This is a genomic window from Paenibacillus sp. J22R67 (genome assembly GCF_059692175.1).
The window spans coordinates 1-57,671 of the sequence record NZ_JCAUAX010000009.1 but is presented as its reverse complement, the minus strand read 5'-3'; the positions used below and the strand labels follow the sequence as shown (position 1 = coordinate 57,671).

At 43.8% G+C, this 57,671-nt stretch carries 59 protein-coding genes, 1 tRNA gene and 1 rRNA gene (1 of these 61 running past the window's edge); 17 read left to right on the top strand and 44 right to left on the bottom strand.

The window, feature by feature from the left end; translation table 11 throughout:
* A protein-coding gene (locus AC58VC_RS27625; RefSeq protein ID WP_497373413.1) for an ATP-binding cassette domain-containing protein crosses the window boundary here: on the bottom strand, positions 1 to 2,764 show its 5' portion. Its footprint begins 401 nt before the window's first position; the window shows 2,764 of its 3,165 coding nt (coding positions 1-2,764); it begins with the start codon at positions 2,762 to 2,764; the stop codon falls past the left edge of the window.
* Between the two features lie 297 nt (positions 2,765 to 3,061).
* On the opposite strand from AC58VC_RS27625, the gene AC58VC_RS27620 reads away from it, so the two are divergent.
* On the top strand, positions 3,062 to 3,748 hold the full coding sequence (locus tag AC58VC_RS27620) for a DUF4386 domain-containing protein (protein ID WP_497373411.1): 687 nt from the start codon (positions 3,062 to 3,064) through the stop codon (positions 3,746 to 3,748).
* A 66-nt stretch (positions 3,749 to 3,814) separates the two neighbouring features.
* Here AC58VC_RS27620 and AC58VC_RS27615 read toward each other — a convergent pair whose 3' ends face one another.
* Complete coding sequence (locus tag AC58VC_RS27615; RefSeq protein ID WP_497373409.1) at positions 3,815 to 5,011, bottom strand: MFS transporter; 1,197 nt, start codon at positions 5,009 to 5,011, stop codon at positions 3,815 to 3,817.
* Between the two features lie 277 nt (positions 5,012 to 5,288).
* Between AC58VC_RS27615 and AC58VC_RS27610 the strand changes: the two genes are divergently transcribed.
* Positions 5,289 to 5,906 (top strand): TetR/AcrR family transcriptional regulator, encoded by a 618-nt coding sequence (locus tag AC58VC_RS27610; RefSeq protein ID WP_497373407.1) that lies wholly within the window; start codon positions 5,289 to 5,291, stop codon positions 5,904 to 5,906.
* Between the two features lie 119 nt (positions 5,907 to 6,025).
* Positions 6,026 to 6,346 (top strand): hypothetical protein, encoded by a 321-nt coding sequence (locus AC58VC_RS27605; RefSeq protein ID WP_497373405.1) that lies wholly within the window; start codon positions 6,026 to 6,028, stop codon positions 6,344 to 6,346.
* Positions 6,347 to 6,502: 156 nt separating this feature from the next.
* Here AC58VC_RS27605 and trpB read toward each other — a convergent pair whose 3' ends face one another.
* The 4 genes from trpB to AC58VC_RS27585 form a co-directional block, all read right to left on the bottom strand.
* Positions 6,503 to 7,663, bottom strand: coding sequence for a tryptophan synthase subunit beta (gene trpB / locus AC58VC_RS27600; RefSeq protein ID WP_497373403.1), 1,161 nt, complete (start codon positions 7,661 to 7,663; stop codon positions 6,503 to 6,505).
* A gap of 240 nt (positions 7,664 to 7,903) precedes the next feature.
* Positions 7,904 to 8,383 carry a 23S rRNA (pseudouridine(1915)-N(3))-methyltransferase RlmH gene (gene rlmH / locus AC58VC_RS27595; protein ID WP_145665639.1) on the bottom strand — a complete coding sequence of 160 codons (480 nt, stop codon included), beginning with the start codon at positions 8,381 to 8,383 and terminating at the stop codon, positions 7,904 to 7,906.
* Between the two features lie 69 nt (positions 8,384 to 8,452).
* The gene (locus tag AC58VC_RS27590; RefSeq protein ID WP_497373401.1) at positions 8,453 to 8,620 is read right to left on the bottom strand and encodes a CxxH/CxxC protein; all 168 of its coding nucleotides are present in this window, start codon (positions 8,618 to 8,620) and stop codon (positions 8,453 to 8,455) included.
* A gap of 33 nt (positions 8,621 to 8,653) precedes the next feature.
* Positions 8,654 to 9,877, bottom strand: a complete 1,224-nt coding sequence (locus AC58VC_RS27585; RefSeq protein ID WP_497373399.1) for a S1C family serine protease — start codon at positions 9,875 to 9,877, stop codon at positions 8,654 to 8,656.
* A gap of 180 nt (positions 9,878 to 10,057) precedes the next feature.
* On the opposite strand from AC58VC_RS27585, the gene AC58VC_RS27580 reads away from it, so the two are divergent.
* Positions 10,058 to 10,267: a hypothetical protein gene (locus AC58VC_RS27580; RefSeq protein WP_235959445.1), complete on the top strand. Its 210-nt coding sequence runs from the start codon at positions 10,058 to 10,060 to the stop codon at positions 10,265 to 10,267.
* Here AC58VC_RS27580 and AC58VC_RS27575 read toward each other — a convergent pair.
* The 6 genes from AC58VC_RS27575 to AC58VC_RS27550 all read right to left on the bottom strand — a co-directional run bounded on the left by AC58VC_RS27575 (position 10,236) and on the right by AC58VC_RS27550 (position 17,488).
* Complete coding sequence (locus tag AC58VC_RS27575) at positions 10,236 to 11,036, bottom strand: MBL fold metallo-hydrolase (RefSeq protein WP_497373397.1); 801 nt, start codon at positions 11,034 to 11,036, stop codon at positions 10,236 to 10,238. The two genes, AC58VC_RS27580 and AC58VC_RS27575, sit on opposite strands and share 32 nt — an antisense overlap.
* Before the next feature lie 67 nt (positions 11,037 to 11,103).
* Positions 11,104 to 11,928, bottom strand: a complete 825-nt coding sequence (gene yycI / locus AC58VC_RS27570; protein ID WP_497373395.1) for a two-component system regulatory protein YycI — start codon at positions 11,926 to 11,928, stop codon at positions 11,104 to 11,106.
* Between the two features lie 40 nt (positions 11,929 to 11,968).
* The gene (locus AC58VC_RS27565) at positions 11,969 to 13,258 is read right to left on the bottom strand and encodes a YycH family regulatory protein (RefSeq protein ID WP_497373393.1); all 1,290 of its coding nucleotides are present in this window, start codon (positions 13,256 to 13,258) and stop codon (positions 11,969 to 11,971) included.
* A complete protein-coding gene (gene walK / locus AC58VC_RS27560; RefSeq protein ID WP_497373391.1) occupies positions 13,255 to 15,087 on the bottom strand; it encodes a cell wall metabolism sensor histidine kinase WalK in 1,833 nt (610 codons plus the stop codon). Before walK ends, AC58VC_RS27565 begins: the two co-directional genes overlap by 4 nt.
* Positions 15,088 to 15,089: 2 nt before the next feature.
* Positions 15,090 to 15,809, bottom strand: a complete 720-nt coding sequence (gene yycF / locus AC58VC_RS27555) for a response regulator YycF (RefSeq protein WP_145665415.1) — start codon at positions 15,807 to 15,809, stop codon at positions 15,090 to 15,092.
* 134 nt (positions 15,810 to 15,943) lie between these two features.
* Positions 15,944 to 17,488 carry a peptidoglycan DD-metalloendopeptidase family protein gene (locus tag AC58VC_RS27550; RefSeq protein ID WP_497373388.1) on the bottom strand — a complete coding sequence of 515 codons (1,545 nt, stop codon included), beginning with the start codon at positions 17,486 to 17,488 and terminating at the stop codon, positions 15,944 to 15,946.
* Positions 17,489 to 17,800: 312 nt separating this feature from the next.
* Here AC58VC_RS27550 and AC58VC_RS27545 point away from each other — a divergent pair, with 312 nt between their 5' ends.
* A complete protein-coding gene (locus AC58VC_RS27545; protein WP_497373387.1) occupies positions 17,801 to 18,064 on the top strand; it encodes a hypothetical protein in 264 nt (87 codons plus the stop codon).
* A gap of 29 nt (positions 18,065 to 18,093) precedes the next feature.
* On the opposite strand, the gene AC58VC_RS27540 is transcribed toward AC58VC_RS27545, so the two are convergent.
* From AC58VC_RS27540 to rpsF, 10 genes are all read right to left on the bottom strand, one after another.
* Entirely contained in the window at positions 18,094 to 18,756 is a 663-nt protein-coding gene (locus tag AC58VC_RS27540) for a hypothetical protein (protein WP_497373385.1), read from the bottom strand.
* A gap of 139 nt (positions 18,757 to 18,895) precedes the next feature.
* On the bottom strand, positions 18,896 to 20,182 hold the full coding sequence (locus AC58VC_RS27535; RefSeq protein ID WP_497373383.1) for an adenylosuccinate synthase: 1,287 nt from the start codon (positions 20,180 to 20,182) through the stop codon (positions 18,896 to 18,898).
* A gap of 466 nt (positions 20,183 to 20,648) precedes the next feature.
* On the bottom strand, positions 20,649 to 22,013 hold the full coding sequence (dnaB, locus tag AC58VC_RS27530; RefSeq protein ID WP_497373381.1) for a replicative DNA helicase: 1,365 nt from the start codon (positions 22,011 to 22,013) through the stop codon (positions 20,649 to 20,651).
* A gap of 82 nt (positions 22,014 to 22,095) precedes the next feature.
* On the bottom strand, positions 22,096 to 22,545 hold the full coding sequence (rplI, locus tag AC58VC_RS27525) for a 50S ribosomal protein L9 (RefSeq protein WP_497373379.1): 450 nt from the start codon (positions 22,543 to 22,545) through the stop codon (positions 22,096 to 22,098).
* Complete coding sequence (locus AC58VC_RS27520) at positions 22,542 to 24,506, bottom strand: DHH family phosphoesterase (RefSeq protein WP_497373377.1); 1,965 nt, start codon at positions 24,504 to 24,506, stop codon at positions 22,542 to 22,544. The genes rplI and AC58VC_RS27520 overlap by 4 nt, the downstream gene beginning before the upstream one ends.
* Before the next feature lie 18 nt (positions 24,507 to 24,524).
* Positions 24,525 to 25,439, bottom strand: a complete 915-nt coding sequence (locus AC58VC_RS27515) for a DUF2232 domain-containing protein (RefSeq protein WP_497373375.1) — start codon at positions 25,437 to 25,439, stop codon at positions 24,525 to 24,527.
* Between the two features lie 6 nt (positions 25,440 to 25,445).
* Positions 25,446 to 25,757 carry a MazG-like family protein gene (locus tag AC58VC_RS27510; protein WP_497373373.1) on the bottom strand — a complete coding sequence of 104 codons (312 nt, stop codon included), beginning with the start codon at positions 25,755 to 25,757 and terminating at the stop codon, positions 25,446 to 25,448.
* Between the two features lie 162 nt (positions 25,758 to 25,919).
* Positions 25,920 to 26,207, bottom strand: coding sequence for a 30S ribosomal protein S18 (rpsR, locus tag AC58VC_RS27505; RefSeq protein WP_029196139.1), 288 nt, complete (start codon positions 26,205 to 26,207; stop codon positions 25,920 to 25,922).
* 23 nt (positions 26,208 to 26,230) lie between these two features.
* On the bottom strand, positions 26,231 to 26,716 hold the full coding sequence (ssb, locus tag AC58VC_RS27500; protein ID WP_079415827.1) for a single-stranded DNA-binding protein: 486 nt from the start codon (positions 26,714 to 26,716) through the stop codon (positions 26,231 to 26,233).
* Positions 26,717 to 26,752: 36 nt separating this feature from the next.
* Complete coding sequence (gene rpsF / locus AC58VC_RS27495; RefSeq protein ID WP_145665445.1) at positions 26,753 to 27,040, bottom strand: 30S ribosomal protein S6; 288 nt, start codon at positions 27,038 to 27,040, stop codon at positions 26,753 to 26,755.
* Positions 27,041 to 27,272: 232 nt separating this feature from the next.
* Here rpsF and AC58VC_RS27490 point away from each other — a divergent pair, with 232 nt between their 5' ends.
* Together AC58VC_RS27490 and AC58VC_RS27485 are read left to right on the top strand one after the other, a co-directional pair.
* Positions 27,273 to 27,455, top strand: a complete 183-nt coding sequence (locus tag AC58VC_RS27490; protein ID WP_145665448.1) for a YjzC family protein — start codon at positions 27,273 to 27,275, stop codon at positions 27,453 to 27,455.
* 16 nt (positions 27,456 to 27,471) lie between these two features.
* Positions 27,472 to 27,744, top strand: a complete 273-nt coding sequence (locus AC58VC_RS27485) for a hypothetical protein (RefSeq protein WP_497373371.1) — start codon at positions 27,472 to 27,474, stop codon at positions 27,742 to 27,744.
* A gap of 69 nt (positions 27,745 to 27,813) precedes the next feature.
* On the opposite strand, the gene AC58VC_RS27480 is transcribed toward AC58VC_RS27485, so the two are convergent.
* The 10 genes from AC58VC_RS27480 to AC58VC_RS27435 all read right to left on the bottom strand — a co-directional run bounded on the left by AC58VC_RS27480 (position 27,814) and on the right by AC58VC_RS27435 (position 35,077).
* Positions 27,814 to 28,509, bottom strand: coding sequence for a response regulator transcription factor (locus AC58VC_RS27480; RefSeq protein WP_497373369.1), 696 nt, complete (start codon positions 28,507 to 28,509; stop codon positions 27,814 to 27,816).
* Between the two features lie 17 nt (positions 28,510 to 28,526).
* On the bottom strand, positions 28,527 to 29,954 hold the full coding sequence (locus tag AC58VC_RS27475) for a sensor histidine kinase (protein WP_497373367.1): 1,428 nt from the start codon (positions 29,952 to 29,954) through the stop codon (positions 28,527 to 28,529).
* A 12-nt stretch (positions 29,955 to 29,966) separates the two neighbouring features.
* A complete protein-coding gene (locus AC58VC_RS27470; RefSeq protein ID WP_497373365.1) occupies positions 29,967 to 30,719 on the bottom strand; it encodes an ABC transporter permease in 753 nt (250 codons plus the stop codon).
* Complete coding sequence (locus tag AC58VC_RS27465; protein ID WP_497373363.1) at positions 30,706 to 31,431, bottom strand: ABC transporter ATP-binding protein; 726 nt, start codon at positions 31,429 to 31,431, stop codon at positions 30,706 to 30,708. The genes AC58VC_RS27470 and AC58VC_RS27465 overlap by 14 nt, the downstream gene beginning before the upstream one ends.
* A 64-nt stretch (positions 31,432 to 31,495) precedes the next feature.
* The gene (locus AC58VC_RS27460; RefSeq protein WP_497373361.1) at positions 31,496 to 32,737 is read right to left on the bottom strand and encodes a hypothetical protein; all 1,242 of its coding nucleotides are present in this window, start codon (positions 32,735 to 32,737) and stop codon (positions 31,496 to 31,498) included.
* 164 nt (positions 32,738 to 32,901) lie between these two features.
* Positions 32,902 to 33,339 (bottom strand): hypothetical protein, encoded by a 438-nt coding sequence (locus AC58VC_RS27455; RefSeq protein WP_497373359.1) that lies wholly within the window; start codon positions 33,337 to 33,339, stop codon positions 32,902 to 32,904.
* Between the two features lie 249 nt (positions 33,340 to 33,588).
* A tRNA-Ser gene (locus AC58VC_RS27450) sits at positions 33,589 to 33,676 on the bottom strand.
* Positions 33,677 to 33,744: 68 nt separating this feature from the next.
* The gene (locus tag AC58VC_RS27445; RefSeq protein WP_315954342.1) at positions 33,745 to 33,960 is read right to left on the bottom strand and encodes a DUF951 domain-containing protein; all 216 of its coding nucleotides are present in this window, start codon (positions 33,958 to 33,960) and stop codon (positions 33,745 to 33,747) included.
* Positions 33,961 to 33,982: 22 nt separating this feature from the next.
* Positions 33,983 to 34,822 carry a mechanosensitive ion channel family protein gene (locus AC58VC_RS27440; protein WP_497373357.1) on the bottom strand — a complete coding sequence of 280 codons (840 nt, stop codon included), beginning with the start codon at positions 34,820 to 34,822 and terminating at the stop codon, positions 33,983 to 33,985.
* 18 nt (positions 34,823 to 34,840) lie between these two features.
* Positions 34,841 to 35,077, bottom strand: coding sequence for a putative Se/S carrier protein (locus AC58VC_RS27435; protein WP_127454124.1), 237 nt, complete (start codon positions 35,075 to 35,077; stop codon positions 34,841 to 34,843).
* Between the two features lie 99 nt (positions 35,078 to 35,176).
* Between AC58VC_RS27435 and yyaC the strand changes: the two genes are divergently transcribed.
* Complete coding sequence (gene yyaC, locus AC58VC_RS27430) at positions 35,177 to 35,800, top strand: spore protease YyaC (RefSeq protein ID WP_497373355.1); 624 nt, start codon at positions 35,177 to 35,179, stop codon at positions 35,798 to 35,800.
* Here the strand turns inward: yyaC and AC58VC_RS27425 are convergent.
* From AC58VC_RS27425 to rpmH, 12 genes are all read right to left on the bottom strand, one after another.
* The gene (locus tag AC58VC_RS27425; protein ID WP_497373353.1) at positions 35,775 to 36,266 is read right to left on the bottom strand and encodes a DUF4446 family protein; all 492 of its coding nucleotides are present in this window, start codon (positions 36,264 to 36,266) and stop codon (positions 35,775 to 35,777) included. The two genes, yyaC and AC58VC_RS27425, sit on opposite strands and share 26 nt — an antisense overlap.
* A 15-nt stretch (positions 36,267 to 36,281) precedes the next feature.
* A complete protein-coding gene (locus AC58VC_RS27420; RefSeq protein ID WP_497373351.1) occupies positions 36,282 to 37,442 on the bottom strand; it encodes an aminotransferase class V-fold PLP-dependent enzyme in 1,161 nt (386 codons plus the stop codon).
* Positions 37,443 to 37,545: 103 nt separating this feature from the next.
* Positions 37,546 to 38,418 (bottom strand): ParB/RepB/Spo0J family partition protein, encoded by an 873-nt coding sequence (locus AC58VC_RS27415; RefSeq protein WP_497373349.1) that lies wholly within the window; start codon positions 38,416 to 38,418, stop codon positions 37,546 to 37,548.
* Positions 38,415 to 39,173, bottom strand: a complete 759-nt coding sequence (locus AC58VC_RS27410; protein ID WP_161406876.1) for a ParA family protein — start codon at positions 39,171 to 39,173, stop codon at positions 38,415 to 38,417. The genes AC58VC_RS27415 and AC58VC_RS27410 overlap by 4 nt, the downstream gene beginning before the upstream one ends.
* 157 nt (positions 39,174 to 39,330) lie before the next feature.
* A complete protein-coding gene (noc, locus tag AC58VC_RS27405; RefSeq protein ID WP_497373347.1) occupies positions 39,331 to 40,149 on the bottom strand; it encodes a nucleoid occlusion protein in 819 nt (272 codons plus the stop codon).
* A gap of 244 nt (positions 40,150 to 40,393) precedes the next feature.
* A complete protein-coding gene (gene rsmG / locus AC58VC_RS27400; protein WP_497373345.1) occupies positions 40,394 to 41,122 on the bottom strand; it encodes a 16S rRNA (guanine(527)-N(7))-methyltransferase RsmG in 729 nt (242 codons plus the stop codon).
* A gap of 3 nt (positions 41,123 to 41,125) precedes the next feature.
* Positions 41,126 to 43,018 carry a tRNA uridine-5-carboxymethylaminomethyl(34) synthesis enzyme MnmG gene (gene mnmG, locus AC58VC_RS27395; protein ID WP_497373343.1) on the bottom strand — a complete coding sequence of 631 codons (1,893 nt, stop codon included), beginning with the start codon at positions 43,016 to 43,018 and terminating at the stop codon, positions 41,126 to 41,128.
* A 48-nt stretch (positions 43,019 to 43,066) separates the two neighbouring features.
* Complete coding sequence (mnmE, locus tag AC58VC_RS27390) at positions 43,067 to 44,443, bottom strand: tRNA uridine-5-carboxymethylaminomethyl(34) synthesis GTPase MnmE (protein WP_497373341.1); 1,377 nt, start codon at positions 44,441 to 44,443, stop codon at positions 43,067 to 43,069.
* 73 nt (positions 44,444 to 44,516) lie between these two features.
* Positions 44,517 to 45,134, bottom strand: a complete 618-nt coding sequence (gene jag, locus AC58VC_RS27385; RefSeq protein WP_497373339.1) for an RNA-binding cell elongation regulator Jag/EloR — start codon at positions 45,132 to 45,134, stop codon at positions 44,517 to 44,519.
* Entirely contained in the window at positions 45,131 to 45,904 is a 774-nt protein-coding gene (gene yidC / locus AC58VC_RS27380) for a membrane protein insertase YidC (RefSeq protein WP_497373337.1), read from the bottom strand. The genes jag and yidC overlap by 4 nt, the downstream gene beginning before the upstream one ends.
* Before the next feature lie 71 nt (positions 45,905 to 45,975).
* Entirely contained in the window at positions 45,976 to 46,335 is a 360-nt protein-coding gene (rnpA, locus tag AC58VC_RS27375; RefSeq protein ID WP_497373335.1) for a ribonuclease P protein component, read from the bottom strand.
* Between the two features lie 137 nt (positions 46,336 to 46,472).
* The gene (gene rpmH / locus AC58VC_RS27370; protein ID WP_029196162.1) at positions 46,473 to 46,607 is read right to left on the bottom strand and encodes a 50S ribosomal protein L34; all 135 of its coding nucleotides are present in this window, start codon (positions 46,605 to 46,607) and stop codon (positions 46,473 to 46,475) included.
* A gap of 635 nt (positions 46,608 to 47,242) precedes the next feature.
* Between rpmH and dnaA the strand changes: the two genes are divergently transcribed.
* The 9 genes from dnaA to AC58VC_RS27325 all read left to right on the top strand — a co-directional run.
* The gene (dnaA, locus tag AC58VC_RS27365) at positions 47,243 to 48,607 is read left to right on the top strand and encodes a chromosomal replication initiator protein DnaA (protein WP_497373333.1); all 1,365 of its coding nucleotides are present in this window, start codon (positions 47,243 to 47,245) and stop codon (positions 48,605 to 48,607) included.
* Positions 48,608 to 48,785: 178 nt separating this feature from the next.
* The gene (gene dnaN, locus AC58VC_RS27360) at positions 48,786 to 49,928 is read left to right on the top strand and encodes a DNA polymerase III subunit beta (protein WP_497373331.1); all 1,143 of its coding nucleotides are present in this window, start codon (positions 48,786 to 48,788) and stop codon (positions 49,926 to 49,928) included.
* 13 nt (positions 49,929 to 49,941) lie between these two features.
* Positions 49,942 to 50,157, top strand: a complete 216-nt coding sequence (yaaA, locus tag AC58VC_RS27355; protein WP_127454096.1) for a S4 domain-containing protein YaaA — start codon at positions 49,942 to 49,944, stop codon at positions 50,155 to 50,157.
* A gap of 28 nt (positions 50,158 to 50,185) precedes the next feature.
* The gene (gene recF, locus AC58VC_RS27350) at positions 50,186 to 51,304 is read left to right on the top strand and encodes a DNA replication/repair protein RecF (protein ID WP_497373329.1); all 1,119 of its coding nucleotides are present in this window, start codon (positions 50,186 to 50,188) and stop codon (positions 51,302 to 51,304) included.
* A 5-nt stretch (positions 51,305 to 51,309) separates the two neighbouring features.
* The gene (remB, locus tag AC58VC_RS27345) at positions 51,310 to 51,558 is read left to right on the top strand and encodes an extracellular matrix regulator RemB (protein ID WP_161406867.1); all 249 of its coding nucleotides are present in this window, start codon (positions 51,310 to 51,312) and stop codon (positions 51,556 to 51,558) included.
* 68 nt (positions 51,559 to 51,626) lie between these two features.
* Entirely contained in the window at positions 51,627 to 53,543 is a 1,917-nt protein-coding gene (gene gyrB / locus AC58VC_RS27340) for a DNA topoisomerase (ATP-hydrolyzing) subunit B (protein ID WP_497373327.1), read from the top strand.
* 46 nt (positions 53,544 to 53,589) lie between these two features.
* Complete coding sequence (gyrA, locus tag AC58VC_RS27335; RefSeq protein WP_497373325.1) at positions 53,590 to 56,082, top strand: DNA gyrase subunit A; 2,493 nt, start codon at positions 53,590 to 53,592, stop codon at positions 56,080 to 56,082.
* Positions 56,083 to 56,167: 85 nt separating this feature from the next.
* Positions 56,168 to 57,232 carry an HD-GYP domain-containing protein gene (locus AC58VC_RS27330; RefSeq protein ID WP_497373323.1) on the top strand — a complete coding sequence of 355 codons (1,065 nt, stop codon included), beginning with the start codon at positions 56,168 to 56,170 and terminating at the stop codon, positions 57,230 to 57,232.
* Positions 57,233 to 57,558: 326 nt separating this feature from the next.
* Positions 57,559 to 57,671, top strand: a 16S ribosomal RNA gene (locus AC58VC_RS27325); the annotation flags it as partial.

Sequence of the window (57,671 nt, the reverse complement as noted above, 5' to 3'; positions counted from 1 at the left end):
TTTCTCTCGTTTCTACAATATCGGCAAAATCACAGATGGTAATCGCGTTTTTACGGCTGATGGCCTCGAGGTTACTTTTAATCTTGTCCCGAAAAGGTACAGCATTCTGTAAAACCACTTCATAGCCTACAAAGCTGGCAAGTTCCAACTCTAGCATTTTCAGCGCAACTTTGGTTTCCCTAGGTAGTAAAGAGACATCTTCGGTTAGTGCAAGCTCTCCGCCAACGATTGTTTTTAGCTTTTCTAGTTCTGGCAACTTGCCTACGGCTTGTATGACCTGATCAATCGGCTGTTGAATAACCTCACGAATATCCGTGCTGCCGAATTTCAGCTTTTTATGATGCTTTAACACGGTTCCATGACAAACTGGGCAGCTAATCATTTCCTTGGAGGCTTTCATAGCTTCTTTAAGAGGAATATTTTTCGAAATAACCATATAACGCCCAAGAATGAAATTAAATCCTTCCCATGTTCTCGAAGCCTTCCCTGCTCTATCATAAAATGATTTTTCCCAGTAACCATATAAGAACGTATTCTTCTCCGCCTCGGACATTTCATTGAAGCTTTTTCCCATATCGTGACCAAGTTCGTTCTTTATCTCTTCAAAAAGGAAGTGCAATTTGGCATGTTGATAGTATTTCAAGACATCCATAACCTCAGGAAGTAACATGCCATCCCAGAATGGCACTGTTTGGTCTTGAATGAGAACGCCCATATCAAATTGTTCAATGACGCGGCGACCCGAACAACTCGGACAATGATTGTCTTGATAATAGAAATCAAAGCTGCTTGTATCTTTATTGGTCGGATGAGAAGCAACAATATGGTTGATCAGTCCACCTATTTCATAGAGAAAACTATATTGACTATACAGGTGTCGTTCAAGATCAATCGCGATAACGGGTGCAATCGTCTCAGACTCGTATTCACCATAAATCACACGGGCGATTGGCGATAGACTTTTTAAGATACCACCCTTATAGACGTTTTCTGCCTTTTTAAAATAGTTCAAATGATTTTCTTGTAAGTAATGAATCCCTTGCTGCGGCTTGAGTGTGGAGGAAATAGGTGATGGGGTCCTATGCTCTTCCCCATTTTTCTGACGATAATAATCCTCATGACTGACAACATCAAGATGACTAACAGGTTCAGCCTGCCTTTTGCCAAAATCAACGATAAAATCAGAGCTTTCTAGCATATAAGCATTATGTTCTATCATCAGGATGGAGACAGATTCGTCTTCCAGAATATCTCTGACACTATCAATAAATTGGTTTAAAATATTTTGAGATAAACCTTTGGAAGGCTCGTCAAAAATAAAAAGCATATGCGGGTTTCTTGTATTGGCAAACAGTTCAGAAACTAAATGGACACACTGAAATTCACCCGTTGATAATGACTGTGTTTTTCTTTCCAATGTCAAATAACCAAGACCTAGTTTGTTCAATAAGCTCAGGCGTTTATGAGCAATGTCTTCATTTGGCAGTTCATCAATAATATCTTCAATCGAACGCTGAAAAATATCATCAATATCGTCACTATATTTGGTGAGCTTCTTTTTAATATCAAGAAAAGTCGCAACGGTCGACCGGCTGGAGATTGACTGGTTGCGATCTTGCCCAACCACGACCAGTTTATCTTTGGGATAACGTTTCTGAAAATCCTTCACAATACACTCATTAACAAGTGTAGATTTACCACAACCCGACTCTCCCGTAAAGGTTACAAGTCTATTTTTCGGAATCTCAATGTTAGCCATTTGAATATTACGACAATGCAGATCTTGAAATTGATAGAATTCGGTCGGTACTGCCTGATTGCGTTCCGAAATAATAGGTGCTGGACGCGGTGATTCTTCAACAATTTTCCCACCGTATTTCCCACTACCAGGTCCGAAGAACAATTGCTCATCTGTCGTATCCAGCACGGTGTCAGAATGATCGATGAGCCAAATCTGATTCTTATCTCCTAATTGTTTAATCTGTTCTAAAATCTTCAATAGCGTTTGGTGGTCGAGACCCACTGAGATTTCATCAATAATAATAACCGTATTTTCACTTGTTGCCATGAATTCTGCCAAGTACATCCGCGTTATCTCTCCACCTGACAATGTACCCATAATGCGATTTAATGTTAAGTAACCAATATTCATATGGATGATATTTTGGAGAATATGCTGCTTTCCTTCACTAATGTGTAATTCCTCTGCAAGAGAAAGAATCGTTTCCATGCTTAAGTTATTAATATCGGAAATACTATGTGGTTTATTCCATAATTCCATTTTATATTGCTCAACTTCTTGATTGTAGCGCCTGCCTTGGCACTTGGAACATTCGACATTTTGGGTTGTGCTGCGGCCTTTACAATCTGGACACCAACCCAAAGGATTATTAAAGGAAAACACTTCTGGAGAAAGATTAAATTGTTCAGCTAGACGCTCGCGAATCTCTTTAAAAACGCCTGTGTGCGTCCCAATGGTTGAACGAGGATTGGATGAGATCGATGATTTTCCGAGAAAAAGGACTAAAGGCATTTCTTCCATCTTGATCGCACTAAAATTAGTTTCCATAATCTCAGGAAATAGATACTGATATTCTGCCTTAGGCAATAAAGAAACCAGACGTTTCTTGGATTCTTCACCAATCGTTTGGCAAAACGTTGTTTTACCAGATCCAGATAGACCAGCAATTCCTAACGATTTATCTACTGGGAGCTCTGCATCTAATCGATTAATATTGTTCGAAATCAATTGAATTATTTTCATATGTACATCCTTTCTTTTCTTTTACTCTTATTATTTCCATGTTATCACAGTGTTAAATGCTAGGATTGTTTTTTATCGAGGTTGACGATGAAGTATCGCTGGATCATAGCCATAAATGACTGCCACCTTCCTAGTGAATGTCCAATATGTAAAATAAACCCGATAAATAATATGGTTAAAATTGTATTTTTTGTTGTTTATTTTAGATTTTGTGAATAGTATACTTAATTAGAAGAAGGGGAAATGTGGAGGTCATTATCACATCCGCCAAGGGTACGTATGATAAGGAGGCTAATTATGTTGAGGAATAGTACAAATTCAGGTAGAAGCTCTGTAGTAATGACTGGGGTCTTATTAATAGCCGGGTTGATTACAGGGATATTTAGTGTTGTTCCTGTTATAGATGGAGCAGACTACCTTGTAAAGGCTTCTACGAATGAAAATCAGGTACTAGTGGGAGCGTTTTTCCAGTTGTTAATGGTTTTTTCATATGTCGGTATTCCTATTTTAATGTATCCGATACTAAGTAAGTATAATAAAGGCTTAGCTCTTGGATCTGTTGCTTTCGGCATCATTGCGGGTGTGTTCATTATTATTGGTGTAATCATACTTCTATTGCTATTAACATTAAGCTATGATTTCGCAAAAGCCGGGGCTCTGAATGTATCGTATTTTCAGAACATGGGTGGTTTGTTACGGGAAGGACGCGATTTGGTGAACCATGTGGCAACGACACTAACATTTGTTTTGGCTATGTTCTTGTTTAACTGCATTTTCTACCAAACAAGATTAGTTCCACGTTGGTTGTCAGCTTCGGGTCTTATTGGGTCTACATTGTCCATAGTGGCAAGCTTCTTATTTATGATTCGCTTCATCGGTCTAGATGCAACCTACATGATATTGAACATTCCAATAGCCCTTCAACAATTGGTCTTGGCTATATGGCTAATCATTAGAGGATTCGATTGGGTGAAGACTGTGTAACTGGATTGGTATCAAATGAAATTGCAGAAAAAGCGAAAAATTTCGCCGGCACTTATAATTTTTGACCTACTTTGCAAGAACCATTTCCTTACGGATTAACATCGTAAACATTAACGTTATGAAAGCAATTGATCCGACCACAATAGCAAGCATCCATATTGCGAAGCTAAAGCCGTATGCGGTGGAAGCCAAACCGCCGCCAAATGCGCTGGCTCCTTGAAACAGATAAGAGACGACAAAAACAGAGGACAAAAACTGCGCTTTGTATTCGGGTGACGCGTACAAGGCAGCAAGGCCAATCCCTCCGGTTACAGTGAAACCATAGCCGAGTCCTCCGGTAATCGACGAGATGACAAATAGGATGAAAGAATGCATCTCCGACGCCATGACAAGAACAACCAATGTCGAGCCTATCAGAACCGTTCCGATACGAATTGAAGGCAGCGGACTCATTCGTCCTGCAATCGTAGCACCTACCGCAATTAGCAAGCTCAAAACCGATAACACCATACCGATCACAAGAATATCTTTCGTCCCAACGACATCGCGCGCAATTTGAGCCCCAAGAGATAAAAATATTCCTCCATAGGCAAAGCCGATTCCTACGGCTAATGCTGCCAAGAGATAAATGCCCCATAATCCTTTCGGTACCTTAATCCCCGCAGGTCTCCAGTTAGATTTACCATCGGATCGAGATCTTTGATTTTTCGGAAGGAAGAAACAAAGGATCATGCTGACAAATATGAGTAAGGATAACACCCAATAACTTAAATGTAGCGGAAATGGTTCATATTTAATTAGAATTGCCCCAAGAATTAGTGCAATGAACACACCAGCTGCCTGAGTAATCGTGTTGATCGATCCGGGAAATTTCGAGTTCGATGTCGGATTAAACTCTACAAGCGCTGCAGCCCCTGCCCCCGACGTCAATCCGACCCCAAAGCCTTGCAGCGCTCGAGCGACAAACAGCCAGTGCAAGTTCGGAGCTAATGCAAAAACGAATGCGCCAAAAAGGAGAAAAATAAGTCCGATGATTAACGTCATTCGGCGTCCTATGTAATCTGAAATATTACCTACTATTACGAGCACCAAGATGATTGCAATTGGATACATAGCAAAGATACCTGTCGTTGTTGACTTGGAGAGGTGCCAATCCGTTGCATATAATGGAAACACAATAGAAGGCGCTGCACTCGACCATAAACAGAGCACGAGCACCCAGGCGACTATCCAAAATGCAGCTTTGTTTGAATTGCCTTTCATTAGTCATCCTCCATTTTGCAAAATAATAAGTCGCTTGGCGAAAAAAGCAATATCGTGTAGTCTCCCCTTTTTCCAGACACTTATTATAAATTTTGGCAGTGCCCAGTCTCTTTAAAATGAGTGAGACTCCGAATTGTCTATATCGACAAGTTCTCCACATAACCCTATCGATGTTGTTCAGGTTGATGAACCTTCGAAGTGCTCTTGATTTTTTTGACCACCCGTACTAAAATTAAACTATTAGTACTAAATTTAAATCGTGAGGATCAAAAACAAAATGAATAGCCAAAAAAAGTTGTCATTCATCGAAGAAGCAAGGCGAAACCAAATCATGACGTGCGCAATCGAGATTATTTCCTCGAGAGGTTATGCACAAGCCTCTTTGGCACAAATCGCCAAAGAAGCTGGGATCAGCAAAGGGGTGATTTCCTACCATTTCTCCAGCAAAGACGATTTGATCGAACAGATTGTGTCCGACTTATACGAATCTGGCTCTACGTTCATGACACCTTATCTTGCGGCGCAGACGACTGCATTGGATTGGATTAATACATATATCGAGAAGAATGTGTTGTTCATGAAATCGCATCGGAAGCATGTTATTGCCGTAACGGAGATTATATTTCATGCAAGGGACCAGGAGGGAAAGCCTCGCCATTTCAGGAACATCGATACGGATGCCACAATCAATGTGCTTGTGAAGATGTTGCACAGGGGTACTATGGAAGGGGATTTCCGGGAATTTACCGATTTCTCCGCTCGCGTATTAGCGGCCACGATCCGATCGGCCATTGATGGACTCAGCTTTCAGTTAGCAGCGAGTCTTGTTCTTGACCTGGACGCTTATGCTAAAGAGCTCGTTACTATTTTTCAAATGGCTGCACACAAGGTTTGAATCGCTTTATCCATTACCATTAAGCAAAGGAGTTGGTGAGGTTGAATAAAACATTTGTGGTCGGTATCATCTTGATCCTGATCGGGATTGCGTGGGGCCTGCTATTGGACGGAATTGGAATGCGTGAATGGTTATTGTTGCTGTCAGGAATCGTCCTAGGGATTATTGCGGGTCTCGTTCAACGCTGGGCTGTCGCCAGACAAAGACTCGGGCTCATCACACCGGGCAAGAAGAGACTATGGATTATCGGCGTCATCGTTGTGCTTATCATTGTAAAAGTTGCCATAAACGTCTTCATCCCGTCTTATCTTGCGACGAGTAATAGCGGCATCTACCTGTCCATCGTTTACGCCATCGGGGGGCTCCTCCTCGGTCATGCATTGTATCTCAGATTCAAACCCCTTCCTCAGCCAGCAAAGCTAGGGGCTAATCGAATGTGATTCGCATTTCCTTAGCGCGTAGCCTAGACACATATCAACCCCGTACGCCGCAAGCAATTCCAAAAAAACTTGCTGTTATTTGTGGTATGGTTCAGCATATCGTCTGCAGAGCGAAATTAAAAAGGCGCCCAATTGGACGCCTTCCATCTTGCCTGTCTATTTGAGCATTTGATAAACTTGCTCGACATCCTTATCCCCGCGGCCTGAAAGATTGACGATAATAATTTGATCCTCGCTCATCGTCGGTGCCAATTGCTTCGCGTAGGCAATCGCATGCGCGCTCTCTAAGGCAGGAATGATTCCCTCTGTGCGCGACAGTTCCTGGAAGGCTTTCAGCACTTCCTCATTGGTGACCGTTGCATATTCAGCCCGGCCTGACACATGCAGGTGACTATGCTCCGGCCCAATGCCCGGATAATCCAGTCCTGCGGCGATGGAATAGGTCTTCTTCGGCTGCCCTTCCTCATCCAACAGCACTAAACACTTGAAGCCATGTATGATGCTCGGGACGCCTTGGGTTAAAGATGGTGCTTGATCGGGCTCGACACCGATTAAGCGAACGGTCGGCTCGTCGATGTAATGAGCGAAGGCACCAATTGCATTGCTGCCACCGCCTACGCAAGCCACCACTGCATCTGGCAAACGACCCTCTTTCTCTACGATCTGCCGCTTCGATTCTTCACTAATAATGGCCTGAAAGTGCTTGACCATCGTCGGAAACGGATGTGGACCAACCGCGGAGCCTAGCAAATAAAACGTATTTTTATAATTGCGAACTAAATCGTCCAGTGCCTCATCTACCGCATCCTTCAATCTTCCTTGGCCTTTATGCACCGGTACAACCGTCGCACCCAGTAGCTCCATTCGGAACACATTAAGCGCCTGCCGGCGTGTATCTTCAGCTCCCATATAGATGACGCATTCCATATTAAACATGGCGCAAGCCGTTGCCGTAGCAACACCATGCTGGCCGGCACCGGTCTCAGCGATGATCCGCTTGGCACCCATCCGCTTAGCGAGCAGAATTTGGCCAATCGCATTGTTGATCTTATGCGCTCCAGTATGATTCAAATCCTCACGCTTTAAGTAAATTTTCGGTCCTCCCCATGCTTTGGTCAGCCGCTCCGCATACGTCAACGGATTCTCGCGTCCAACATATTCGCTTAGGTAATAACGAAGCTCTTCCTTAAATTCCGGGTCGTCTCTAAACTTGTAAAATTGCTCACTCAAGTAACTCAACACTTCCTGTAATTCCGGTGGGACGAAGCTGCCGCCAAACTCCCCAAAGTATCCCTCTTGCTGCAATAGTTGGTCCATAAGTAAGCGCCTCCATTTTTGTAATAGGAATGATACTCTCTTCTTTTATTTTACCATAATTTCCCGATCTCGTATTTAAAAGAAAAGGTATGATACGCCTTGCGGCTCGGCTGTGACGCAAAAAAGCCCCTAAAAGAGGCTTTTCATCATTTCAATTTGTTATCGTATCGTTTGTTATAAGAGAAACATTTCCTTCAATGTCATTACAATCAACTATCACTTCAACTCTCTGCTTTACCACTACTTATGATACGGTTCCCCCCGATTTATCCGCATAGCGCGATAAATCTGCTCCACCAGCACCAGCCGCATCAGCTGGTGCGGCAACGTCATGCGGCCAAAACTCAGCCGCATATCCGCACGGCGCAGCAGCTCGCTCGAAAGCCCCAGCGAGCCGCCGATCACGAAGGCCACCTGGCTCCGCCCATAGGTGGCTAACTTGTCGAGCGAGCCCGCCAGCTGCTCGCTCGACCACATCTCGCCGTCGATGGCCAGCGCCACGACGTACACATCCGGACGCAGCGCAGTCAACAGACGCGCGCCCTCACGATCCCGCACCTGCTGCTCCTCAGCTGCGCTCATATTCTCCGGTGCCTTCTCGTCCGGCACCTCGATCATTTGCACCTTGGCATAAGGCCCAAGGCGCTTGACGTACTCCGCGATCCCATCCACAAGATAGCGCTCCTTCAACTTCCCAACCGTTAAAATCTGAATCTGCATGAACGAAACATCCCTTTCCTTAATCCATCCCTTAACCACCCAAAACAAAAAGGAAGGCATCAGCCTTCCTCATACAACTAGAAATCGCGCTAACTCCTGGCAATGCTCACAATGTGAAGGAGGCTCCCAATTCGCGAAGTGGGTTTTCAGTAAATCCACAACGTCCGGCGCTTCCTCGAATTCATCGACAAACTCATCAATCGCGATTTCCACATGATCTTTACAAACTACGTGCATGCAACTACCTCTCATCCGCATTGTTTCAATATCTTATTTATCGGTTGCTTCCACTAACGTTACCACCGCATTCATCTTCTTGCCGCCGCGATAAAACGTAACGTTCACTTTATCACCGATGTGCTTCTCATTATATAAATACTTACGCAGCGTGATCGTACTATCGATCTTCCGGTCATCCAGGAGTACAATGACATCCTGCGGTTTGAGTCCAGCATCTTTGGAAGGTCCAGATACTTCGAAGACGATAACTCCAGTTTTCACATCTGCGGGCAGCTTTAATACATCCGTCCCTTTAAAAGCTTGCAATTCCTGCGTCGATACACCCATCAGCGGTCTTTTGACCTTGTGATCTGTGATCAGATTATCGATAATCGGCTTCGCGCTGTTAATAGGAATCGCAAACCCTAATCCTTCAACGCCAGTATCCGAAATTTTCATCGAATTGATACCAATCACTTTGCCCTCGATATTCACCAGAGGTCCACCGCTGTTACCTTGGTTGATCGCCGCGTCGGTCTGAATAACATCCATCTCCCAGTCATAATCTGTACCCTCACGGGACAAGGAAACTGGAATTGTTCGTTTTGGTGATGAAATGATGCCCTGCGTAACGGTTGGCGAAAAGCCAAGTCCTAGCGGGTTGCCGACAGCAATCGCCATTTCACCTGCGCGCAGCGTCTCGGAATCGCCAAATTCCGCAATCACCTTGATATCTTTACCATCGGCTTCCAAAACCGCCAAATCCGTAATCCGGTCGCGGCCGACCAGCGTTGCTTTGCGATGCTCGCCTTGAAAATTGACAATTTCAAACTGGTTCCCATTTTCAACAACATGGCTATTCGTCACGATCCGCACTTTATCGCCATTTCGAGAAAAAATGACACCCGATCCGATCCCGATTCCGCTCTCTTGGCCCTTATCATCCTTCTTGGAGGAAATCACGCTGACCACGGCCGGCTTAATTTTCTCCGTTGCTGCCACGACAGAGTCGTTGATGTTCATGGGGCGCGTCTCGGCATTCGCAACTGCAGCCGGTATCGCTATCGCATCGGCTTGCGGTTCACTTTGACCCAACCCGCTAACCAATCCAACTAGCAAAAGCATAGATAAAGCCCCGCCTACACCCGCTACAAGGGCCACATTTCGTCTTCGTTCCGTAAAGCCTGTAAATCCACCCGAACGTTTAGGACGCCATACAGGCTCTCGCTGCTTGGTTCTTTTGGTCGAATAAAAATCATCATCAAACAAACTCACAGGGTGTCCCTCCTTGCTGACAGGGGGCGGGTCATGCCGCTCTTGCCTCAGAATCTTATTTGCAAAAAATAGGAATGTTTCGTTCCGTTCTTGCCTACAATAATAGTAAACCAAATCTCTTAAGGAATTACTAGAGTTAACAGTAACTTTAAATTAGAAAACCAAAGGAGAATGCACATTATGAATCGTATTCCATCCCATATGGACGAAATCAACATGATCGGGAAGCTTGCTGACCTCAAAGACAGCCTTTACCACCAATCCCTCGTTCTTTCATCTCTCATTCAAACATTGATTGATAAGGGCCTAATCACACCTCAGGAAATTCAGCTCAAATCCAAAGAAATCGACGCCGCACTTACTCCGAATCCAATACATCCCATTTCGTAGAACGATCGAAGTACGTATCCATTAATCGTAGCTGTTTAGACTCAGGGGCGCGCTCTTGTACTATGTTATTCACCGTGAGCCTGGCCAAATCCATTAAATTATGGTCACGGCTCAAATGTGCCATATAAACGGACTTCGTCTTATTCGTCATCACGTCACAGAGCGCTTCTCCCGCGGCCTCGTTGGATAAATGCCCCTTATCCCCGAGAATACGGCGCTTAATGCTCCAAGGATAGTGCCCAACGCGCAGCATGTCTACATCATGATTCGTCTCTAGCACCAAAGCATCCGAATCTATAATTTTCTCTTTCACTTTCTCGCTCATATAGCCCAGATCCGTTACGACACTTATCTTCTGCTCTCCTTCATAAAAGCAATAACCCACCGGTTCCGCCGCATCATGCGAAATCCCGAACGATTCCACGCGCAGAGTACCGAACTCTTCGACGCTGCCGGTTTCCATAACCCGCTTGTTCTCTTCCGCAATGACACCGATTTGGCGATCCAATTCTACCCACGTCTTCTCGTTCGCATATATGGGCAAATCGTACTTACGCGCCAGCGCGCCTAAACCTTTGATATGATCCGAATGCTCATGCGTGATCACAATAGCGTCAATCGTGTTCGCTGCTAGCTCGCGTTCCTTCATCAACGCCTCCATCTTCTTCGCGCTGAAGCCCACATCGATAAGCACCTTGGTCTCCCCATTGTCGACGACCGTCGCATTCCCCGTCGAACCGCTCGACAGCACTGTAAACCTCATACCCATCCTACCCTGCTCCTCTATGCATACATGTACACATGCTTTTTAGCTGTTTATGTAAGTCGCTATCGTTCTACTTCTTATCTGGCTTGTTCTTATCGTCGTTGTTACTTGTACTTTCTGGTTTACCGATTTCTTGTGTTCCAAAAGGAACAGGATCCGACCCTTTTTGCGGAGATTCCACCGCGCCGTTGAACGCTTGCAGATAATAAATATCCCGATTATCAATCGTAATCCGCCAGTGCGGAAACATCGGCTGCGTCTGGGAGTTATATGGCTGTCCATGGTACCCCAGTCTGACCTCCGTTATAATCGATCCTTCACTTAAATAGTTATCTACAAGACTGCGTACCGCTAATTGAGCGGGAATCAGCTTCTGCTCCGTTTGTTCTACTCCTGATTCTACTTCAACGTAGGCTTGACGGTAACTGGTAATTTCTCCATTTTCCTCATTCAGCTCTACAGTCACATCAAAAAGCGGAAGCTTGCCATACAGCTGATTAAATACATAAGTACCATTCGTTCTTACTGCCGAATCCAACTGATACAAGTTAAAATTCGGAATTTCCGACTGGGCTTGAACCTCTTTACTTGCCCCTTTGCCGAGCAGCGCGCTCATGCTTAAAGGCGTTTTCAACACTTTCTTATCCCCAGGCTTTATACTATCGTCATATTTCACCGTAATCACCTTCAGCTTCGTAACATCCGTCGGTAATTCATCGGCTAGCCGAATATTTTTACTGTGGAGCGCACGATTCAGCTCTTCGATCGTCCCTGATGTGTCTAGCGAGATTTCCGTCTGATTGGAGCGATTGGTGGACCACAGCTGGAAGCCAAGAATCATATTGAGCAGCAAAAAGGAGCAAATCAAGATCGTTTTGGCCCTGCTCCAATTCATGATCTCACCAACCTTTCCATGAAGATAATCTTAATCAAGCTTATTCGATGAAATCATACGTGCCATCCCGCAGCTCCAACGCCCATACAGGAACTAACGTGAGCGTCTTATCCGAAACAACCGGATGATAGGCTGGGAAAATAGAGACGATGCTGGACCGCCGCTGATAATACTGCAGCCGTTCTTCTAACGCATCACCAGACAATATTTCCCCGTCACGCCGCTGAGCGGTCTTCAGATCCGGAATAATCATTGACCGTTCGAATCCAGAGATGATTCCCTTCTGCACCTGCATTTTCAGAGAACCATAACCTTCGGGCTGTGCCGTCACAATCGGCAAGGATTCATAATACTGACGGAACGTAAAGGCCTGATTGTCAAAAAGCTGCTTCTGCGGTGTTCGCGCCACCATATATTTCCCATCCCAACCAATATGCTGGTTGATAAATTTAATACCCGCCAGCAAGTTTTCCAGTACTTCGCTTTTGCTCTCCACAGGGGCAACGGGATCGGAATACGTAATCCATCGCAGGTCACGATTCAGCTGGAAACCGCGTTTACTATCCGTGTAGATTTCCGAACCATCACGCTCTTTGAGATAGCGGGTGATGCCGGGATCTACGAACAGACTCTGCTTCAATTGATCCGCCGTAAGCAGCGTGTAATTGAATGTAAAACTCGGCAGCCTAAGCGGCTTAACCGGCAGATAATAATCACCGCTATTCGTCGTCTTGTAGAGATTTGTAATATCGCCGAAAGCCGCGAAATTTTCCACGTCTTTACTTGTAAAATCGGCCCCGATTACCTCGTACCCCACGCCTGGCGAATCCGTAAAGAAGAAAGCGCGAACATCTTCGTTATTGCCTTTCGAGTAAATCCAGATCCGCGTCACTTTATCGTTCTCCGCTGGCAGCTCACCTTCAATCCGCAGCACCTGCTGCAGAATGGTGAACGGAATGCCATCCCGGAACCGAATCTCAACGCCTTGCTGTTTATTCCGAACGTCTTCCCAGTTCACATTCACCAAATACATGGACGTTTTGCGGAAGCCCTTAAAGCTCCGCTGCTTAATATTATCGAGCAATCTTGTATAGTAATAATTGGTTGGATACAGCACGGAATGCTGTTGGTTGCCCAAATGAACAATAATCTGATCCGGGAATAACATGTCCTGCAGCTCTGCCTGTTTCCCAAGCGTCTCCGTTTGCACATAATTACTCTGTTGGATAGGCTCAATCTTAGGCGGACTGTACGACGCCAGCAAGAAACTTTGATACAGCGAGGTACCAATCAGGATGACAAGCGCGATAGATTTTAAACTCTCAATCATAGCTCATCTTCCTCCTCTTGCTGAATCGGCAGCGTGAATACAACACGGGTTCCTTGTCCCAACTCGGACTCTAGATTAATCGTTCCGCCATGCGCTTTGACTATTTCCCGGGCAATGGATAACCCTAGTCCTGTACCGCCCATATTCCTTGAACGCGCTTTGTCTACTCGATAGAACCGGTCAAAAATACGGGTCAAATCCTTCTTCGGAATCCCAATCCCATTATCCTGAACGGAAATCTCCAGCATATCCTTCTCAATCTTCCGAGCCTCCAGCCGGATCGCGCCTTCATCGCCCGTATATTTAATCGCGTTCGACACCAGGTTATCGAGAACCTGATCGATCTTGTCACGGTCGAGCAGCAGGCCGGTTACACCCTTCTCTACCCGAATCACAATCTCAATCTTGCGCTGTTGCAGCTGAAAAGAGAACCGATCGGCCACTTCCTCCAGCATCTCGCTTACAAGTGTTGTTGATTTGCTCATCATCGACTGCTTGGAATCCAGCCTCGATAAGTGTAAGAGATCCGTCACCAAGCGGATCATCCGCTCTGTCTCGCTGCGTGTCACGCTGATGAAGCGAGAAGCCAATTGCGGCTCCTCAATAGCGCCGTCATCAAGCGCTTCGAGGTAGCTCTTGATCGTCGTCAGCGGTGTGCGCAGCTCATGCGACACGTTAGCGACGAACTCGCGTCTAGCTTGCTCCAACTTCTCTTGATCCGTTACGTCCTGCAGCACCGCAATAATCCCGCTTTGCCCTTCTCCCCGGCGATGAATCGGTGTGAACGTGATGCGTACGGACAGCTGTTCATCATCATCCGGAAGCTCAATATCGAGCAGCGTCGTTCGCACCTCTCCCTGAAGAAGCCCTTGAATCGTTTCGTCCGGAATCCCGAGCACCTTGGAGATATCGAGGCCGATTGTCGTCTCATCTTCCGCCTGCAGAATTTGCTTCGCCCTGCGGTTCAGGACGATGACATGCCCCTTATCATCCGTTGCGATGACCCCGTCATTCATATTCGTCAAGATGGATGCCAGCTTCTCCTTCTCTTCTTCATTGAGAGAAAGGGCTTCCCTGAGCCGATTCATCATGAAATTAAACGTATGTCCGAGCTGACCAATCTCATCGGTACCTTGAATAATAACCTGCTGATCAAAATTCCCCTCCGCAACCGCTGTCGCCTGCTTCGTGATCTCTTTGATCGGATTCGTAATCGTACTTGTGAGGATGACGCCAAGAATAGCGGTTAACCCTAGCGCAATCAATGTACCCGAAATCAGGATGCGATTAATCGACCGGATCGTCTTATAGACATCCTCCATAGACGCGATCAGATAGACAGCGCCGAGAACACGCGCACCGCTGCCCACGGGCTTAGCGATGATGACCTTCCGATAACCATCCTCATCCGTGAAGATCCGCTGGTTGTCCTTGATCCCTTGCAGCGCTCGGATGACTTCCGGCTGCGTATTTTTTTGCTTTAAATGATTAGGAACCGACGTACTAATGACGTTCCCGTTGGCATCTATAATTTGAATTTCAGCATTATTAATTGAAAATAAATTGCTAACGAACTCGTTCAGATCTGCGTACGTCTTCTTGCCTTCGGCAGCATTCTTGCTATCCTGATCTCCTGTGAGATAGGACCCCACGAAACCAGCCAGCAGCGTAACCTGACTATTGCGTGAAGCCAAGAAGTCGTTCTTGAAATACGTCTCCACTGTTTTGTAGAAATACACGCCGATAAGCTGCATCGCAATCAAAATGAGCAGGACATACACAATAATCAGCTTCGCTTGGATCGATTGGAAGAAGCGGATGCCCTTCATGCTTAGAAGCCTCCGGCTTTCGGGCTGCGCATTAAATAGCCAAGCCCCCTGCGCGTCATGATGTATTCCGGACGGCTTGGGTCCGTCTCCAGCTTCTCGCGCAGCCGGCGTATCGTCACATCGACGGTGCGCACGTCACCGAAATACTCAAAGCCCCACACCGCTTGCAGCAGGTGCTCGCGTGTCATCACTTTGCCGGAGTTTTTGGCCAAATATTGAATGAGCTCGAACTCGCGATGCGTCAGATCGAGCGGAACCCCATCTTTATACACCATGTACATGTCGTTATCGATGAATAAAGCATGAATCCGCATCCCGTTGCGCTGCGTATCCGACTCACTCGGAGCTGATTGCACCTTCGTCTGGCGGCGTAAGTGTGCCTTGACCCTAGCTAGCAGCTCTCTCGTGCCGAATGGCTTGGTTACATAGTCGTCCGCGCCCATCTCCAGACCAAGCACTTTATCCAGCTCTGTATCTTTGGCTGTTAACATAATAATCGGTGTGTTCAGCTTCGAACGCACCTCTCGGCACACATCCATCCCATCCTTCACGGGAAGCATGAGATCCAGCAATATAAGATCGGGCTGCTCAGAGAACGCCAGCTCTACAGCGCTTCCGCCATCATAGGCGCAGATCACCTGATAGCCCTCTTTTTCCAAATTAAATTTCAAAATATCTGCAATCGGTTGTTCGTCATCCACCACGAGAATTTTTCCAAACAAACCTACCACCACCTACTCAGGATAAACTACGAAGTCGCCCTATTCCTTGCATACTACCCTCTATTTTATCATATATTCAACTAAAAAGAGACAAGGCCCCCGAGTTGTCCGGTTTGACCTTGCCTCTATGTAAGTTAACGATTCAAATACTTCAATGGATTTTCCAAGCTGCCGCTTTTGTGCACTTCAAAATGCAAGTGAACGCCTGTGGAATCGCCTGTACTTCCCATAATACCGATGGCATCGCCCTTTTCAACGATTGAGCCCTCGGTGGCGATAATTTTGCTCATGTGGCCATATAACGTCTCGTAACCGTTCAAATGATTAATAATCACATAATTGCCGTAATCTGATTTATACCCGGTTTCGGTTACTTTACCATTGTCAGCCGCCATGATGTTTTTGTTGCCTGTAATATCGATTCCCTTGTGAAGCTTGCCCCAACGCACGCCGAACGTACTGGAGATACTTGGAGAAATAACAGGCCATGCGAATTTTCCTGTGCCTTCACCCTTAATGACTTTGGTCCCTTTTTTCACCTTCGCCGTAACTGGCTTATCAATAATTTCTTCGTCCACCAGCTGCTCGTTGGTCATTAATCCATCGACCTTCGTCACTTGGATCGTCACTTTCTTGAGCCCGTTCTTCCCAGGTGAAATCGGTTGAACGACGCCTACGCGCTGCGAATCATCTTTCACATATTCCGTATCGTACTGAATCTCTTGATTCTTCACAATCTTCTCTGTCGTTTTGACGGACAGTTTAGGTTTAAGCACCGTTACATCAAGCTGATTACCAATCTTCAGCTTATCATCCTGGAGACCAGGATTTTTGTCATAAATGAATTGCTTCGTAATTCCTAATTTCTTTGCGATACAGGAGACACAATCTCCCTCAACGACCGTGTATTTCGCAGGCGTCACATCGCCAGTCGTCAACTTCTTCACGACATCTTCCGGTTTAGCCAATTCATCTGGCTTAATCGGCACTTCTACTTTATCGACTTGTTGAACAAATTCTACCTTCTCAAGCTCAGACGGCGCAGTAGAGATGTCCTCGCCCAGGCTTGTGGATAGTACAGCAACCTTAGCCGTTTCCTTTGCTTTTGGTGCAAAAGGTGCACTAACCTGTTCAAGAATCTGATCAGCTGTCTGCTGATCCTTCACAACCGCAATTGTATTTCCATCTACCTTCAATTCGACCCCGACCGGTTGGGGCACTAATGCCTTATTAAGTGTGGCGATTACAGCTGAATCATCCGTCGCCGGATTGTAAGCCTTTTCAGGCGTGTAGGTAACACCATTTGTCTTGAGAACGACATGAACATCTGGGAAATTCTTTTGTACTTCTTGTGGTCTTTGCTGCTTATATTCATCAATCAATTTATTATCGCTCACGACACCAATTTCTTTGCCATTGAGCATAACGTGATATACATTTACCATATTCGTTTGCACATATTGATGACCTGCAAACGCAATTGCCCCTGTTAGCACGACTGCACTAACTCCCAGAACTAGAGACCATTTATGTCGTTTGATTACCGTTAACGTCGTAGTTGTCGATACTTCCTCCAGCTGCTTGTCTGATACTGATTCATTTCCGGTCAAGCTTTCTCGCTTCGGCGTGAATCTCTTGATGAGATCCTTAACAAAGCGCATACCCCTGAAACCTGTCATGATCTTCTCCCTTTGAACGGTTTTGCATCCTTGAAGTCATTATTCAAAAGCAAGCTAATGATTAATTCCTCCAAAATACATAAATAAACCTTGATTAGACATAATATCCGTGAAGATATCTACCTTTTGTTAAATTTAACACACTTTCTCTGCTTATTTCAACAAAATACTCGATCTCCATGTGATAGATTCGTGTCCACCGCCAAAAGAAGACGTTAAAGTTTCATTTTTTTGTACATAAATCCAATAGATTTTGCACCCAATTACGAGAAATGACGAATTTGAGTGAAAATTTGAAAGGGGAGCTTATGCATGGAAATTAATTTGGAAGCTACGTTCACAGATCGGTCTACAATGGAGAAAACGGCTGAGGTCCTCAGATCTCAGGGTGTACTGGATATCAAGTTCAATTATGGCGGTGAGCCACATTCGGATGACTTTGCCGGCGGTTTGACTCAATCTGTTGATAGCTTTTCGGCAGCTGAGCCCTCTTACGCGCTCATAGTTTGTGTAGAGAAATCACGCTACCGTCAAGCGGAGGACACCATTATGAAATTCGGGGGACAGCTCCATTAGGGCTAATCCACGGTTTTGGATGGGCTGAGCTAGTACTTGTTCAGGATAGCTGTTAACTGCTTTAATTCCGTCTCGTTCAAATATTTCTTGAGCGTATCATTGACCTGATTAAGCTCATCCGTCGTGATCCCGTCCTCCAGTAAAACAGACAGATGCTGCACCTCATTTTGCGGCAGCTTAGCAACAACAAGAGAAAATATTTTCATCTTATCATCGCTGGATAGCGCTTCTTTCTTCTTAGCGAAATCCTCAGTCGACATGACAAGTTCCTTCTTCTGCTCGTTTGCATCACTTACTCGCCCCATGACGGCTACGGCATCATCATCCTTCACTCCTTGAGAAGCCGCTTCTCCATCTGCTCCAGCGTCCGAATGTAAGGGATCGCTCGAACCAGAACCGGAATTAGGCACGCTTCCAGACGGGCTGGGACTAGGACTAGGCTTAACCGCAGGTGGTGTATCCACCGGGGCAGCTTGCTTCCCCCCGTCTCTACGCATAACTATATTCAGCTCTCCGGCCAATCTTGCAGCAAAATCACTAAATTGAACCTTTTTACCCAAGGCTGGAATCTGATATTGTCGAAATATATCCTCTACATACATGTTCACCACATACCATGTCGTAAACATTGTGATTGTTGTAATAAGTACACTGCTTATGACGATTTTGCCTAGCCACGTTAATACTTTCATTCGCTCTATCACTCCTGACGCTTAAACTGTTCCTCCTTCCCAGTATTGACGAAATCATGTCCATTAAGTCCCATTATACAAAAAGAAATCCTCTAAGCTGCTAATGCGCCTAGAGGATTTTGTATTTATCTCGATTGAATTATGCGTAGATTGGACGAACCAAATTCGTTTGCTCACGATTACGACCTACGGAGAAAATCGAGATTGGAATGCCTGTCAACTGTGAAACACGCTCAATATAGTGTCTTGCATTCTCAGGAAGATCACTCAATGTACGAGCATTGGACACATCTTCAGTCCAGCCCGGAAGCTCTTCGTAAACAGCCTCACACTCGGAGATGGCTTTCAAGCTAGCCGGGTAGTGCTCGATTAGCTCGCCGCGGTACATGTAGCCTGTGCAAATTTTAACCGTTTCAAGCCCTGTCAGAACGTCGATGGAGTTCAAAGACAGGCCTGTAATGCCGCTAACACGTCTTGCGTGACGGACAACAACGCTGTCGAACCAGCCAACACGGCGCGGACGGCCAGTTACTGTGCCGTACTCGAAGCCTTTTTCACGGATCCAAGCGCCAACTTCGTTGTCGAGTTCCGTTGGGAACGGACCGTCGCCGACACGAGTCGTGTACGCTTTGGCTACGCCAATGATGTTGTGGATCTTCGTTGGACCTACACCAGATCCGATACATACGCCACCAGCCGTTGGGTTGGATGAAGTTACATACGGGTATGTGCCTTGGTCGATGTCCAACATAACGCCTTGTGCACCTTCGAACAGGACTCTGCGACCTTGATCGATGTACTCATTCAGAACGACGGAAGTATCCGTTACATATGGACGAATGACTTCTGCGTATTCAAGGTACTCTCTAAGAATCGGCTCTACATCAAGACCTGTGGAACCATACACTTGCTCGATCAACACGTTTTTCTCGGCAACAATGCGTCTTAGTTTCAATTCAAACTCTTCAGCATCCATCAAATCCGCGATACGAATCCCGTTACGTGCTGCTTTATCCATATAACAAGGTCCGATCCCTTTACGGGTCGTACCAATTTTGCTATCGCCTTTGCGATCTTCTTCCAGACCGTCAAGCACCAGATGATACGGCATAATAACATGCGCGCGATCACTGATGTTTAAATTTTTTGTCGAAAAACCATTATCATGAATGTAGTTAATTTCTTCAATGAGTGCTGCGGGATTAATAACCATACCGTTCCCGATAACACATGCTTTGTCTTGGTAAAAAATACCGGAAGGAATCATCGTCAGCTTATACTTTTTCCCGCTGATAATGATCGTATGGCCTGCATTGTTACCACCTTGGTAACGAGCAACAACCTCAGCAGATTCCGCTAAGAAATCCGTGATTTTACCTTTCCCTTCATCTCCCCATTGCGTTCCGACAACAACAACCGTTGACATATGCACTTACCTCCGTACGGTGACGAGTCACCCATAATGAGCCGTTATGGCTTTCGTACCACTGAAAAAAATGGACTTCATTAAAGCACTAAAGTGTTCAGCGTCCACTACTCACCGAAGGAACTAGGTCTCCTCGGCAGTAATCTGCAGGAAGGGCACCTACCTCTCGGCATGAAAAACGACCTTAACTCGAAGCTGCCCTGCTTAGAACTGGTCGTGCAGGCAGACGAACAAGGTTTTTTTTCACCGTCTTTAGTGTAGCAGTCCCCCTAAGCAAAGTCAATTAAAAACGAACAATAATAAGTGCTCCTGTATAATCGTTCGGATATTGGTCAAACTATGAAGTTACGCCTAGCTAACGCCACAAGGATAAACGACTTCGTCGTTCTTTTAGGACGAGCGCGTTTGTCAAGGTAGATGCGAAGCTAACGTATTTTCTAATCTACTGAAAAAAAGCAGCGGGCCGTCAATATTGCCCGGCCGCTGCTTCTTGATGACTTCGATCCATGTTCACGAATTTATTGAATTGCTTCAAGAACGCCAGCTCAACTGTTCCTACGGGACCGTTACGCTGTTTGGCAATGATAATCTCGATAATATTCTTCTTCTCGGATTCTTTATCGTAGTAATCGTCCCGGTAGAGGAACGCTACGATGTCGGCATCTTGCTCGATGGAACCCGATTCCCTAAGGTCAGACATCATCGGACGTTTGTCCTGCCGCTGCTCAACACCCCGGCTGAGCTGCGAGAGCGCGATGACCGGTACATTGAGCTCACGCGCAATTTGCTTCAGCGTACGGGAGATCTCAGAGACCTCCTGCTGACGGTTGTCGCCTTTGCCGCGGCCGGCGATCAGCTGCAAGTAGTCGATGAGGATCATGCCTAGCCCCTTCTCCTGCTGGAGACGGCGGCATTTGGCACGAATATCGGCAACCGTAATCGATGGCGAATCATCGATGAAAATATTCGCTTCCGACAAGGCGCCAATGGCCATCGTCAGCTTCTCCCAGTCGTCGCCTTCGAGATACCCCGTCCGCATGCGGTTCGCATCGACGTTCGCCTCGGCGCAGACCATACGTTGTACGAGCTGCGCCGCGCCCATCTCGAGTGAGAAGATCGCGACGGTTTCCTTGGCGCGTACCCCGACGTTCTGCGCTACATTCAGCGCGAACGCGGTTTTACCTACGGAAGGACGCGCCGCCAGAATAACCAAGTCGGAGCGCTGGAAGCCAGACGTCATCTTGTCCAGGTCAACGAAGCCTGAAGGAATGCCTGTGGCTCCGCCTTTATTCGAGTAGAGGGATTCTACCTTCTCGAATACTTCCATGAGCACATCGCGAATGACCACGAAGCCGCTTGAGCTGCGGCGCTGCGAGATTTCAAGAATCTTCGCTTCCGCTTCGCTCAGCATGGACCCTACATCGTCTTCATTGGCGTAGCCATTGGTGACGATTTGGGTTGCTGTGCGGATCAAACGGCGAAGCATCGATTTCTCTTCGACAATAGCCGCGTAATAGTCGATGTTTGCGGCTGTCGGCACAGCATTCGCCAGCTCAGATAAATACGTAACGCCTCCGATCTCTTCCAGCTGCTGCTTGTTTTGCAAAAGCGATGTGAGCGTAATCAGGTCGACAGGCTCCTGATCTTCCGCTAGCTCCACGATCGCCTCAAAAATGCGCTGATGCGCTCCTCGATAAAAATCGTCGCTAGAAATCCGTTCCATCGCGGTAATTAAAGCGTCACCGTTAATCAAAATTGCGCCGAGAACTGCTTGCTCGGCTTCTATATTTTGTGGGGGTACGCGATCCATAAACATATTGTCTCCGCTCATGCTTCAGTACCCGCCTTTCTTTTCATAGTTTAAGAATAGATAAGAGCCCCTCCTAGGGACTCTCATTCGCCTTCTCTGTCACTTATTTCTCTTCAAGAACCTGTACGTTCAAACTTGCTGTAACCTCGCTGTGCAGCTTCACAGGGACCTTCGTTACGCCTAGCGTACGAATGGGCTCTTCGAGGACGATTTTGCGTTTATCAATCACGATCTTGTACTGCTTCTCCAATACTTCTGCAATTTGCTTGCTTGGAATGGCGCCGAACAATCGGCCGCCTTCGCCAGCTTTTGCCTTGATTTGAACCGTCATTTCACTCAACTTCTCGCCTAGCGTTTTTGCATCAGCTTTCTCTTGATCCTTCTTGCGCTGTTCCGCTTTCTTCTGATTATCCAGCACCTTCACTGTGCCAGTTGTCGCAGGAGCCGCAAGCCCCTGAGCAATTAGGAAATTTTGTGCGTAACCCTCGGATACTTCTTTAACTTCACCTTTTTTGCCTTGGCCTTTAACATCTTTTAGTAAAATGACTTTCATTCGAAAAGTCCCTCCTCTTCCTGCATTTCATCGAGTACTTTCTTCAATCGGTTCGTTGCTTCCTCTAATGTCGTGCCATCCAGCTGAGTTGCTGCATTGGTCAAATGACCGCCGCCGCCCAGACGTTCCATCACGAGTTGGACGTTCATCTGCCCCAGCGATCTGGCGCTGATGCCGATTAGTCCATCCGGCCGTTCAGCGATGACAAAGGATGCCATAATATTCGTCATATTCAACAATGTATCAGCAACTTGTGCAATCATCAACTGAGAATATTTGCGATTAGGCTCAGCAACTGCCAAAGCGATGTGCTCATGGATCGTTTCTGTATGCTTAATCACTTCAGCTCGCTCGATGTAAGAATCGAGATCTTCCTTCAGCAAACGCTGAATCAGCGCGGAATCAGCCCCATTACGGCGCAAATATGAAGCGGCTTCGAAAGTTCTCGCCCCTGTTCGAAGGCTGAAGCTCTTCGTATCGACCACGATACCAGCCAGCAAAGTCGTAGCCTCCAGCACTTCCATCGTCAGCTTCTCATTGATGTACTGCAGCAGCTCGGTCACCAGCTCGCATGTAGAAGACGCATAAGGCTCCATGTAGACGAGTGTCGCATCGTTGATAAACTCCTCGCTCCGGCGATGGTGATCGACCACAACGACCCTGTGCGTCTGCTGGAGCAGCTTAGGCTCCGCTACCATGGAAGCCTTATGTGTGTCCAGCACCACAGCCAAGGTACGCTGCGTTGTAATCTGCATCGCCTGCTCCGGCGTTATGAACCAGCGGTGCAGCCGCTCATCAGCGGCAATCGTCTCCATCACCTTCTGGATCGATGGATTCACACCCTCAAGGACGATGTAGCCTTCCTTACCAACCACTTGCACAGCCTTCAATATGCCGATCGATGCACCGATACAGTCCATATCCGGAAAGCGGTGACCCATGATAATCACTTTATCGCTATCCTTCATCAAATCCCTGAGCGCATGGGAAATGACCCTGGCTCTAACCCGCGTGCGCTTCTCAACCGCATTCGTTCTGCCGCCATAAAAGCTCAGCCTTTGGCCCACTTTCACCGTCACCTGATCGCCGCCGCGGCCTAAGGACATATCCAGCCCCATCTGCGCCATTTGACCAAGTTCCGTTAACTGCTCAGCACCAGATGCAATCCCGATGCTTAGTGTCAGCGGCAGCTTGTTCTCTATCGTCAAATCCCGTACATCGTCCAGAATTTCAAAACGCGTTTGCTCTAACTGGCGAAGCGCTTTCTGATCCATCAGAATAAGAAAACGATCTGAGGACGTCCGGCGCAAATAAAGCTGATTCTTCTGGGCCCATTCGGTAATCTCACCCGTCACTTTAGCCAGCATAATGCTGCGCGTCTGATCATCCAGACCTTGTGTTGATTCCTCCAGATTATCCATCATGACGATACCGATCGCTGTTTTCTCATCTTCGTACTTTCTTGCCAAATTCGCATGCTCCGTGATTTCCCGGAAATAGAGCAGTCTTTCTTCGGGCCGAATCGATACTTGATAAATGGACTTCCCGATAGTGAGATCTACTTTATCGCTTTTGTCTTTCCGGTTCTTCAGGTCTGGCAAATATTCGTACAGCGGCTCGCCGATGACCGAATCCTGACCCAACATTTTCGCCACAAACGGGTTGTGCCATTCGATGCGCTTCTCTTCATTATATAAAATAATTCCGATAGGAAGGCCGCTCATCACTTCATTGCCGGCTTTCTTGACCCTATGCGTAATCGTTCCAACGTACATATTCAGCTCTTTGCGAAAAGCAGTTTCCGCTTGGAGTGTGAAGTACGCCAGAATGCCGCAGACTAGGAAGGCCGTAATGCCCAGCCACCATTTGAACATATAGATTGTAGCTGACATGATGATGAGCAGAACGAAAATCCACACGATGTGTTGACCGTGCCACCGCTTTAAAAGGAACTTCGGCATTCGAACTAGCTCCTAATCCTATAAATTTTTCTTAAACCGTTCACGGATTGGAAACGCAACATCAAATACCCCTAATAAGCTGTAAACGATAAAGAGTGGAGGCATGAAACAAAGAATAATCATCGCAACGATTGGCAAAATAGGTTTCCACTTGTTCGCGTGAGCAACAAAAAATAGGAAACAGATCGCCTGAATGGCAAACGCCAGCATCAGCAGTGGCATTGCATTCATCATTAGCGTCGGGATCAGTGAGTTGGAAGCTGGATTCATGAATAGATCGAGCACAAATACGATCAAATAAATCCATACCAGCGATTTCTGCAGCATCCATTCCCGCATCGGGCGCAGACCCGGGATGCCTTCACCCGTTTTGTTAAGCAACCAGCGGCTAATGCCGTGAGTCACGAAGGTGTAGAACAATGCCACAAAGATCAGATAAAGAGGTATCACTTGCACAATGAAATTCACATACCAGTCCTGGTCCTTCGGCAAAACATCCCGAATGCCCGGAGGCATACTTGCAATGCTGTCCATCATAAAATGCTTGAACTTCGCTACCGGATCCAATCCGAGCGAATAGCCGATAAGCAGACTAAGCAGCGACTCCGCCAGAATGGTAATAATTCCTGCTGTGAGTACCGTCCTAGCAGCGGCTTTACGTTTATATAAATTACCCATGACCAGTACCGGTGGTAAGAAGAACAGCGATACGGACATGAGGGATATCCCATGCCACTGGGTAAGCAAATAAACGACGAGCAAGCTAATGACATAGCTGATGACGAAACGTTTGGTGCTTGATTTGACATACAACATTAATACAGGAATCATGAGAAAACTGAATGTGAAAATAATAAAAGGCGTCATTAGAGATAGCAATGAAAGGATCGTCACCGCACTCCAAATGATGCTTTGCCAACTTCGATTCCCCAACCGGGCTCACCTCTTACGTAAATGTTCTTCGAGCGATGAAATGTCGCCGTACCAGTCCTCAAGTTGATGGCCCTCTTGGCGGTGCTTCTTCATTTTGTCTACAATGGCTTCGTCCAAATCGCGATAAGAAATACCCAGTCGTCTTCCCAAAATATAACCGCTTGAGATTAAACTGGCTAAAGCATCCACAATTTTGACATGGCTGCCTTCCCATATGCCTTTAAGCAGGTGCGCTACGTGATCTACGACTTCTGTCTTGAGCCACTCAATGACTTTGGCCCGTCTGGCTAGGTCTACATCCTTTTCCCTATTCAGCAACCGTCATCTCTCCTCATCCTACAAAAGACTATTGCGTTAATTATACCACAAAATAGGGGGAGAAAAGAAAGCCACTGAAGAGCCGCACAATCTCTCCTAACTTATCGACTTTTCGGCATACAAAAAAGACAGCCGTATAAACAGCTGCCTTCTAGATAAACCCTATTCCGTTGTGTAAGGCAACAATGCGATTGTACGGGAACGCTTGATAGCGATCGTCAATGCACGTTGGTACTTAGCGGAAGTTCCAGTTACACGTCTAGGAAGAATCTTCCCGCGCTCACTGATGAACTTTTTAAGAGTTTCAATGTCTTTATAGTCAATGTGCTTGATTTTGTTAACTGTGAAGTAACAAACTTTACGACGTTTGCCTTTACCGCCTTTGCCACGAGGAGCAAATTTGCGGTCGCCGCGATCTTCACTATTGTTATCTCTTTTTTGGAAAGCCATTAGTTTGTTCAGTCCTTTCTACTTTAGAATGGCAAGTCATCATCGGAAATATCGATCGGTTTTCCGTCATCAATGAAAGGATCCTGCTGCTCGCGTGATCCACCGCCACGATTGCCACTACCGCTTCCGCCGCCGTAGCTAGCGTTAGAGTTAGATGATCCGCCTTCTTCACGACTTCCGGCACTATTATTGGACTCAAGGAAACGCACATTATCGGCAATAACTTCGGTTACGTAAACACGTTTACCCTCGTTATTATCATAATTCCGTACTTGAATTCTTCCTTCCACAGCAGTCAAACGACCTTTACGCAAATAGTTCGCGCATGTTTCGGCAAGCTGCCTCCACGTGACGATATTGATAAAGTCCGCTTCCCGTTCTTTCGAACCTCCACTTGTGAAAGGGCGGTCTACTGCAAGAGTAAACTGCGTAACAGCTACACCGGCTGGCGTATAGCGAAGCTCTGGATCTTTGGTCAATCTACCGATAAGAATAACACGGTTCAACATCGGACATTCCCCCTGACGAAAATACTGGCATGCATATTAAGCTACGTCGTTTGTGATTAAGTGACGGATAACTTCATCCGTAATCTTAAGTACGCGATCAAGTTCAGTTACAACAGCAGGTTCTGCGTTGAAGTGTACAAGCACGTAGTGCCCGTCACGGAACTTATTGATCTCATACGCAAGACGGCGTTTGCCCATCAGGTCATGTTTGGAGACTTCGCCTCCACCGTTCGTGATGATGCCTTGAAACTTTTCTACTGTAGACTGAACAACTTCTTGCTCAATGTCAGTACGAATGATGTACATCATTTCATATTTGCGCATGTATTTCACCTCCTTTTGGACTAAGCGGCTCCTATTCAAGCTTGTTCGCACAAGCGATGGAGCAAGGAGCGAGGATTCTTTTTCAAAACTCGCACCTGAATACTATAGCAAATTGATCGCCAGATTACAAGTCTTTCTCGCAAGGATGAACATGGCAATGCATTTCGTACATGCTTCCCTTTCAGGAGGGTAATCTAAACCTGATTAAAAATCTTTCGATGAGGTGATCAATGTGGGTGAATGGACACAATTCAATGAAGGCGATCATGTACCTAACGACGGCGTTTACATCGAGATGGGTGAGAATGCTGTTCACATGGGAATTGAAAACCCGAAAATAGTCACGTTAAGAAAAGGAGACAGATTTCCGGCCAACAGCAACCATAATCGGAAATGGCACCGCAAAAAGCCTTAACTAGGAGAAATTCACCATGAAAACATCCACGTTTACTTGGCTGTTTACCTTCATTGGTGCAGCCCTCTGCTTAGGTCATTATTTATTTCACGATCATGATGCCTTCTACATGATCTTCTACGCGCTTAGCGTGCCGGCCTGGTTTGCATCCACATTCACGGACATCTATGAGATCTCCATGTTTCGGATGCTCATCATCTATGTATTGACGATCGCGACATGGTCGCTTGTCGGCTATGTCATTGATCGATTCTCTGTCAGCTACAGAAACCGCAATGGGAGCTATTAGCGGTTGAAATGATGGAAAGCTGGCCCCTAGGTGAGGTAGTTTTAGTTTACCTGCTTAGGACCAGCTCTTTTACACTATAAACCTATATCCAGATCCCCAAACAGTCCCAATATATTGGGGTTTAGATGGGGTTTCTTCGATTTTCTCTCTGATTCTGGCAATATGAACCGTGACAGTCGAGGCGTCACTCATCGCATCTAAGCCCCAGATCCTCTCAAAAAGCTCTTCTTTACCAAACACCCGATTGGCATTCTGCAATAGAAATAGAAGCAGGTCAAATTCTTTTTGCGCCAAAACGACTTCATTTCCGTTCACAAAGACGCGTCTAGCTTCCTTCTGAACCTCCAAGCCTCTAATTTGAATCGTGCTTCCTTCATTCCCTTTTCCAAACCGTTCTTTCATCCGTTCAAATTTTTTCAAATGAGCCCCTACCCGCGCAACCAACTCGCCCGAGCTGAATGGCTTGGTAATATAATCGTCTGCCCCGAGGCCTAGACCATTAATCTTATAGATTTCCTCTGCTCTTGCCGACACCAGAAGGACGGGAATATCATCGTGCTCACGCACTTTCTTCAATACCTCAAACCCATCTATGTCTGGCAGCATAATATCTAATATAATCAGCTCAAAATCTGTTTCCTTTAGGGCTCTCAAACCCGCTGATCCACTGTTCACCATTGTAACTGAGTATCCGCTGAGCTCCAGATAATCTCTCTGCAGATTGGCAATACTTTGGTCATCCTCAATAATCAGAATTTTTTTCATCATAACCTCCAAACATATTAGAACTTCTTCAGAGATATCATTATCTGAGTCCCCTCTCCTACGGCACTTTTCGCCCATATTTTCCCGTCATGCCCTTCTATTATTTGCTTCGCAATAGCAAGTCCTAGACCGCTGCCGCTTTTTCTTGAAGGGTCCACTTGATAAAATCGATCAAATATATGGGGAAGTTTATTCTCAGGTATCCCTTTTCCATTATCCTTAATTTCTATGATCGCAGACGTTCTTGTTTCTCTGAGGATAATTTCAATCCTTCCATCTGCTTTCTCTACATACGTAATAGCATTATCAAGAATGTTCTGTATGACCCTCTTTAATCTTTCACGATCAATTAAAACTTTAACTGGCTCATTCAGTTCATTTATTAACGCTAACGACAGGTTAGCCTTTTCATATTCATATTTATGATCCGCGACACAATCCTCAAAGTAGCTTGCTAAATCACTCTTTTCAAAATGATAAGGAAGTTGGTTCAAATCAAGCTTGGAGTATAAAAGCAGATCATCGATCATTGCGTTTACCAGAATAGCTTTGGACCGCGCCGTTTCCAGATACTCATCCATTTTCTCAGGTGTCTTGGCTACCCCATCTATAATACCTTCAATGTATCCTTTAATGGATGTAACAGGCGTCTTTAAGTCATGGGAAATGCTCGAAACCAGGAACTTTCGGTTATCATCATACTTTTGCTGCAAATAAACTGATTCCTTCAGCTTAATTCTCATTAACTCCAGCGTTCTGCCTAGCTCGCGAACTTCCCCTTCGCCCTCTTCCGCAATCCCGTGGCTTAAATCACCTTCGCTGATTTTGTTAGCAACATCTTTGAGCCTGGAAATCGGCCGAATAATGCCGCGGGAGAAACGATACGAAACCCAAAAGTTCGTTAGCAGAAAAACAAAGGTGAAGACGCAGACTGTAAATAGGCCAAGCAGTATAAAAAAGTTCGTTTTCAGCTTTATAGGCGCAAGCAGCAGCAATACGCCGGCATCGCCAGTTGAAAGCTTATAATCCGATCTAGTAATCATATATGTTTTACCGGCAAGTTCAACCTCATCTTGAGTTGCCTGACTATCTGAAAGCATAAGACTTCTCTCGATGTCGATCTTATTGAAATTTTGCGTAGCGTATACAACTTCTCTATTTTTCAAAATAATAGCACTAGCATTCAAAGCGTCAACTCGATTAGCAAGCTGTTGTTGATATTTCGTATCCAAAAGCTGCTCGAATTTGAGGGGCTGTGCTTCTCTTTTAATCTCATTGATCGCCGCTCGAATTTCGAACGCCTTTTGAAACTCTTTCGTGTTGGCTTCGCGGCCAAAAACTTTCGTATAAGCAGCAACAAAAATAATGACAGCCAGAACTGTCAAACCAACGGAGAGCAGCACAGCCAGCGCATTCATCGTGAAGAAACGTTTGGTTAAATGCATGTGTATCCCTTTCTATATATCCTTTCTGTCAAACAAATAATACCCTGTTGTAAATAACATCATACCACAGCCTGACATGATTAAAATCTGGCGGAATATTTTAAACACATTAATCGATTCTGATATCCATAACGTATACCAATCAAACATCGAGGTAATGAAGAAGCTGGAGTAGGATGAAAATACAATGCCTAATGAATTAAAAATGATAAACACAAGTATGGCGAGGAAAAATACAGCTAGTCCCCCTTGAATCACATTGGAAAGAAGGACAACAATCAGTGCAAACACAAATACGGGGAAAAAGGTTAATCCGTAAGATAGAACTACCTTCAAGATCCCTGCCAAACTAGCTGACGACGGATTAAATATGAATCCCGCCAATAACGAAAGAATCATAACAAACAAGAGGTTGCCCGCAATAAATAAAGCTAAATTTAACACCTTCGCACTAAATACTCCAAATCGGGAGACTGGTCTTAAAAGTGTAATTTTCATTGTATTTGATGAGGATTCCCCGTTAAACATATCGATCGCCACAAATATGGCAAACAGCGGCAAAAGCGTGTAAGTAATGAAGGAGAGAACAACTATAGGAAACTCGACGCTTCCTACCACCCGTAATCCAAGCCCGTGCTTGATTGTTGTTACAGCGATTTGCCCGACTAAAACGGCAAGAATGGACAAAATTGCAGCCGCCATCATTTTTTTCTTTTTCAGCAGCTTCACGGATTCATTGATAAATGCGGCTTTAAACCCTTCCATTCCTGTCCACCTCACTAACAAAAAAGTTCTCAAGCGAAGAATAATACGAGAGTATATTCTGCGTATATTCAACGTTTACAAGCTTGCCCCCGTAAATAATACCTATTCTTGTGCACGTCAGTTCCACATCATGAATCAAATGGCTTGAGATGAAGAATGTCGTGCCTTCCTGAGAAAGCTGTTTGATCAATTTCCTCATCTCCAGCATCCCTTCAACATCCAGCCCGTTCAAGGGCTCGTCCAATATCAACAGCTTGGGTTTCGACAATATAGCAGCCGCTATTCCCAGCCTTTGTTTCATCCCTAGTGAAAACTTTTGAGATTTCTCATTTTTATATTTCAACATGCCTGTGATTTCAAGACACTCATCGATTCTCTTCTGATCAACATGCGGATAAAACCTCGCGAATAGCTTCAGGTTTTCGTTAGCCGTCAAATAGGGATACGACTCTGCTGTTTCAATCATACAACCAACATGCTTCATGGCATTCACATAGTCTTCAGAAATACTGGCACCAAAAATTTTTACATCACCACGGTCTGGCTTCATGAGCCCAGTTATCATTTTCATAGCCGTCGTCTTCCCCGCACCATTTGGCCCTAGAAATCCGAATACATCGCCTTGATCAACTTCTAAGTTTAATTCTGCGATCCCCCGGCCATTTTTGAATGACTTGGTTAATCCGCTTATTTCAATCGCCTTGACTGTCAATTTCTATCATCTCCCCAAAAAACGCTCAGGAAGCCGCATTAGCAGCCTCCTGAACCTCTCTGTTCTATTCGAATATGCGGTTAAATTCTCCATCGTAATATGGTTTGGCATCGGATTTGTACGAGTTTTTATCAATAATCTCAAGATTTATTTGGAAATGAATCTTACCTGGAGCGCTTTGATAAATCGATCCGTTCTTCTCTTCACCTTTTGCATCTTTGTAAGTGAAAGTCGAGGAATCCGCAGAATCGTATTCAAATTCAAAGTTATCTTTATTCGGATACAGGCTCTCATAACCCGGAACAATGGTTTCGGAGAATTTGCCTTTTACTTTATCGTTGTCAACGCTTGTGATTTCGACCATTCTCTCGCCGATTTTCACGAACTTACCGTCTTTCTCCATGACGATATCATTTTTATATGCCCCTACATACTTACTGCTTAATCCATTTGAGTAGCTAACCTTTTCGACTTTTGCGCCAGTTAGATCAGGCATGGCAATTTTCGTATTACCAACCTCCGAAAGTTTTACAATGACATTCAGGTTCAAGTCGTGTTGAACACCGTTCTTATCTTTTCCTGAAAGTGTGATATCGCCTGTTACATTCTCCAGGTAGCCAGCTTTATTTTCAATAGCTGAACCTACCACTTTTTTCACAAAAACATCGCTCTCTATCTCTGGTAAATCGGACTCATCGTTCAGCATCTGCTTGATGCCAAAGGAAGAAACAGCATTCAGAATGGCTGGCACCTGAGTTTCAGACAAGCTGCCCGAATATACTTTTCCACCTTCAGGCCCTTCCTCCACTTGCACATAATCTTTCAATCCGCCAACCACCGCGTCAACGATCTTTTCGATCTCAGCCGCGCCCTTCTCTTCAAATGGATTATCGAAGTTGGCTGGATTGTTTTTGTTCACCTTAGCCGGATATTCCGTTACATAGTAAGTATTGTCCGTACCCGTTTTACTAACTGAATTCTTTATGTCTGAATAATAGTATCTTGATGTTGTTTCCCCATCTTCATTTTTTGTGGCTGTATTTTCTTCCGTCATTTGTTTTTCAGTATCCATCTTTTTGGACGTTGAGCCTTGAAGTAAGGTTTTGTCGTTATCTTTCAACGTATACAGCGCTTCAAGGGTGTAGTTCTTCATATCTTTATCCATCATGCTTGCTGTAGTTTTTGCTGAACCTTTTAAACGGTCATACCCCGATCCAAGCAGCGTATCGGCGAATGCCGTGGATACGAATAAGCATGCTCCAATCGTGAATGACAGTACGGTAACGGATTTTTTGCTAAGTTTCATCACTTTTCTCCTTTAAAAACATTTTACGGGAAACGTTTCCTTACTACTTATTTTAATATAACCTTATTGAATCCATCTAAATGGATTATTAACAAAGTATAAACTCTTTTCATTGCTAGTATTATTAAAAAAAGCCGTACAGCTATCACGCTGCACGACCTGATTTATTGCCTATATACCTTCTTCTCAGATATCTTCCCATCTGCAAAATAAACGATTTCCGCAATGTAGCCTGGCTGATTAGAAATGGCGAAATCATATGTTTTCTTACCATTCTCCTCTTTAACCAACTTGCCTTTAGCTCCTGTCTGCTTCACCAAATCATCGTAGGTGCTTGTCATGCTTATCTTATCAGCTTGCTCCTTCGTTATCTGAGGAAGCGGCTCATCCTTTGTCGTATCCTTGCCACCAGTCGCTGGCGTCGCTGTGGCGGTTGTTCCACCGCCTGTCCCACTTGTAGCTCCAGGCGTTGCTGAAGCCCCTGTGGAAGGCGCTACGGTCGCTGTTGTTGTTGGGCTAGGCGATGCACTCTCTTCGTTCTTTTTAGCGCATCCTGTGGCCACTACAGCTAGTACCAGAAATATCATTAACCAACTTCTCATTACGCTTACCTCCTTCATGTTGCCGATACATAGATATGAGAATATTTTGCTGTTCTTTTAGCCTTTTTATCCCTATAGGATAGACAAAGGACTGAAAGCAAAAAAGCCTTCTACGCCCTTATAGACGTAAAAAGCTCTAAAAATGTTTCACGTGGAACTCAAATATTGGCATTTATTCGGGCATGGATAAATAAAAAAGCCTCCTGCAAATGCAGGAGACTCTCATTCCTTAGCTAGTAACAGCTTGTACGGAAAGAGTGGGATTCGAACCCACGCACGCCTCGCGACGCCTAGCTGATTTCGAGTCAGCCCCCTTGGGCCTCTTGGGTACCTTTCCAAAACGCGAGAACAGGATTCATTATATCAAAAAATCCTTACTCTCGCAAGTGCTTTTCTACAGCGTTTTTATGAGGATTCTTCCTCTTTCTCTGCGTTGGATCGAAGCACCTTTTTCAGCTTACTTTCGAACTTCGTTCTTGGTACAAGAACACTGTGTTTACAACCCACACACTTAATTCTAATATCCATCCCCATCCGTATGATTTCCATTTCATTGGTGCCACACGGATGGGGCTTTTTCATTTGCACAATATCGCCAAGTTGATACTGCTTTTTCTCCATACGTCCGCAACCGCCTTTTCAACTACATCGTTTCAATTTGCACACTATCGAGTCTCTTCTTAATTTCTATGTTCAAAAGTCTCGTAACATTAAATTGTCGGGTTGGCTTACACTCTGCAATAATTCGAATTTTCAGGTCCGTCGTACCCACCACTTGAACACCAAGTACTTCGGGCTGCTTCACAATGTCCTCAGTAAGTTCTTGCACATGCTTAACCGTGTCTTTGAGAATTTGCGTAGCATCATCAATATTCATGTGATGCGGAATCGTCACATCGACAACGGCCAACGAATTGTACGTAGAAAAATTGGTGACCTGTTTGATATTTCCGTTCGGAATGATATGAACTTCACCCGTCCAACTTTTAATCCTGGTGACCCTAATACCAATCTCCTCAACAGTCCCTTTAAACGAATCAATCTGAATGACATCCCCTACGCCAAACTGATCCTCAAAAATGATGAAGAAGCCAGTAATAACATCTTTCACCAAACTCTGAGCTCCGAAACCTATCGCTAATCCAAGCACACCTGCCCCGGCAAGCAAAGGTCCAAGATTCAAGCCAACTTGTCCAAGGATCAACATGATACAGATGAGATTCACCGTATAGGCTATTAAATTATGTATAAGGCTTCCGATCGTATTCGTTCTACGTCTATCAAATTTCAGTGGCGACTTGTCTCTAGCAGCTATCATATGAGCAATCGTTTTATCTGCTATTTTGATACATACTTTAGCAACAATATAAATAAGAATAATTTTTACGATAATCCAAAATAGTGAGGCTAGCATTTCAGGTTTCGATAAATGTTCTCGAATCCAGTTCATCAAATCCGTGAAATACTTCGTAATAAAGGCCACGGTTTAGACCTCCTTTTTTCATTCCATGGTAACATATTTATCTTCTTTTTTAAAATAGATGCCTCTGATTTCTACGTTCTCAGATTCAATAATCTCTTGAACTTGTACTAGATTTTCACCTGGGAATTCAATAGAAAGGGCACAGCCAGCTGTAATTTCTTTTGGAGTAGGTCTGATGTCGATTTCTATATCCGCATACTCTAGCAGCATTTCGGCACGCAGGGCCTGCTGCGTAGAATCGAAGGCTAACAACATAACGGAAATATTCAAGGAAAATCCCTCCTCTCCTACGTATAAATGTCTCTATCTATCCATATACTAGTAAAAAAAGAAGAAGTACTTTGGAGGGATATGATGAAATTCCAAATTGGTTTCGACGGAATGAAAGACACGGAACTGACCCCACTCAAAATTCAGCACACAGACGCCGATACCCCTTTTCTTCTCTCTAAGCATTTGCAATCCATTTTTAGCAAGCTACCAAACTATCAACCTATCGTTGTCATCTGTGTGGGTACTGACCGTTCTACAGGAGATTCGCTTGGTCCGTTAGTTGGCTCACATTTGAACCGTACGACCAATCTTCGTAACCTTCATTTATTCGGTACTTTAGATGAACCTGTCCATGCCATGAACTTATCAGAAACCGTTGATAAAATTCAACGACAATTCGATAACCCTTTCATCGTTGCCGTAGATGCTTGTTTGGGCCAAGTATCCAGCGTAGGCTGTATTCAGGTTGCTGATGGTCCGCTTAAGCCTGGTGCTGGCGTTAACAAAGATCTTCCTCCCGTTGGCAATATTCATGTGACTGGGATCGTTAACGTAGGCGGATTCATGGAATATTTCGTCCTGCAAAATACACGGCTCAGCCTCGTTATGAACATGGCTAACGTTATTGGCGATGCTCTCCACTCTGCTTTGCGTCGTACGCAAGCTTATGCACCAAGTGCTAAGACGGCTTTACAGATTGATTAATAGCCTCTTTCTCTTCTGGACTTAACGTGTAAGTAGATTGTCCATTATGAATCGGCTTCGCATACAAGTACATTTGCTCTCTACTATGTATTCCAGTTAAAACCACACCATCTTGGGAATCATCCAATATGGCAATCGTGAAGCTCAGGTTACTACCTCCATCATTGAAGGCGTTATATCGGTGAATCGCTACTTTGGACTTCATCTTCGTTAGGGATTGGCGAATTGTATCAACCTGGGCTGACGTCATTGCTGACTCGGCCTTTTGCTCATTGATTGCTTCCTGCATGTCAATAAGGAGTTGCTCCATATTATCTGAGCTTGAACCATTCATCATTTGTGTGTATCGTTTACGCAAAGATGATAATTTTACCGAAAGAATGATAACGAAAATGAATAAAACTAAAATTAATGCCAAAATAACTAATACGACAAAATTGCCATTCAATCCGAACAGTTCCCCCATGGTTGATCCCTCTTTCTACTTAGCATACTGCGATTGGATCTCTTTGACTGCATATATAAGAGCATCCACTTCTTCGTCCGTTGTAAAATAACCTATACTTGATCTTACAGCTCCCTTGGATAGTGTGCCTGCCGACTCATGGGCAAGCGGCGTACAATGATAGCCAGATCGTACAGCAATTTGAAAAGATTGATCCAAAATAAATGCGACTTCCGATGAATCTGCGTTATTAATATTAAAGGAAACAATCCCTGTTTTATTTTGTCCAAGAGCTGGGCCAAGAATCGTGACTCCTTCAATTCCCAGTAAACCTTCCATCAGCATTTGCGTTTGACGCCACTCTTTTGCGTGGATTTTCTCAATCGTTTCCGCCATGACGAATTTTACGCCCTCGTTTAATCCAGCAATCCCAACCGTGTTTTGTGTTCCTGCCTCATACCGATCAGGCCTTACCGTTGGTTGATGAATAGCCTCTGATTGACTGCCTGTCCCACCATGCATGAACGGCTCCAAATCAATGTCAGGATGGATATATAGCCCACCCGTCCCCTGAGGCCCTAGAAGCCCTTTGTGACCCGGGAAAGCCAACATATCAATATGCATATCTCCTACGTGAATAGGCAGTATACCAGCGCTCTGAGCCGCGTCTACAAGCAGCTTAACGCCATGTGTACGACATAATTCACCGATCTCAGCAACAGGCATAATAGTTCCTAATAAGTTAGAACTATGATTGACAACTACGAGTGATGTATTTGGTCGTAATGCCTTTTTGAAATCATCGAGATGGATATTTCCCTCTTCATCGTTACGAATATAGGTAAGTTCTATTCCAGCCGTAGCTTTCAAATATTCCAAAGGTCTGCGTACGGAGTTATGTTCAATATTTGTGCAGATGACGTGATCGCCAGGTTTTACAAATCCTTTGATCGCTTGGTTCAGCGCATGTGTTGTATTTAATGCGAATGACAGATCGTTCGGGTTTTTTATCCCAAATAAGCGAGCTAAATTTTTTCTAGTTTCAAACAATGCCCGACTTGCTTTAACCGCCATCTGATGGCTTCCCCGTCCTGGGTTAGCAGCATAATCTTGCATGCAAGTCATCATCGCATCCATAACTGCCGGTGGCTTTGGCCACGATGAAGCTGCTTGATCAAAATACATGACACCCTTCATAGTATCACCCTCTCCTACGGATTCAGAATTCCACTCATAAATATAGCATACCTTAGTTTGATCTTTCTGTTCGAAAGAAAACCATCGGTATGCTATCTAATTTTTAAGAGATTTTACCTTGAAGCAATTCTAGCAGACGATTCAAATCGTCTTTTGAATAGTAGAGAAGTTCAATTTTGCCCTTATCCTGCTGACTCTTGATTTTCACCGTTGTTCGATAAATATCTCTTAATTGATCCTCAGCTTGGTTGATGTAGGGATCTCTATTCTTTTCTTTTTGCTTCGTTTTTTCTTTATCCTGACCTTGCGGCTCTTCTAACATTTTCACTGCTTCTTCAAGTTCACGAACGCTCCATTGTTTACTTATGGCGGTTTCAGCAAGTTCTTTTTTAATCTTGTCATCTTTGACACCAACAATGGCTCTTGCGTGACCCATGGATAATGTTCCACGTGAAACATATTGTTTGATTGCTTCTGGCAATTGAAGAAGTCTAAGGAAGTTCGCGATATGTGAACGGCTCTTTCCGACCTTTGCAGAAAGCTCTTCTTGCGTTAACGAGAACTGATCAATAATACCTTGATAAGCAAAAGCAATCTCCATCGCGTTTAGATCTTCCCGTTGAACATTCTCAATCAAAGCAATTTCCATGACCTGTTGGTCTGTGAAGTTTCTTTCGACTGCTGGAATCGTTGCAATTCCCGTTACCTGAGAAGCTCGGAATCTTCGCTCACCGGCAATGATTTCATACCCTTTAAGTACTTTACGAACGATAATAGGTTGGATGACACCATGTTCCCTAATCGAATCAGCTAACTCTTTAATACTATCTTCGTTAAAATGCTTTCTAGGTTGATAAGGGTTAGCTCTCAATTGTGCTAAAGGAATCTGAATAACTTTATCGCTTTCATCAATATGTAATGATGTAATTAAAGCATCCAGCCCTTTACCTAAACCTTTGTTTAGGCCTTTGGTCATATCGAGATCACTTCCTTCGCAAGCTCTAAATACACTTCCGCGCCTTTTGATCTAGGATCATAAGTAATAATCGATTGTCCATGACTGGGAGCTTCGCTTAAGCGAACGTTCCGCGGGATAATCGTTTGATATACTTTTGTCTGGAAATATTTCTTAACTTCCTCAATTACTTGAATGCCAAGGTTTGTTCTAGCATCAAACATCGTCAATAAAACACCTTCAATTTGAAGCCCTGTATTAAGATGCTTTTGGACCAAACGAACTGTATTAAGCAGTTGGCTTAATCCTTCAAGCGCGTAGTATTCACATTGAATTGGAATGATAACAGAATCTGCAGCAGTCAAAGAATTAATTGTAAGAAGACCTAATGATGGTGGACAATCAATAAGGATATAATCATACATATGTTTAACAAGTTGCAAAGACTTTTTCAAACGTACTTCCCTTGAGATTGTTGGAACAAGTTCAATCTCAGCTCCTGCTAGTTGAATTGTCGCAGGTACAATTTTAAGATTTGGAACGTTCGTATCCACTGTTGCATCTTTGGGGTGAACATCGTTAATAAGCACATCATAGATGCAATTCACGACATCGGCCTTGTTAATACCGATACCACTAGTCGTATTCCCCTGTGGATCGATGTCAACGAGAAGCACTCTCTTCCCTAATGAAGCTAAGGAAGCACCCAAATTCACAGAAGTTGTCGTCTTGCCGACGCCACCCTTCTGATTCGTTATTGCTATAATTTTAGACAAACCCATTTCACCTCAATCGCTTATGTTCCAAATGCCCTACTAAAGCAGTATATCTATCTTAACATATCTATCATTCAGTTACCTTATCTATATTTGATAGTTTTATCCCATAAGATGCAAAAAAACGGCTTGCGCCGTTTAAGGTAGCAATAAATGCTCAATTATTTTTAGGTATCTTAATTATGATTTCGTAGTGATCCTCATGATCCTTCTCAGACGTGTTTATATTCAAGCCTGAACTTGTAACCATTTCAACGGATTGGCGAATGGTGTTTAAAGCAAGTCGAACATCTTTGGAGAAAGATACACGACGTGACTTTTTAATCTTGGTTGCTTCCTTTAAAAAGTTAATCTTAATCTCTGTTTGCTTAACATTCAGCTCTTTAGCAATGACCTCTTCAAGAATCTTTACTTGCATTTCTTCTTGATCCAAAGAAAGCAAAGCCCTAGCATGACGTTCTGTGATCTTCCGCTCCATTAAAGCCATCTTAACAGGTTCGCTTAAATTTAAAAGGCGTATCTTATTCGCAATCGTTGATTGGCTCTTGCCTAAACGCTGCGCCAAGCTCTCTTGCGTTAAATCGTGCATCTCTATCAACTGTTGATAGGCAGCAGCCTCTTCGATTGCGGTTAATCCTTCACGCTGCAGATTCTCGATAAGAGCAATGGAAGCAGCTTGAGAATCATTGAAATCTCTCACAATAGCAGGAATTGTATCAAGACCGAGTTTCTTAACAGCTCTTAAGCGTCGTTCTCCGGCAATGAGCTCGAATGTATTGTTTTTGACTCTGACAACGATTGGCTGAATAACACCATGCGTTCGAATCGTTTGGCACAATTCATCAATACGATCATCATCAAATAAGGTTCTAGGTTGATATGGACTTGGAATTATAGTATTAACTGGTATGTTTTTGACCTCATCCGTCGACGAACGATCAGCAAGTCCAAATAGCTTTGAAATTTGTTCTTTCATAGGAAACCCTACCACCAACTCTTCCCGTAGTTTAAGCGACCATTACGATCCAAAGATAGACGACCTCTTCGTCCTACAGAACGAAAACGCTTGTCAAGAATACGGCGAAGTATGACAAGTGCAATCACATAAACTCACTACAAATAGAATAGATTCTTACTATTATATATTCTTCATCGAAGCTAGATTTCCTGCTTATAGCAATTGTGAAACTTAAATGAATAATGTTTCACGTGGAACATTTTCAATGCTTTACAAGCGGCTCTTTCAGTGGAATTCCAGCCTTTCTAGGATACTTAGCTGGTGTTGCAGCGAGCTTTTTAATTTCTACAAAATGCCTCGACGACTCCTCTATAGGTAGCTGCATCTTAAGAACTTTGATAACTTTGCCCTTCAACTCAGATAAACTATAAGAAGACTCGCTAAGTTCCTCTTCAATCTCTGAACCTTTCATAGCAATAAATGTACCATCCCTCTTTACAAAAGGAAGACAAAATTCGTTCAACACTTGAAGTTTTGCAACAGCTCTAGCCGTTACGAGGTCAAACTGATCACGATATTTAGGTAATCTAGCAATATCCTCCGCTCTACCATGAACACATTCTGTATCAGATAAACCTAGTTGTGATACTAGCTCTTTTAAAAACAAAATACGTTTATTCAAAGAATCAATGATCGTTACTTTCAGGTGAGGAAAAGCGATTTTCAAAGGAATGCTAGGAAACCCCGCACCTGAGCCAATATCTGCAATCGTAGATACATTGCTCATATCATAATTAAAAGAAACAGAAAGAGAGTCATAGAAATGCTTTACGTATACCTGCTCTCTCTCTGTAATACCTGTTAGATTCATTTTCTCATTCCACTCTACAAGTGTCTTAAAGTACAGCTCGAATTGTTCCAATTGTAGAGTAGAAAGATTTATCTGTTTTTCTTCTAAAAGCTGAACAAATTGTTGTTGAATAGCATCCATATGTTAACCTCTAGCCGCCGTGACTCTGTTATAGTGTTCCAAATATACAAGAAGGATAGAAATATCCGATGGTGTAACGCCCGCAATACGTGATGCTTGACCAATTGAGATCGGACGGATCTTAGCTAGCTTTTGCTTAGCTTCCGTTGCAATTCCATGAATTTCACTATATTCAATATCATCCGGAATCTTTTTCTTTTCCATTTTACGCAGACGCTCTACTTGATTACTCTGTTTCTCAATATAACCAGCATATTTCACTTGAATCTCGACCTGTTCCTTCATCTCATCATCCAATTCAAGTGGTGAAGGCGACATTTGCTCAATATGCTTATATTCAATTTCAGGACGACGAAGCAGTCCGATCGCTGGGACCGAATTATTCAAGATCACACTTTCCAAGCTTTCCAGAAGCTGTTGAACATGCGGCTCAGGTCTGATTTTATCTGTATTCAAACGTTCAATTTCTTGATCCACTAATGCTTTTTTCTTCAAAAACGTCGCATAACGCTCCTCAGAAATTAACCCAATATCGTGACCAATTGGTGTTAGACGTAAATCAGCATTATCGTGGCGAAGCAGCAAACGATATTCAGCACGAGAAGTTAATAGACGATATGGTTCATTCGTCCCTTTAGTAACTAGATCATCAATAAGAACACCAATGTACCCTTCGGATCGATCCAATACAACCGCATCTTTGCCTTGAACTTTACGAGCCGCGTTAATCCCAGCCATAACCCCTTGCCCAGCTGCTTCCTCATATCCGGAGGTTCCGTTAATTTGTCCAGCAGTAAATAATCCGTTAACAAGCTTAGTCTCCAAGGAAGGCTTCAATTGTGTAGGAACAACCGCATCATACTCAATGGCATAACCGGTACGCATCATTTCCACTTTTTCAAGACCAGGAATTGAGCGAAGAATGCCTAGCTGTACATCCTCCGGCATACTTGTAGATAAACCTTGTACGTAGTATTCGGATGTATTACGGCCTTCTGGTTCAAGGAAAATTTGATGCTTAGGCTTATCTGCAAAACGAACAATTTTATCTTCAATAGATGGGCAATATCTTGGCCCAGTACCTTCAATCGCTCCTGAAAACATTGGAGCACGGTGCAAATTGGAGTTAATAATGTTATGTGTTTCTTCAGACGTATACGTTAACCAACAAGGCAATTGTTCATTAGGAGAACCTGATTTGGTTTCAAAAGAGAAAAACTTAGGCTCATCATCACCAGGCTGAATTTCCGTTTTGCTAAAATCGATAGAATCTTTATGAACACGCGGCGGAGTTCCCGTTTTGAAACGAACGAGATCAAAACCTAATTTACGCAAAGATTCGGAAAGCTTCACAGAAGGTTGTTGGTTGTTCGGTCCGCTCTCGTACATTAGCTCGCCCATGATAACTTTTCCTCTTAGGTAAGTTCCCGTTGTAAGAACAATTGCTTTCGCATAATACTCAGCGCCTGTTTTTGTAATAACACCTTTGATTGTTCCATCTTCAACGATGAGTTCTTCAGCCATACCTTGACGTAACGTTAAGTTTGGCGTTGCTTCAATGGTTTCTTTCATTTTGTGCTGATACGAAAATTTGTCGGCTTGTGCGCGAAGTGCATGCACAGCTGGACCTTTGCCTGTATTCAACATACGCATTTGAATATAGGTTTTGTCGATGTTACGACCCATTTCGCCACCGATCGCGTCGATTTCCCGAACAACGTGGCCCTTTGCAGGACCACCAATAGATGGATTGCATGGCATGAAAGCAACCATATCCAAATTAATTGTTAAAAGTAGTGTATTACAGCCCATCCGGGCAGAAGCCAGAGCAGATTCGCAACCTGCATGTCCGGCGCCGATGACAATAACATCATAATCACCTGCATGATATCCCATAGTTCAAAGTCCCTCCCTCTTTTATGAAAACGAAAATGCTGTCGGTTTTCATTTACCTAAGCAGAATTGTGTAAAAATTTGATCGATCAACGACTCTCCAACAGAATCACCAATAATCTCTCCAAGCTGCTCCCAAGCTGCTCGAATATCTATTTGTATCATATCGATTGGCACGTATTGCTCGTTAGCCTCAAGCGCATCGTGTAACGAGCGTTTTGCTTGCTTCAACAATGATATATGTCGAACGTTGCTGACGTACGTCAAATCACTTGACTCTAGTTTACCCTCAAAGAAAATTGCAGCAATCGCTTTTTCTAAATTATCAATACCTTTATTCTCAATCAGAGATAACTCAACAATACGTTCCTGTGGAAAATAACTTAACACTTGATCAATATCTAACTTTCGACTTAAATCAATCTTATTCAAAATAACAATTGTTTGTTTCTCAGCTAATTGTTTCATCAGCACGATCTCATCTAATTGAAGCTCTTCATTGCTATTCAACACCAGTAAAATTAGATCTGCTTCAGCCAAAGCTGTTTTCGACCGCTCCACTCCGATTTGTTCCACGATATCTGTCGTTTCCCGGATCCCCGCTGTATCTAACAACTTGAGCGGGATACCACCAACATTAACAAATTCCTCAATGACATCCCTAGTTGTTCCTGGAATATCGGTTACAATCGCCCGATTCTCCTGCGCCAACTCATTCAACAACGAAGACTTCCCTACATTCGGTCTGCCGACGATGGCCGTTTCAATACCCTCACGTAGGATTTTACCTTGCTCAGCGGTCACCAAAAGACGGTCAATTTCAAGCATTACCGTGTCACACTTACTCTTTATGAAAGCATTCGTCATTTCTTCAACATCATGCTCTGGGTAATCAATATTAACTTCCACATGGGCCATTAACTCTACTAACACATAGCGCAAATGTTTGATTTGCTTCGACAAATTTCCTTCTACCTGCTTTAATGCCACTTTAAAAGCTCGGTCCGATTTAGCACGAATTAAGTCGATAACGGCTTCCGCTTGTGTCAAATCAATCCGACCATTAAGGAAAGCTCGCTTCGTGAATTCACCAGGTTCCGCCAATCGTATTCCTTGCTGAAGCAATAAATCCAGCACTTTTTTCACAGAAACAATGCCGCCGTGACAACTAACTTCGACTACATCTTCCATTGTAAAAGAACGCGGAGCTTTCATTAAAGTAACGAGAACCTCCTCTACCTTTTCGGCAGAAGCAGGTTCTATAATGAATCCATAATGTACCGTATGCGTCTCAGCATCAGATAATTTCGTTTTTGAGCGAAAAACACGCTCCACCAGTGGAACTGCTTCATCCCCGCTCACACGAATAACCGCTATCCCACCCTCACCGAGCGGCGTAGAAATAGCAGCAATCGTATCATTTAACATAGTATTTACACCTCGAATTTACCTCATCTTAAAGAAAAAGCAATGACTTATGCTCATGTCATTGCGGCTAAGGTTATTTGACGGCGATCACGACCCGACGATTCGGTTCTTCGCCTTTGCTATATGTTTTGACAACGGGATGTCCTTGCAATTCAGCATGAATAATCTTGCGTTCTTGCGAGTTCATCGGCTCCAAAATTACTTCTTTTTTCGACTTTATGACACGATTCGCTAACCTTAAAGCTAACTCCTCTAACGTCTTTTTGCGTCTATCTCGGAAATTCTCCGCATCTAGGATAATCCGAAAATGCGAATTCGCATAACGATTTGCGACAATATTAACCAAATATTGCAGCGCATCGAGGGTTTGTCCTCTTTTACCGATCAAAATACCTAGCTCCGAACCACTCATATTCAACTGGTAGCCTTCGCGATCCTTTGTCGTGTCTATGGTGATGGAAATTTTCATCGCTTCGAACATATCTTGTAAGAAAGCAATGGCTTCCTCTAGCGGATCTGGTATCAATTCAAGCTCAACCTTAGCTTCTTTGGAACCAATAAACCCGAACAACCCCCGGGAGGGTTGTTCCAAAATATGAATCTTTACACGATCCTCCGAAACCTGCCATTGAGTAAGACCGGCTTTAACCGCTAACTCAATAGTTTTTCCAGTCACCACAATTTTTTTCATTTGGACAGGCCACCCTTATTATTTTGAGATCCAGGATCTTTTTGTTTTCCAGGAGAACCATAAATAAAGTAAGACTGAATAATGGTGAAGATATTACCGTAAATCCAGTAAAGTGGCAGCGCAGCTGCGAAATTCATGGACATCACGAAAATCATAACCGGGAAAATGTATAGTAAGCTTTTCATTTGTTGATTCATTTGAGAAGACATAAACATTTGCTGAACGAATGTTGTTGCCGCGGCAATGATCGGAAGAATGTAATAGTGATCAGGCTGTCCTAAATTCATCCATAAAAAAGTATGCTCTCGAATATGATCATTACGCATGATAGCTTGATAAAGCGCAATCAGAATTGGCATTTGAACAATGATTGGGAAACACCCAGCTAACGGATTCACACCATTTGACTGAAATAACTTCATTGTTTCTTCCTGCTGCTTCTTCGCATCATCTTTATACTTTTCTTTAAGCTTCTTCATCTCAGGCTGCAACTCTTGCATCCGTTTAGAGCTCTTATACTGTTTCAGCGTCAGAGGCAAAATGATGAGACGAATAATTAGGGTTACGACCAAAATGGATAAGCCATATTGACCCCATAACTTGACGGCGAACCAGTCGAGTGTCTGCGAAAGCGGGTACACGAAATATTTTACAAAAAAACCTGCCGTATTAGGATCAATTGGTGCCATAGCAGCGCTACTAGGACTACATCCTGACAACAATAAGATCAACGCAGAAAGAGCTGCAAGCAAATAGAGTCGACGAGTCAAAATGAGATCCTCCTAAATATCTTTTCCAACATAAACTATAACACAATTTAACCGCGAAAAGAAATAATGCTTCACTTTTTTATTGTGTCATTTCTTTTTAATAAAGAAGCTTTTCGGATTACATGCCAAATGCTTTTCTCCATCTCGGCATAATCCATATCTACCGCGGGTTTCCTGGCCAATAAAATGTAATCATAATGCGGCGTCATATTCTCTTTTTTCAACCGGATGATCTCTTTCACCATTCGCCTCAAGCGGTTCCGAACAACCGCATTCCCCACTTTTTTGCTCACTGATATACCAAGTCGGAAATTCTCCAACTTAGGCTGAGGTAAATAATAAAGAACAAATTGGTGGTTGGCCATTGATTTGCCATATCGATAAATCTTATTGAAGTCTTCTCTTTTAGCTAATCTATATTCTTTTTCCACAGACATGTACGCTCCAGACCATTAACTTCAGATAAGATAAATCACCATTAGGCATCTTATCTATTTTTGACCGAAAAAACGGCATATAAACTGATCCATCTAAATGCAAAAAAAAAAGCCCCTTCCGGAGCCTCTTTTTACGCGCTAAGAATTTTTCTTCCTTTAAGACGACGAGCTTGTAGAACTTTACGGCCGTTCTTCGTGCTCATTCTTTTACGGAAACCATGATTCTTCTTACGCTTTCTCGTATTCGGGTTAAACGTCGGACCCATCTATAGCACCTCCCTATCTGAGGATATCCATCCTACAAAATTTCTACTACTCATTAAATCATATAACACTTAAGAAAGTCAACCTACCCGAGCGTGCAGAAGGAAATGCCAAATCAATCATATTAAATCGAAAAAGAATAACCTGTGTATAAAATTTATCCACTGAAAAGAGAAGCTTGTCGAAAATCAACAGAATATTAACAATATCTTGTGTTGTGAACAATTTCTATGCACAACTTGTTGTAATTGTGGATAATACCAAACAATCCGTTGATTAACAAGCTATCTTTTGATAAGATGATAATGTTTCTGTTGTGGATATACATGACCATTTCTCCGATTTATCAACAGTCTGTGGATAACATTGTGAACAAAATTCCCTCTACAAGAATAAGTCATTTTAACCGATTCTTAATAATGTGGATAAAACGACAAATGCCGTCCTTTTTTGACCCCATCAGACATGAAGGTTCTTTTCGCCGTAAATCGCGCAGAATATACTCTGATTGCGTTCAATCTAATCTAATTTCGGATCGCTCCAGTTAGAGCTTCAACCATAATGATTTATACACAGATCGCATTATCTGAAACCTGGCCTTTACGCCACATGTTTGATTTTAAAGGAGTGAATTACTGTGGAAGGCCATTCTACGGACTTATGGCAGCAAATCTTGACGATTATCCAAACTAAACTCAGCAAACCTAGCTTCGATACTTGGCTAAAATCGACCAAAGCGACAGTTTTTAACGACTCGACTGTCGTTATTTGTGCGCCCAACAATTTTGCCCAGGAATGGTTAGAAAGCCGCTACACAAAGCTAATTGAAGGCACAATCTATGATTTCACCGGCAAACACGTTTCCGTGAAATTCATCATTGAGACCGAAGAACAGAAAGCGCAGTCCGGCTCGACTCAACCGGCTGTTATACCACCCAAAGGTCCTGCGATTGTGGCTGGCGAAGAAAATTTCACGAATATGATGAATTCGAGATACACTTTCGATACCTTCGTTATCGGATCAGGCAATCGATTCGCGCACGCAGCGTCACTAGCTGTAGCCGAAGCACCAGCGAAAGCTTACAATCCGCTCTTTTTATACGGAGGCGTTGGTTTAGGAAAGACCCATTTGATGCATGCGATTGGTCATTACGTGCTGGAACATAACCCTGGGGCCCGCGTTTTATATATTTCATCAGAGAAATTTACGAATGAATTCATTAATGCTGTCCGTGATAACCGCGGCGAAGGGTTCCGCAATAAATATAGAACAATCGACGTACTATTAATTGACGATATTCAATTCCTCGCCGGTAAAGAAGGTACGCAGGAGGAATTTTTCCATACATTTAACGCCCTTCATGAAGAAGGTAAGCAAATTATTATCTCCAGTGACCGGCCTCCCAAAGAGATTCCAACTCTGGAGGACCGCTTGCGCTCTAGGTTTGAGTGGGGGTTGATTACCGATATCCAGCCACCTGACTTGGAGACGCGCATCGCGATTTTGCGGAAAAAAGCGAAAGCTGAGAACCTTGAAATCCCGAATGAAGCGATGATCTATATCGCGAATCAAATTGATACGAACATCCGTGAGCTTGAGGGTGCTCTAATAAGAGTGGTTGCCTACTCCTCTCTAATTAATCAGGATATTAGCGTGCATTTGACCGCCGAAGCTTTGAAGGATATTATTCCTTCGAATCGGCCAAGGGTCATAACGATACAGGATATTCAGCAGCGTGTTGGTGAATTCTATGGATTAAAGCTCGAGGATTTTAAAGCGCGCAAACGAACTAAAGCCGTAGCTTTCCCTAGACAGGTCGCTATGTACCTGTCACGAGAGCTGACGGACTTCTCTTTGCCAAAAATCGGAGATAATTTCGGTGGCCGCGACCACACAACGGTTATCCATGCCCATGAAAAAATATCGCAAATGTTGAAAGTGGACCAGGAGCTCTATAAGATCGTTCATAATCTGACGGAGCGTATCAAAAACCCCTCTTAATAACATTTGATTTCGGGTGAGCCTATACACAATCTATGCACATGTGGATAGGCTTGCTCTATATACGGTTCATCCACATATCCACATATCCAGAGCCCCTACTGCTATTACTAATAAAGAATGTTATTATATATAGATATGCTAACGCACCCCAAAAAAGAACTGCAGGAGTGAAGTCATGAAATTAACGATCCTTAAAGACCATTTAATAGAATCCATTGGTCACGTTTCCAAAGCCATTTCGTCACGTACAACAATTCCTATCCTTACAGGGATCAAAATAGATGCAACCTTAAGCGGTGTAACCCTTACGGCAAGCGATACCGATATTTCTATTCAAAGCTTTACGCCAAGCGAAAATGGTACGAACAAAATCATTCAGTTATTTCAAGCCGGTAGTGTTGTGCTTCCAGCTAAATTTTTTGTTGAGATTATTCGTAAACTCCCTGCTCAACTGATTGAAATTGAAGTAGGTAATAATTTTCAAACCATCATTCGATCAGGTTCCTCCGAAATTCAAATAATGGGCCTAGACCCAGATGAATATCCACTGCTGCCAGAAATCGAAGAAAGCAAAATGTTACGTCTTCCAAGCGATTTGCTTAAAACAATGATTAAACAGACGTCCTACGCAGTGTCGACGAATGAGTCTACGCCGATTCTTACGGGTGTACTTTGGAATATCACTGGTGATAAACTGAAGTTTATTGCTTGTGACCGTCATCGTCTTGCTAGCCGAGAAGTTACTGTTGATAACGAAAATGCGCAAAATTTGCCTAATATTGTTATTTCAGGCCGTACCCTGAATGAATTAAGCAAAATTTTGCCAGATCAAAACTCACTTATAGATATAGTTATTGCGGACAATCAGGTTTTATTCAAAATTCATTCGATTTTATTTTACTCACGCATTTTGGACGGTACGTATCCAGATACATCAAAACTCATTCCTCAGTCTTTTCAAACGGAAATGGTTGTTCCGACAAAAGAATTGGCTGAAGCCATCGATCGCGCTTACCTCCTTTCCAAAGAGGATAAGACGAATATTGTTAAGATGATGATGCAGGAAGACCAGACGATCGAAATTTCATCCAGCTCGTCTGAGCTCGGTAAAGTGACGGAGCAAATTAACCTGCAGCATATTGTCGGTGATTTGCTCAAAATCTCTTTTAACTCCAAATATATGCTTGATGCACTCAAAGTTCTCGACTCAGAGTTTATTCATATTGGATTTACTGGAGCTATGCAACCTATCATCATGAAGCCGCAAGATTCGACAAACATTCTACAGCTGATCTTGCCATATCGAACAACGAACTAAGGAGTGCTCCAGTATGAAACAAATCGCGATTAACACGGATTACATTACGCTCGGGCAGTTTCTCAAGTTATCGGACTGCATATCCACAGGTGGACAAGCCAAATTTTTTGTTGTGGATACAAAAATCGAAGTGAACGGACAAGCTGAAAATCGCAGAGGACGGAAACTCGTCCCGAAAGATATCGTTACCGTGGAGGGTTTCGGACAATTCGAAGTCGTTAGCTCCTGATTGGGCCAAGCCAGGAGGATGAGTAATCATGTTTTTGAACAGACTCGCGCTTAAGTCTTACCGAAATTACGATCAGATCGAGTTGACCACGGATAGCAATGTCAATATTTTTGTTGGGCCTAACGCACAAGGTAAAACAAATTTATTGGAATCCATTTATGTTTTGGCAATGACCAAATCACATCGTACTCACCAAGACAAAGAACTAATAGGCTGGAACGGCGACCAGACACAGCTGCATGCTCAGATCCAGAAGCGGTATGGCAATTGTCAACTTGACCTCTCTATTTCAACCAAAGGCAAGAAAGCAAAAATTAACGGACTCGAGCAGAAAAAGCTCAGTAACTTTATAGGTGCGCTTAATGTTGTTATGTTTGCGCCGGAAGATTTAGAAATAGTCAAAGGCACCCCTGGAATAAGACGACGGTTTCTCGATATGGAGATTGGCCAAGTGCAGCCCTCTTATCTCTATGATTTATCGCAATATCAGAAAATTTTGCTTCAGCGAAACAATTATTTAAAGCAAAATTTCGCTGGAAAAGGCTCTACAGACGCGATGTTGGATATTTGGAATGAACAATTAGCACTGTATGGTGTTAAAATTATGAAAAAGCGTCAAAACTTTATAAAGAAGCTGCAACAATGGGCTGAAACGATCCATCGAGGAATTACGAATGACAGCGAAGAGCTCCTCATTCGCTACTCCCCTTCGTTTGACATGGGCTCGTTTGAAGATGAATCTGTTTTATTAAACCAATTTATGATAAAGTTATCATTGGTCAGAGATCAGGAATTCCGAAGAGGCGTTACACTTGTTGGACCTCATCGCGACGATCTTCTTTTTTACATCAATGACAAAGAAGTCCAAACCTACGGCTCTCAAGGGCAGCAGCGAACAACTGCACTATCCCTTAAGCTGGCGGAGATTGAACTCATCCATGAGGAAGTTGGCGAATATCCTCTTTTATTGCTTGATGATGTGCTTTCAGAGCTTGATGAATATAGGCAGACGCAGTTGATCCGCACGTTTCAGGAAAAAGTGCAAACATTTATCACCACGACGGGTCTAGAGAGTGTCCATTTGGACCAACTGAACCATGCTTCCGTGTTTCATGTTTTGAAAGGAAATGTAAGTGGCAGGAGCTGAGGAGCATGTTTATTCATTTGGGTGGAGAAAAAATTATTCGAGCTTCCGAACTGATTGCAATATTCGATATCTCGATAGAAAAATCCTCAAAAATATCGAAACAATTCATTCTACAAGCAGTTAAGGATAAAAAAACAGAAAAAATCGGTGAGGAAGAATGCAAATCACTCGTTGTTACGAAAAGTAAGGTGTATTATTCCCCGATCTCCTCTACCACGCTCAAGAAAAGAGCGCATCTTTTGTTAACGAACTAACCTTTTGTTGTTCACATAAAAGAGTATAAGAGGTTTATCTCACTATAAAAAAGCAGGTGGAGATTAACATGTCCGTGAATCAAAATGCGTACGATGACAGTCAGATTCAGGTACTTGAAGGTTTAGAGGCCGTACGAAAACGGCCGGGCATGTACATTGGCTCGACAAGCGCCCGTGGACTTCACCATCTCGTATGGGAAGTTGTCGATAACAGTATCGATGAGGCATTAGCCGGGTTCTGTACCAAGATTGATGTCATAGTTCATAAGAATAATAGCGTTACCGTTATTGATAATGGCCGTGGAATTCCTGTCGGTGAAAATGCGAAGCTCAAGCGTCCGACTTTGGAAGTTGTTCTTACGGTTCTTCATGCCGGCGGTAAGTTCGGTGGAGATGATTCCGGTTATAAGGTATCAGGCGGTCTGCACGGGGTAGGTATTTCGGTAGTTAATGCATTGTCTGAGCTTCTTACTGTTCAAGTAAAGCGTGAAGGCAAAGTGCATCAGCAAGAATATCGCCGCGGTGCGCCACAGTATGATGTGAAAGTGATCGGCGAAACCGAAGAGACAGGTACGCAAGTAACGTTCCAGCCAGATCCTGAGATTTTCAAAGAGACGACAGAATATGACTTTGACATTCTTCAGTCCAGGATTCGTGAGCTTGCCTTCCTCAACAAGGGAATCGAGATTAATTTGATCGACGAGCGTACAGATGTGGCCACAACTCATATGTACGAGGGCGGGATTATTTCATTCGTGCAGCATTTGAATAGAAATCGTGAAGTCGTCAATGAGCTGCCGATCTATGTAGAGGGTTCCAAGGATAATATCTCTATTGAGATCGCGCTTCAGTACAACGACAGCTATACGGAAAATATCTACTCTTTCGCAAATAACATCAACACCCATGAAGGCGGTACGCACGAATCAGGTTTTAAAAGCGCGCTTACGCGGATTCTGAATGATTATGCTCGTAAATCGAACTCCCTGAAAGAAAGCGACTCTAACCTTTCTGGTGATGATGTCCGTGAGGGGCTTGCTGCGATTATTTCCGTGAAAATTCCGGAGCCTCAATTCGAAGGGCAAACGAAAACGAAACTAGGAAACAGCGAAGTCCGCGGTATTGTCGAGTCTTTATTTGCAGAGAAGCTGCAAACCTTCATGGAAGAAAACCCAGCAGTTGCTAAGCGTATCCTGGAAAAAGGGATTCAAGCAGCAAGAGCTAGGGAAGCAGCACGCAAAGCGAGAGAACTGACTCGCCGTAAAAGTGCTCTGGAAGTAAGTGCTCTGCCAGGTAAACTTGCAGATTGTTCCTCCAAAGATGCTTCTATCAGTGAGATTTACATCGTAGAAGGTGACTCTGCAGGTGGATCAGCTAAGCAAGGGCGTGATCGTCACTTCCAAGCGATTCTTCCACTTCGCGGAAAAATTTTGAACGTAGAGAAGGCCAGATTGGATCGTATTTTATCTAATACGGAGATTCGGGCGATGATTACAGCTTTTGGTACGGGGATCAGCGATGATTTCGATATCAATAAAGCTCGTTATCACAAAATTATTATTATGACAGATGCCGACGTTGACGGAGCCCATATTCGTACACTCCTTCTTACGTTCTTCTACAGATACATGAAAAAGCTGATTGAAACCGGTTATGTATATATTGCACAGCCTCCTCTTTTCAAATTGGAAAGAAATAAAACCATACGTTATGCCTACAACGAAAAGCAAAGAGAAACGATCATGCAAGAGTTTGGTGAAGGTGCCAAAGTCAATGTACAGCGTTACAAAGGACTTGGTGAGATGAATCCTGAACAGTTATGGGAAACCACGATGGATCCAGAAAGCCGTACCTTGCTGCAAGTGACGATCGAAGATGCGATTGAAGCGGATACCCTATTTGATTCTTTGATGGGAGATAACGTAGAACCTAGAAGAGATTTCATCGAGGAACACGCAATTTACGTGAAAAATCTAGATGTCTAAACGTCTTAGACGTTGTTAACGATGTAAGCTTTCAGGAGGAACATTCATGAGCGAAGAATTACGTTCGCAAGTCAAAGAAATTGACATTTCTACCGAAATGCGTACATCCTTCTTAGACTATGCGATGAGTATCATTGTCAGTCGTGCACTGCCAGATGTAAGGGATGGCCTGAAGCCGGTTCATCGTCGTATTCTATTTGCGATGTCTGAACTGGGCATGTCTCCAGATAAACCATATAAGAAATCAGCGAGAATCGTCGGCGAAGTTATCGGTAAGTATCATCCACATGGGGATTCGGCTGTTTATGAAACCATGGTTCGGATGGCACAAGACTTCTCCCTTCGTTACATGCTCGTTGATGGGCATGGTAACTTTGGGTCAATCGACGGCGATATGGCGGCAGCCATGCGTTATACGGAAGCACGCTTGTCCAAAATTGCGATGGAACTTCTACGTGATATCAACAGAGAGACGATCGATTATGCGCCTAACTATGATGGTGAAGAACAAGAACCTGTTGTTCTCCCATCACGTTTTCCTAACTTGCTTGTGAACGGAAGCTCAGGTATCGCGGTAGGAATGGCTACGAATATTCCTCCGCATAACCTTCGAGAAGTTATTGAGGGTATTCAGATGCTGATCCAGAATCCTGAAATAACGCCTTTGGAGCTGATGACAGCGATCAAAGGGCCGGATTTCCCGACGGCTGGATTTATTCTGGGCCGTGAGGGCATCAGACAAGCCTACACGACAGGTAGAGGCTCTGTTACGATGCGAGCTAGAACCGTAATTGAAGAAAATAACAATAAGGCTAGAATCATCGTTAATGAGCTGCCTTATCAAGTCAATAAAGCTAGATTAGTTGAGAAGATTGCCGAACTCGTTCGCGAGAAAAAGATTGACGGTATCACCGATCTTCGTGATGAATCAGATCGTAACGGAATGCGCGTTGTGATCGAGCTTCGCAGAGATGTGAATCCGAACGTCGTTCTGAATAACTTGTTTAAACAGACGGCTATGCAGTCTAACTTCGGTATCATTATGTTGGCGCTGGTTAATGGGCAACCAAGAGTATTGAATCTTCGTGAGATGCTTCAGTACTATCTCAAACACCAGCAGGAAGTAATTCGCCGCAGAACTGAGTATGATTTGCGCAAAGCAGAAGCGCGCGCTCATATCTTGGAAGGCTTGCGAATCGCATTGGATCATCTGGATCAAGTTATCGCATTGATACGTGCTTCCAGAACAACCGAGGAGGCTAGAGATGGCCTCATCAACACGTTTAATTTGAGCTATGATCAGGCTCAAGCTATTCTGGACATGCGCCTACAGCGTTTAACCGGATTAGAACGAGAGAAAATTGAAGCTGAATACGCAGAGCTCATGAAGAAAATCGCTGAACTTAAAGCGATTCTTGCTGACGAGCAGCTGATTCTAGCAATCATTAGTGAAGAACTCAATGAAATAAAAGAGAAATTCGGTGACGAACGCCGTTCCGAAATTACGATTGGTGAGGAAAGCATTGAAGATGAAGACCTCATTCCACGTGAAGACGTCGTTATTACGATTACGCATACAGGTTACATTAAGCGACTACCAGTCACCACGTATAAGAACCAGAAGCGTGGAGGACGAGGAATTGTCGGAATGGGAACCAAAGACGACGATTTCGTGGAACACTTGTTCGTGACCAATACCCATCATTACCTAATGTTCTTTACGAATAAAGGTAAAGTGTATCGGTTGAAAGCTTATGAGATTCCTGATTTGAGCCGGACTGCGCGTGGAACACCGATTATCAACTTGATCCAAATCGAGCAAGGTGAAACGATCAATGCTGTGATCCCAGTCGAGAGCTTCGAGACAGATCAATTCTTATTCTTTGCAACGAAGCAAGGTGTTGTGAAGAAAACGCCAATTGACGATTACTCCAATATCCGTAAAGGTGGATTAATCGCTATTAATTTGCGTGACGATGATGATCTTATCGGCGTCAAATTAACTGACGGCAATCAAGGTATCATTATGGGGACCAAACTCGGCATGTCGATCCATTTCCCGGAGCAAGATGTACGTTCTATGGGTAGATCGGCTACTGGGGTAAAAGGTATCCAGCTTGATGAAGAAGATGCTGTAATCGATATGGACGTAGTCCATGAAGATAATAGTGTATTGATTGTAACGTCTAAGGGCTTCGGTAAAAGAACGCCTGTTTCCGAGTACCGTATTCAATCACGTGGTGGTAAAGGGATCAAAACCTTAAACGTCACAGATAAGAATGGTCCTGTGGTGGGTCTTAAAATCGTTCAAGAGGACGAAGATCTCATGATCATCACCGCTTCAGGTACGGTCATTCGGACAAGTATGGATGGTATTTCGGTTATGGGCCGTAACACCCAAGGTGTGCGTCTTATCAACATTCGTGAAGATGATGAAGTTGGAACCTTGGCGCGTGTACAGAAGAACGAAGATCAGAATGAGAACGAAGAAGACGGCGATTGGGAAGAAAGCGAAACTGAATCGACGGATACAGAATAATAAATTGCAGGGATGGGCTTACAAACCCATCCCTTTTCCTTTACAATAGCATGTATAAGATAAAGAGTAAGGTGAGTGAGTGATCGTGCCGACAGTAGCCGTTTCTCAATTAAAGTATGGTGAAAAACTAGGAGATAATGTAACAACGAAATTGGGGAATGTCCTCTTCAATAAAGGGAAAATCCTTAATGAGAGAGATCTTGAGATTCTTAAAGCTTTTTTGATTGCTTCTGTCTATATTGAATCAAAGAACGGCATTGAGCCGGAGGGAGCCATTGAGGACGCGAAAGCGAAAGAAGTTGCATCTGTTCCTCCTTTTTATATAGAGTATCAGAACTTGTTAAAGCTACTTAAACGCGTTTTTTTGCTTGCGAACGGCGGACAACCTTTACCCATCCTAGATATTCGTAACGGGCTAGAAGCACTTATTGAGCATATCGATACCTACAAAGTACTCACTTTTACTCCCAAAAATCGCAATTTGCAAGATTACATATATCATAAAAGCATTATGGTTAGTTTGACCTCGTACTGCTTAGCTAGATGGCATGGTCTGCCACAGAAAGATTTAATGCAAATCGCTCTAGCTGGTCTCCTGCATGATATCGGCATTTCCAAAGTAGACTCATCCATCCTAGAGAAGAAGGGTCGTTTGATGGAGTCTGAGATGGAGGAGATCAAACAGCATACTCTGATTGGCTATCAGATCCTGAAAAACATTTCAGGGATCAACGAAGGTGTTAAATTAACAGCTGTTCAGCATCACGAACGTGAAGATGGATCAGGTTATCCTTTAGGAGTGAAAGGCGACAAGCTTCATATTTACGCCAAGATCGTTGCAATCGCTGATATTTATAATGCCATGACGAACGAACGTTTTCACAAAACAGCTATGTCCCCCTACCTCGTATTGGAGCAGCTCTTTACGGAATCATTCGGAAAAGTGGATCCAACTTTAGTTCAAGTGTTTATTAACAAGGCAACACAAATTAGCAATGGAACACTTGTAAAACTTAGTGATAATCGTGTTGGAGAGATTATTTTCTCAGATCGCTCACAGCCGACAAGACCTTGGGTGAATGTCAATGGAACGATCATCAACCTAACGCTAGAGCGAAGCTTATTTATCCAGGAAGTAATCGGACAATAGAGAAGAAAAGCCCCTTATTCAGGGGTTTTTCTTTATTTTAAAAAAGAAATAAAGAAATGCTTGCATTCTGTTTCTAGATTTGTTATATTACTCCTTGTCGCTTCGGCGGTCGAACGAAAGAACGAAAGCAACTTAAAAAAAAGTTCTTGCAATCGAATAGGCTGATGTGGTATATTGATCAGGTCGCTTTTGAAGGCGATGGATGAATAAGGAAGAAATTGATCTTTGAAAACTGAACAACGAGTGAGTAAGCACAGTCGAGTAATCGACTATAAAAGAGATGAATAATCTCGCTAGCAAGTCAATGAGTACAATTAAGCTTTTCTACTATGGAGAGTTTGATCCTGGCTCAGGACGAACGCTGGCGGCGTGCCTAATACATGCAAGTCGAGCGGAGCACTTCGGTGCTTAGCGGCGGACGGGTGAGTAACACGTAGGT

Bases quoted from the DNA above. Each gene is read 5' to 3' on its own strand.
- AC58VC_RS27620 (WP_497373411.1), top strand. From the start codon at position 3,062: ATGTTGAGGAATAGTACAAATTCAGGTAGAAGCTCTGTAGTAATGACT.
- AC58VC_RS27615 (WP_497373409.1), bottom strand. From the start codon at position 5,011: ATGAAAGGCAATTCAAACAAAGCTGCATTTTGGATAGTCGCCTGGGTG.
- AC58VC_RS27610 (WP_497373407.1), top strand. From the start codon at position 5,289: ATGAATAGCCAAAAAAAGTTGTCATTCATCGAAGAAGCAAGGCGAAAC.
- AC58VC_RS27605 (WP_497373405.1), top strand. From the start codon at position 6,026: ATGCGTGAATGGTTATTGTTGCTGTCAGGAATCGTCCTAGGGATTATT.
- trpB (WP_497373403.1), bottom strand. From the start codon at position 7,663: ATGGACCAACTATTGCAGCAAGAGGGATACTTTGGGGAGTTTGGCGGC.
- rlmH (WP_145665639.1), bottom strand. From the start codon at position 8,383: ATGCAGATTCAGATTTTAACGGTTGGGAAGTTGAAGGAGCGCTATCTT.
- AC58VC_RS27590 (WP_497373401.1), bottom strand. From the start codon at position 8,620: ATGCACGTAGTTTGTAAAGATCATGTGGAAATCGCGATTGATGAGTTT.
- AC58VC_RS27580 (WP_235959445.1), top strand. From the start codon at position 10,058: ATGAATCGTATTCCATCCCATATGGACGAAATCAACATGATCGGGAAG.
- AC58VC_RS27575 (WP_497373397.1), bottom strand. From the start codon at position 11,036: ATGGGTATGAGGTTTACAGTGCTGTCGAGCGGTTCGACGGGGAATGCG.
- yycI (WP_497373395.1), bottom strand. From the start codon at position 11,928: ATGAATTGGAGCAGGGCCAAAACGATCTTGATTTGCTCCTTTTTGCTG.
- AC58VC_RS27565 (WP_497373393.1), bottom strand. From the start codon at position 13,258: ATGATTGAGAGTTTAAAATCTATCGCGCTTGTCATCCTGATTGGTACC.
- walK (WP_497373391.1), bottom strand. From the start codon at position 15,087: ATGAAGGGCATCCGCTTCTTCCAATCGATCCAAGCGAAGCTGATTATT.
- AC58VC_RS27550 (WP_497373388.1), bottom strand. From the start codon at position 17,488: ATGACAGGTTTCAGGGGTATGCGCTTTGTTAAGGATCTCATCAAGAGA.
- AC58VC_RS27545 (WP_497373387.1), top strand. From the start codon at position 17,801: ATGGAAATTAATTTGGAAGCTACGTTCACAGATCGGTCTACAATGGAG.
- AC58VC_RS27540 (WP_497373385.1), bottom strand. From the start codon at position 18,756: ATGAAAGTATTAACGTGGCTAGGCAAAATCGTCATAAGCAGTGTACTT.
- AC58VC_RS27535 (WP_497373383.1), bottom strand. From the start codon at position 20,182: ATGTCAACGGTTGTTGTTGTCGGAACGCAATGGGGAGATGAAGGGAAA.
- dnaB (WP_497373381.1), bottom strand. From the start codon at position 22,013: ATGAGCGGAGACAATATGTTTATGGATCGCGTACCCCCACAAAATATA.
- rplI (WP_497373379.1), bottom strand. From the start codon at position 22,545: ATGAAAGTCATTTTACTAAAAGATGTTAAAGGCCAAGGCAAAAAAGGT.
- AC58VC_RS27520 (WP_497373377.1), bottom strand. From the start codon at position 24,506: ATGCCGAAGTTCCTTTTAAAGCGGTGGCACGGTCAACACATCGTGTGG.
- rpsR (WP_029196139.1), bottom strand. From the start codon at position 26,207: ATGGCTTTCCAAAAAAGAGATAACAATAGTGAAGATCGCGGCGACCGC.
- ssb (WP_079415827.1), bottom strand. From the start codon at position 26,716: ATGTTGAACCGTGTTATTCTTATCGGTAGATTGACCAAAGATCCAGAG.
- rpsF (WP_145665445.1), bottom strand. From the start codon at position 27,040: ATGCGCAAATATGAAATGATGTACATCATTCGTACTGACATTGAGCAA.
- AC58VC_RS27485 (WP_497373371.1), top strand. From the start codon at position 27,472: ATGAAAACATCCACGTTTACTTGGCTGTTTACCTTCATTGGTGCAGCC.
- AC58VC_RS27480 (WP_497373369.1), bottom strand. From the start codon at position 28,509: ATGAAAAAAATTCTGATTATTGAGGATGACCAAAGTATTGCCAATCTG.
- AC58VC_RS27475 (WP_497373367.1), bottom strand. From the start codon at position 29,954: ATGCATTTAACCAAACGTTTCTTCACGATGAATGCGCTGGCTGTGCTG.
- AC58VC_RS27470 (WP_497373365.1), bottom strand. From the start codon at position 30,719: ATGGAAGGGTTTAAAGCCGCATTTATCAATGAATCCGTGAAGCTGCTG.
- AC58VC_RS27460 (WP_497373361.1), bottom strand. From the start codon at position 32,737: ATGAAACTTAGCAAAAAATCCGTTACCGTACTGTCATTCACGATTGGA.
- AC58VC_RS27455 (WP_497373359.1), bottom strand. From the start codon at position 33,339: ATGAGAAGTTGGTTAATGATATTTCTGGTACTAGCTGTAGTGGCCACA.
- AC58VC_RS27445 (WP_315954342.1), bottom strand. From the start codon at position 33,960: ATGGAGAAAAAGCAGTATCAACTTGGCGATATTGTGCAAATGAAAAAG.
- AC58VC_RS27435 (WP_127454124.1), bottom strand. From the start codon at position 35,077: ATGTTGTTAGCCTTCGATTCTACGCAGCAGGCCCTGCGTGCCGAAATG.
- yyaC (WP_497373355.1), top strand. From the start codon at position 35,177: ATGAAATTCCAAATTGGTTTCGACGGAATGAAAGACACGGAACTGACC.
- AC58VC_RS27425 (WP_497373353.1), bottom strand. From the start codon at position 36,266: ATGGGGGAACTGTTCGGATTGAATGGCAATTTTGTCGTATTAGTTATT.
- AC58VC_RS27420 (WP_497373351.1), bottom strand. From the start codon at position 37,442: ATGAAGGGTGTCATGTATTTTGATCAAGCAGCTTCATCGTGGCCAAAG.
- AC58VC_RS27415 (WP_497373349.1), bottom strand. From the start codon at position 38,418: ATGACCAAAGGCCTAAACAAAGGTTTAGGTAAAGGGCTGGATGCTTTA.
- noc (WP_497373347.1), bottom strand. From the start codon at position 40,149: ATGAAAGAACAAATTTCAAAGCTATTTGGACTTGCTGATCGTTCGTCG.
- rsmG (WP_497373345.1), bottom strand. From the start codon at position 41,122: ATGGATGCTATTCAACAACAATTTGTTCAGCTTTTAGAAGAAAAACAG.
- mnmG (WP_497373343.1), bottom strand. From the start codon at position 43,018: ATGGGATATCATGCAGGTGATTATGATGTTATTGTCATCGGCGCCGGA.
- mnmE (WP_497373341.1), bottom strand. From the start codon at position 44,443: ATGTTAAATGATACGATTGCTGCTATTTCTACGCCGCTCGGTGAGGGT.
- jag (WP_497373339.1), bottom strand. From the start codon at position 45,134: ATGAAAAAAATTGTGGTGACTGGAAAAACTATTGAGTTAGCGGTTAAA.
- rpmH (WP_029196162.1), bottom strand. From the start codon at position 46,607: ATGGGTCCGACGTTTAACCCGAATACGAGAAAGCGTAAGAAGAATCAT.
- dnaN (WP_497373331.1), top strand. From the start codon at position 48,786: ATGAAATTAACGATCCTTAAAGACCATTTAATAGAATCCATTGGTCAC.
- yaaA (WP_127454096.1), top strand. From the start codon at position 49,942: ATGAAACAAATCGCGATTAACACGGATTACATTACGCTCGGGCAGTTT.
- recF (WP_497373329.1), top strand. From the start codon at position 50,186: ATGTTTTTGAACAGACTCGCGCTTAAGTCTTACCGAAATTACGATCAG.
- remB (WP_161406867.1), top strand. From the start codon at position 51,310: ATGTTTATTCATTTGGGTGGAGAAAAAATTATTCGAGCTTCCGAACTG.
- gyrB (WP_497373327.1), top strand. From the start codon at position 51,627: ATGTCCGTGAATCAAAATGCGTACGATGACAGTCAGATTCAGGTACTT.
- gyrA (WP_497373325.1), top strand. From the start codon at position 53,590: ATGAGCGAAGAATTACGTTCGCAAGTCAAAGAAATTGACATTTCTACC.